Here is a 56,757-nt window from a genome sequence, read left to right as displayed (position 1 = left end):
ACCGCGCGAATTGATGAGCGATTTCATCATCGGCATTCATGGGATTTCCAACGAGATGGTGAAAGACGCACCGTTGATGTCTGAAAAAATTCACGAGATTCATGCCTTCTTTAAAGATTCTGTCGTCATGGCTCACCATGCTCCCTTTGATATGGGATTTGTTTCCATTGATTTTGAAAAAGCGCGATTGCCGTTGCCGTCAGAGCCCGCGCTTTGCACCAGCCTGCTTTCGCGAAAGTGGATTCATGGGGTTGAAAACCATAAACTGCAAACATTGGTTAAGCATATGGCGATTGATGGTGGACAAGCTCACCGCGCGTACGATGATGCCAAAGCATGTTTGCATGTAGCGCTGGGATGTTTTCAAAAAATGGGCGAGGAAATGACCTTAGCCGGGGCTATCAAAAGCCAGGGAAAAAATCTTTGGTGGAAAGACTATTCATTGATGTTTTCCACGGACAATCAGTTGAAAAATCTTATCGAAGCCACTCAAAACAAAAAAGACATCGATATGATTTATCAAGGCGGTTCCGCGAAAGGCGAAACCCGCCGACTTACTCCGATCGGTATTGTGAGAAATCCCGACGGAGATTATTTGCAGGCTTTTTGTCATAAAGATCAAACTGCAAAAAGATATTATCTCACTCGCATTAGTGACGTTGCGATTGTTTTTTAAATTTCCCTTTGTGAAACGACGAGCATTATCACTTTTTTCCTAAAATTATTCATCACTCTAATAATTCCTTGAAGAGGGAAAAAATTCTCTTATGTGAGACTGCTGGCTCGGCACAGAGAAAGTGGTCAAACTTTTAATTATTTATTCCGAGGAATAAAATATGAACATGGCGAAAAATCTAAAACGAGTAATGTTGGAGCGTGGATTGTCTGTTGCAGATCTAGAGCGCCGTTCGAAAGTTTCCAGAAAGACACTCTATCATTGGATGGGAGGGCAAAAGCCACGCAACATCGAACAAGTTTTCAGTGTGTGTGATGCTTTGCAAATCTCAATTGATAGTTTGTATGGACGTCAGACGACACAACAGCAAGCGGTGAAGCCCGTGATACAAATTGACGTGAGTGATCTGAAACAAGATCTTCACGCGGGAATTTATGAAGTTATCTTGCGTCCCGTGAAAATTTCTGGAGATACAAATTAGTAATGTGCTTAAGTTCTAAAATATTTTTCCGAAACTAAGTTAAGTTTGTTTACTAGAAAATAATTCCGGATGCTGTGCAACTCTGCACGGCTTTTTATTTATGATTTTTGAAGTTTGAAAGTCCTTGGAGGGCTAAAGGCATTTTATTATTTAAATTTTGAAAAATATTTTGAGATATATTGCGGAGGTGTAAATGAAAAAACGAAGTCTCAATTTTAAGTTGGCGTTAGTGATGGGGATTCTTATTTTGGGTTCTGCCGTCATCGCAGGAATCGGTTTAAGTCGCATGGAAATGCTCAACGCAACGCTGGATCGCATTGTGAAAGAACGCAGTGCCCGTGTGTCGCTTGTGAAAGACATCAAAGCTTTGTTCTATTTGCAAATGATGAATGAGCGAACCTTTGTTCTGGAAGAAACAAACGAAGGTATGCAGGCGATTGGTCAATTGATGGACAAGCGCCATGACGAAATGCTAAAAAAGATCGACGGTCTTTATGAAATTTCCACGGAAGCTGGAAAAGAAGAGATGACCAAGTTTCGTGAAAACTACCAAGCTTGGTGGAGTCTTACGGAACAGGTTCGCAAAATTTCTACGGACGGGGATAACAAACGCGCGATCACTTTAAGTCACGAAAAAGGATCTCCGCTTAGAAAAATCGGCGAAGAAATTATCAACTCGACTGTAGATCGCAATGAAAAGCGCATGGTGGAAGATGCAGAGCAAGCGGCTGCTGACTATAAGCAAGCCCACTTTTTGGTTCTTCTTACCAGCGGCATTGCAATTCTCTTGGGAGTTTCGTTTGCAAGTTTCGTGTTGATTTCTTTGGGTAAAGCTATCAACAGCGTGATCGAGAATCTGACAAGCGCTTCAGATCAAGTGTCGAGTGCGGCTCAGCAAATTGCATCTTCTTCTGAAGAGCTTTCTCAGGCGACGACAGAGCAGGCATCTTCACTTGAAGAAACGGTAGCAACCATCGAAGAACTTTCTTCCATGGTGAAGGTGAATTCTGAGAACGCCAGCCAAGCGGCGCAGTTGTCGAATGAAACAAGCGAAATTGCCTCTCGTGGTGAGCAAGAAATCCGCGCTTTGGTTTCTTCCATGGGAAATATTTCGAATGATTCAAAACGAATTGCTGAGATCATCAACGTGATTGATGATATCGCTTTCCAAACCAATCTTTTGGCCTTGAATGCAGCAGTAGAAGCAGCTCGCGCCGGAGAGCAAGGTAAAGGTTTTGCGGTTGTGGCGGAAGCCGTTCGCAGTCTTGCGCAACGCAGTTCTTCTGCGGCGAAAGACATTACGGAGTTGATTAAGACCAGCGTGGAAAGAATCGAAACAGGCAGTGAACAGGCGGAACGCAGTGGAACTGTCTTGGGTGATATTTTGACATCCGTTAAAAAAGTGACTCAGATTAATAATGAAATTGCTTCGGCAAGTACGGAGCAAGCCAATGGTATCACGCAAATCAGTAAAGCGATGAATCAGTTGGATCAGGTCACGCAAATCAATGCGGCTTCTTCGGAAGAAGCGGCGGCTTCAGCAGAAGAATTATCGGCTCAGGCTGAGAGCATGAGCAATGTGATTTCAACATTGGTTGAAGTCATTAAAGGTGAAGGGGCCCATCCTCATCAGTCGGCTGCGCCTGTAGCAAAGTCTTTTGCTAAGAAACCGGCGAAGGTTGCGGCAGTTCCTGCCAAAACCGCGGTTTCAATTAATGAAGACTTATTGCCGCTCAATACTGCGAGCTAAAATAAAAAAGGGCACCTAAAAAGTGCCCTTTACTTTCTTATTTTTCTTTCTGTGGGAATTCTCGGCCGCGTCTTCTGTAATAGCTGATTCTCGTTTTTGAATAGACTGAATGGTCCCATCCTCGTTAAAGACAACCCATTCACTTTTCAGAGAAATTCTGTTCTGCCCTTGGATATATTCGCCGCCTGTCGCAAAGGCCCTGTGGACAGCTCCGCTTGGATAATATCCGGCATGCTCTAGATCAATGGGAACTCCATAATAATCGACGTATCTAAATCCCACGGCTTGTATCAGTTTAAGCATTTTAATACTGTCGTAAGTTTCAAATTCTCTAGAGCTGATAATTTGATTGAAATATCTTACACGTGTAGACGTCGTTTGCTCGAGGCCGATTCCTTCGCGATAGATGAGTTCATGTAAAATAAGTCCCGCACGATCTTCAGAGCTTGTTCGTTTCCATAAGTCTTCGCTAATTAAGTAACGGGAGTCTCCCGGCATAATTTGGTTGTCAGGTCTCTGAGCGCCAATCTGTATAATTTCGCAATTGTTCGGTATTATTAGAGTGCCTGTATCTGGAGTGGGGACAAACTTATGCCCTTGGAAGAATTCAACCTCTTTATGGAATTCGCGGAACCACATTTTATAAATTTGGGCTCTTGAAGGGTTGATCTTTTCTAGGCGATTCAAAACGGACAGAACCTTTTCATTAACCGAATCGGCCGGACCCAGGTCCATCGTAAGATTTCTTCTGTATTGACCTTCATAATAATCGAGAAGCTTAAGGCGGTACGGATTCTGACATTCAATGAGGTTTCCACCATTACCGACCCAGTCTGTAGAAGCTCGGCTCTGCGGGGAAAGAAGAAATAGAGAAATAAAGAAAGAAATCATCGGCATCCTTTTAATCATAGGATAGGGGAAAGAGCTGAACACCGACTCTGTAAACGCGGTGTTTTTTAGAAAGATCATCCAATCGGGATAATTCATCTCTAAATTTTAGAATGGCCTTTTTTAATTTATTATAACGAGTCTTATCTAAAGCCACCGTGAAGAAGTTAAAATCTCTTTCTTCAACAGGTATTTGTTCCAGTTTTTCTAGAGACATACGAAGATTGTTTTTATGGGCACGACGAATCGCCTCCGATGGCACCCCATGTGAGGTGTGAAGAGCTTTTTGACTGCGCACAAGGTGTCCAAATTCATTTCGCCTGATAAGACCTGAAGACAAAAGAACATCGAGACATATCTGAACCCGGTCGATGGGTATTTTTGTTTTTCGATGAATCCACTTCGCGGAGCATTCAAAGTTCTCAAGTTTAAAAACGGCTAAAATTACAAAGTATTCCCACTCATTAAAAATGATCTGAAGTTGGTCGGGGTTAAGATAGAAAGATTCTTTGGGTGTGATAGCAGAGTTTTTTTTGTTAACACTTTCAATGAAGAGTCGTTTTTCAGTAGCGGCGAGTTTCAATTTATGCACAACGGTTTCGATGTCTTTCTGGGGCAAAGGTCTTTTTCCTTGCAGAATCGAAGACAGCGTACCGGAGTTAAGGCCTAAAAAATGAGCGTAGGATCTTAAAGAGTAGCGTGGGTTTTTATCTTTCCTGCGATGAAACTCCTCCAGGAGTTTTGAAGTATAAAATTGGTCAGTAAGAGAAGCCGTACTTTTTTTCAATGACAGTTCCATTTTTTTAATTAGTAAAGAACGTATAGGATACTTGGTTCGACATTCAATTTGTTACAATATGCGTAGGGCTTTTTTAGCTTACAGTGACTGGAAGTAGCGCAAATAGTGTTGCTGAATTATCGTTGGCAACATCAAAAGTGTTTGTCAGGAGTCATAGAGGTTTTCATTCAAAAATCGCTGCATTTATTGATCGACCTGCAGCACAAATTAATGTCTCAATATCCAGCGAAAAATTGAAGTTCCCGATACAAGAGGAGGGCTGCGTATCAGGGAGACTTAAGATGAATAGTTTTATTTTTTCTCTTTTTATATTTTTCGGGACGGCGAGTTCTGTCTTCGCCGGAGGCATGTTGCCGACAGCAATGTGGTCGCAGAAGAATTCGGTGAAGGTGAAGCAGGTTGTGGGCGGGCAAAATCATACTTGTGCAATTTTAGATAACTCAACAGTGAGATGTTGGGGTGGTAATGGCTCCGGTCAGCTAGGGGTTGGCAATACGAATAATCTAGGTGATGGTTCAGGCGAAATGGGTGACTCCTTGCCAACAGTAAATTTAGGAACAAATCGTACTGCCGTGCAGATCGTAGCCGGTGGCCTTCATACCTGTGCACTCTTGGATAACTCCACTGTGAAGTGTTGGGGCGGCAATCTACAGGGTCAATTAGGACAGGGACATACGAATAACATCGGAGATACTTCCGGACAAATGGGAGATTCATTATCTGCGATCGACTTGGGAACAGGCCGCACGGCTCGACAACTGGCTGCGGGAAACAACCACACTTGCGCTCTGTTGGATAACTCTACGGTGAAGTGTTGGGGATTAAACTCAGCAGGACACCTAGGGCAAGGTCACATCAATAAAATAGGAGATGGCGCAGGTGAAATGGGTGACGCACTACCCGCAGTGAATTTAGGAACGGGCCGAACAGCATTGCAAATTGCGACAGGCAGCGATCATACGTGTGCACTTTTGGATAATTTTACTTTGAAGTGTTGGGGATACAATAACAACGGTCAATTAGGTCAGGGGAGTACGGCATCGCTTGGAGATAGCGCAGGTGAAATGGGTGACTCTTTGCCTGCGATTAATTTGGGTACGGGGCGTACTGCCCGTCAGGTAGCCGCCGGGAATAACCACACGTGTGCTATTCTAGATAATTTTTCCGTCAAATGCTGGGGAAATAACTCCAATGGTAATCTTGGAATTGGCAATACCACTGTCTTAGGAGATGGCGCTGGAGAAATGGGCGACGCTTTGCCAGCGGTTGATTTAGGAACCGGTCGCACGGCGGTACAGATTTCTGTTGGTGGTAATCACACTTGCGCCCTCTTAGATAACTCCACCGTGAAGTGTTGGGGTTACAATGGCAACGGTCGGTTAGGACAAGGTCATACAAATAGTTTGGGTGATGGGGCTGGGGAAATGGGAGACTCGTTACCGGCAGTCGATTTAGGAACGGGGCGAACGGTTCTTCAAGTTTCCGCTGGCATAAATCATAGTTGTGCTCTGTTAGACAATTCGACGGCAAAGTGTTGGGGCTTCAATGGTTGGGGGCAACTGGGTCAGGGGAATATGAATTACCTAGGCGACGCTGCCGGAGAAATGGGTAACGCTCTTCCTGCGCTTAAATTTGGAACCTCTCCTTCGCGTTTGGTGAAAGTTCAAGATCCGGAATTAATACGAGCACGACGATTTAAGCAGATGGCGGCGGGTAACAATCACACTTGTGCTATTCTCGATAATTCAACTGTGAAGTGCTGGGGCAACAATACCTATGGGCAATTAGGGCAGGGGCATATAAATAATTTAGGAGATGGCGCTGGAGAGATGGGGGATTCGTTACCTCCGATTAGTTTAGGAACGGGGCGAACCGCCGTGCAAGTTTCGGCGGGTTATTATCACAGCTGTGCCCTTCTCGATAATGCAACAGTGAAGTGTTGGGGCTCCAACAGCGTTGGTCAATTGGGTCAAGGTCATACAAATGATTTAGGAGATGGTGCTGGCGAGATGGGGGATTCATTACCGGCGATCAATTTAGGAACGGGACGAACTGCCGTGCAAATTTCAACGGGGTCGCATTTCACCTGTGCCCTTCTCGATAATTCAACAGTGAAGTGCTGGGGGTACAATAACTATGGTCAATTGGGTCAAGGTCACATAAATAATTTAGGAGATGGCGCTGGAGAGATGGGGGATTCGTTGCCGACGGTTAGTTTAGGAACGGGACGAACTGCCGTTCAAATTTCTGCGGGTGATTCTCATGCTTGTGCTCTTTTAGATAATTCGACAGTGAAGTGCTGGGGTTACAATACTTATGGTCAATTGGGTCAGGGTCATACAAATAGACTGGGAGACGGTGCTGGCGAGATGGGGGACTCATTATCTGCGATCAATTTAGGAACGGGACGAACCGCCTTACAAATTTCTGCGGGCATCTTTCATACCTGTGCTCTTTTAGATAATTCGACAGTAAAGTGCTGGGGAGTCAATGGCGTGGGTCAATTGGGTCAAGGGCATACAAATTTTTTGGGAGATGGTGCTGGCGAGATGGGGGATTCATTACCGGCGATTAGTTTAGGAGCGGGGCGAACTGCTGTGCAGATTTCAGCGGGTAACAATCATACGTGTGCTCTTTTAGATAATTCGACAGTGAAGTGCTGGGGGTACAATAACTATGGTCAGTTGGGTCAAGGCAATACAAATTCCATGGGAGATGGTGCTGGCGAGATGGGAGATTCGCTTCCTTCGGTGAGCTTAGGAACGGGGCGAACAGCGGTGCAAATTTACACGGGTCAAAATCACACATGTGCTCTTCTTGATAATTCGATGGTGAAGTGCTGGGGATACAATATCAATGGTCAACTCGGTCAAGGTCATACAAATAACTTAGGCGATGGCGCCGGAGAAATGGGCGACGCCCTTCCTGCAGTGAGCCTTGGAACAAGTAAATAGAAACTCCGATCATCACGATCGGAGCATTTCCTTCCCGGTTTTTTTAATTTTCGTCTTCTGAATATTCGATCACCTGAACGGTGCGCTCTTTTTTAATCTGATTTAAGCGCTCATTGACTTGTTCTGCCAGTTCTTCCAGATGTTTAAATTCGTCTCCCGCACGGAGTTTGAGCGGCGTGGATGTCCCGTCCAATGACATTTTTAAAAAACGTTCAAAGGCGTAAAGAGGTCCGGCGATTCGGTGAGAAATCACGCGTCCCACGGCAAACAAGATCGCGCAAAAGGCCACACAGATAATCACGAAGGTGATCACATAGGGAACAAGGAACTTGTTCACCAAGAAGGCGTTATTGCCCACAAGCTCTTGAATCGTCACGCGCATATAGGTGTAAGAGAACACCAAACAAATAAGCGTCAGACTTAATCCCACCGCCATCAGAATAAAACAATACTTCAATTGGAAAGGCATATTGACCCAGTATTGTTTGCGCACATTGTTTTCGGGCCAAAGAAGTTCGCCCTCGCGAATGATTGCATAAACGATCAATGCATAACCCACCCATTGCAAAGCATCGGCGATGTTAAAGGCAGGACTTGAAAGAGAAGGAGTTCCGACAACAATGAAGTCGACAACATAACCCCAGACGATACGATCGGTGACGTTGCCGATAATACCACCAATCAAAATCGATAAGCCCGTGCGCAAAGTCAGGGACTTGATGGGCAAAAGATATTGAATCAAAGCGTAAGTGCAAAGAAGAAAAGCCCCGCCCGTAGACAAAGACACGATACGCAAGACCGATGGAAGATCCGAGAAAAGACCTAACATGGCACCGTGATTGTGGTGCAGAACGAAGTGGACAGGACCAAAAGATTGCAACTGAGTGATTCCTGTCGCCCACAGTTTAGTGACGCGGTCCAAAGACCACGTCGCCAATAGAGGAAGAATCACGATGAGCCATTCACGTTTTTTCATGAACTTCAGTCTAACAATTCACTCTGGTTCTTGCGAAGAAAAACTATAACAATTAACATAGGCTAGACTCCTAGACTTAGTCCTAAGAGCACGCGCTCTAACCACAGAGGAATAGTATCGTGAAATTTATTATTGCCGCCGTCCTGTTGTTCTCGTTGTCCGTACATGCCCAGCCCGTTGAAGCAAATAAGTTTGCGGATGTGGAAAAAGAGTTCCAAGCGTTGGCTAAAAAATTCGGAGTGCAGCTTTCAGATGTTGGTATGTACGCCACGGTGGGTGAAGGCCAGGATATGAAAGTTCTTCTGGATATAAACGGGAAAAAAACGATGATCCCGGCATCGATTTCAAAAGTCGCAACGGCTTCCGCGGCATTGGCGCATTTTCCTCCCGGTCATAAATTTAAAACACAGTTGCTTGCGAGTGCAGAACCTAAGAACGGAGTTCTTAAAGGAAATCTGTATCTAAAAGGGGGCGGTGATCCTTCGTTTGTTTCTGAAAACATGTGGTATTTAGTAAACGCCTTCCTGCGCAACGGAATTACAAGAATCGAAGGCGACGTTGTGGTGGATGACTCTTTATTCGACAAAGTCCGTTATGACGTCAGCCGCCAAAAAGAGCGTGTGGACCGCGCTTATGATGCACCAACAGGAGCGATGAGTTTTAACTGGAATTCTGTGAATATTTTTGTGCGCTCCAACGGCAAAGGCAATGGGGCCGAGGTTTTCATTGATCCGCAAAACGACTACATCCGCTTGGTGAATAAAGCAAAAACAGTGGCGGGATCAGATAATAAACTCCTTGCGGATCGTCAGGAAGATAAGAAATTCGAAGGTGACGTCATCCATGTCGGTGGTTCCATCGGACAGGGACTTAAAGAAGTGGTGATCTTTAAGAACATCACGCAACCCGACCTTTGGGCAGGTTATAATTTGAAATCTTTTTTAGCGCAAAGGGGTGTTCAACTCACCGGTTCTATCAAGAACGGTGTCACACCAGAAAAGGCCGATGTTCTTGCTGAGTCTGAAAGCAAGGCCATTGAGCAAGTTGTGGCGGACATGAATAAGTTTTCCAACAACTATGTGGCCGAGATGCTGACAAAAAACCTAGGAGCCGTAAAAAAAACAAAGGGCGCAAGTCTTGCGGATGGAATGCAAGTTATCAATGAGCACATGCAAAGTCTGGGGGTTCCCGCGGATCAATACCGCTTGGAATCGCCATCAGGTTTGACGCGTGAAAATAAAATGTCACCGTTTGCGATGTGGAAAGTGTTGCAACATTTGCGCAATGATTTTCAAGTCCAGCCGGAGTTCCTCACATCCTTGCCCATCGCGGGTATTGATGGCACGCTCAAAAAGCGCATGAAGAACTCCAAAGCGGAACGTTGGGTTCGTGCTAAAACGGGATTCTTGACGAACGTCGTTTCTCTGGCTGGATACGCGGGTATTGAAGATGGAAATGTGATCACTTTTTCATTTATTTACAACGGGTCTACGGATGAGGCGAAGATTCGTTCGTTTTTTGATAATTTGCTTATCTATCTTGTAAAATAAGCCGATGAAGTGACTGGAAGGTGAACGTTAGATGAAGAAAATCACTGTCTCAATTTTATACGCGGGTCTTTTGATTTCTCCAGTGGCATTTGCGCAGAACGATATTGCAGGTCAAGTCGTTCCACAAGTTCTCGGTCGCAGCCCTGAAGAAAGTCGTCCATGGCGCGCGCCTGTATTTAAAGACCAGAATTCGGCTTTGGGTTACAAAGAAGACGCGTTTGCTATTCCTAAAGGAATGGAAAAACAGGTTCAATTCTGGATTGATATCTATACCAAATATTCTACAAACCAAGGTGTCATCCATGACGCCGAAAATGTAGAGACTGTGTATGAAGTTGTGGATCTCACAGGTCTAACGACAGAGCGTGAAAAACAAAAGAAAGTCGATGAAGTTAAAAGCATCATCGGTTTGAAGCTCACTAAAGAAGAAAAAGATCGTTTGCGTTTTCAACTGGGTCAAAAAGACCGCATGCAAGACGCAATTTTCTATTCGGGCCGTTACATAGAAGATATGGAAAAAATCTTCCGCGATGCCAATATGCCGATCGAATTGACTCGTTTGGCGTTTGTGGAAAGTTCTTTCAACATCATGGCAAGATCGAAAGTGGGCGCGAGCGGTATCTGGCAAATCATGCCGTACACGGCTCGTCCGTATAGAATGATTTCTCCGGTGGTGGATAAAAGAAATCACCCGCTAGAGGCGACTAAATTGGCGGCAAAACTTTTGCGCCAAAACTACAATATGCTTGATTCTTGGCCTTTAGCGGTCACTGGTTACAACCATGGACCGACAGGCGTTTTGAAAATGACAAAGAGCTATGAAACTCGTGAATTGGGAGAACTTGTGCAAAATGTGAAGTCTCGTAAGAGCTTCGGCTTTGCCTCTAGAAACTTCTACGCCAGTTTCCTAGCCGCTCTTGAAGTAGAAAAGAACGCAGGCAAATACTTCGGCTCTGTTGTATGGTCAAAGCCTTTTAACTCTCAAGATCTGAAATTGCCAGTGTCCGTAAAATACAAAGAGATCGTAAGCTGGTTTGACGGCGACGATGAAAAAGCGCAAATGTACAACCCACACTTGACGCAAAAAGCCCGCAAAGGAACTCCGATTCCAGCCCACACAGTGATCGCGATTCCGAAAGACAAATACAACATCGCACTCATTTCTCTCGCGAGAAAGAATAGAACCGTCGCGATGGAAGATAACAAAAAGAGCCCAAGATAGCTCTCAAAAAAAAAGCCTCCAAACGGAGGCTTTTTTTATTTCCGGAATCCTGCATTCACAATACGCAGTTATCCAAAAACCTTTTTAAGCCATTCTATGAATTTTATCAAAGATTGAAGATCCTTTTTTATTTGTGACCTCCCGAAGAGAGGCCTTCGTCGGCGCCACGATGGCGCGAACCGCACAACGTGCGGCGGCGACTGAGCCCGGATGGCGTGCCGACCGCAGCGGAGGCCACAAATAAAAAAGGGGCTTCAATCCTTCGATCGAGGCCCCCAACAGAGTCCGGACTAAAAAAGGTTTAGATAAAGTCGCCCTTTGCGCGAGTTGCAGAAGCGCCGACGGTGGCCGTTGCTACTGGATTTTCAATATCTAGATATTTAAAGAACAATTGAGTGATTTCATTCACGATACCTTGATCATGGATGGCTTCCGGCTTATCGATCGACATTGTGTTCACAAGTCCGATAAACGCATTTACAACAAGATAAGAAACCTTATCCATGTCGCGACCTGGGATTTGCGGAAGATTGTATCGAACCACTTCTTGGAAGAAGCGGATAGATTCAGAGATATAAGCAGCGTCCGCCACGTAATATTGGATCGTCGTTAGCTTGGCACGAAGCTCTGAGTTGCGGCGGATTGTTTCCACGGCAAGTTCGATCATGCCTTTCACGCGTTGTTCCGGAGGAAGGGGAGAGATGGCGCGCATTTTTTCGCTGATCAAACGCTTGTCTTCTTCAATGATATTTTTAACAACAGCTTGAACAACAGACTCTTTGTTTCCGAAAAATTGATAAAGAGAACCGATGCTCACGCCGGCTTCTTTGGCAATTTTATCTGTGGTGATTGAATAGAACCCTTCAGAAATCAGCAAACGAGAACAGGCATCTAAGATGGTTGCGACTGTTTGACGAGAACGTTCCTGAGTTGGTGCTTTAACAATAATCTTAGTCTTCTTCGCTTTTTCTTCCATAGATTGAGTCATGATAAGAGCTATCCCTTTCTAGGATTAACGAGTCCTATGAGGACAGAATAGGGACCATCCATTACAACGGCAAGTCTGGTTTTTTGCAAATTTGTAATAAATGACACTAAAGTCTAGAATGCGAGTGAGATTAGATTCCGCGAAAAAATTATTGTAACTCAGAAGAGCAATACTGAGTTGCTCGGTCTGTGTTGGCAGGATAGCTCATGCTGTCTGCGATTTTTTTGCACTGTTTTACCGTGATCGTTTTATTGAAACGGCGAAGACATTCCCAACGAGCTTCATCTCCTGAATCAGGATACTCCATTGATTTTGAAATCGCAAAACACTCTTTCAAAGTTGGGCGAAGATCGTACAGACACACTAAACGTGCATCTTCAGCGTTGGTTGAATACTCCATAGACTTTGCAATATTCAAACACTGAGTGACGTTGATTTGCCCTTTCTTGTGCTTCAAACATTTCATGCGCTGATCATCTCGTTGATCCATGGCGAGGCGGCTGTTCTTAACGGGAACGTAGCAAAGCCCCTGAGCATGGACTGTCGTCACAGAAAAAGTGCATAGAATTAATACCGCCAACATCAGCTTGTGCATACGTGTCTTCATCGACGGCATTAAAGTGCAAAAAAGAGACTTTGTAAGCCCCCTTTTTATTTGTTTTTAGGCATTTGGTCCTGTCTAACTTTGAAACACTCACCCAAAAAGGTCCGCCCTCTCCACCCCCGGAATGGATTTATATTCTTCTAGACCACAAAGTTGACCACCGTCATGTTATGGACGCGAAACTCCTCATAGGATTAAATGGAGTCATCAGCAAGGAGACTAAGATGAAATACTCAATTGTTAAAAAGCCTCTTGCGGTTTTGGCGGCATGTCTATTAGCCGTTGTTGCAAACGCCGAAGAAAAAATTAAAGGTGAAGAAGTCGCGGTATTAACTGACGCGCCTGAAGTTCCACCACCTATCACTCGTAAGTACCCAACAAAAGTCATTGTAAATCTTGAAACAAAAGAAGTGAAAATGCGTCTCGCTGACGGAGTGGATTACACTTTCTGGACATTCGGTGGAAAGGTTCCAGGCAAATTCATCCGCATTCGTGAGGGAGACCACGTGCAGTTCCATTTGCACAATCATCCTTCCAGCAAATTGCCACATAATATCGACTTGCATGCTGTTACAGGGCAGGGCGGGGGAGCGGAAGGTTCCTTCACAGCTCCGGGCCACAGCTCAACTTTCAACTTTAAAGCGTTGAATCCGGGACTCTATGTTTATCACTGTGCAACTGCACCTGTGGGTATGCATATAGCTAACGGTATGTACGGTTTGATTTTGGTTGAACCTAAAGAAGGTTTACCTAAAGTGGATCGCGAATTTTATGTCATGCAAAGTGAGTTCTACACTAAAGGAAAATACGGAGCTGCGGGACTTCAGCCGTTTAGTATGACTAAAGCTGTTGAAGAAAAACCTGACTACGTCGTCTTTAACGGAAACGTAGGCGCTCTGGTCGGCGACAAAGCGATGAAAGCAAAAACTGGCGAGACTGTGCGCTTATTTGTCGGAAACGGCGGTCCTAACCTCGTGTCTTCATTCCACGTCATCGGGGAGATCTTTGATAAGGTTTATGTCGAAGGCGGAAAGTTAGTAAATGAAAACGTGCAAACTACTTTGATTCCTGCCGGCGGATCTGCCATCGTGGACTTTAAGTTGCAGACTACTGGGACTTTCATTCTTGTCGATCACTCGATCTTCCGCGCCTTTAATAAAGGTGCTTTAGGAATGATCAAAGTGGAAGGTGACGCCGATAAGGAAGTTTACTCAGGTAAAACTGAAGACGGTATTTATCTTCCTGAGGGCGGTGTGATCCAAGAAGTGGGTGATGGTGCTCCAAAATTAATTCCAGCGAAGACTATTGAAGAAAGTATTGTTCGCGGAAAAAGAATTTTCGAGTCGTCTTGCTTTGCCTGCCATCAGGCAAATGGTCAAGGTGTACCGGGAGCATTCCCTCCTCTTGCGAAGTCGGACTTCCTTAATAACAATAAAGACAAAGCCATCTCAGCAGTCGTGCATGGTTTAGAAGGAAAAATCACTGTAAATGGCAAAGAGTACAACTCCATTATGCCTGCCCAAGTTCTTTCTGATGAAGAAGCTGCTAACGTGTTGAACTATGTTTACAGCGCTTGGGGTAATTCAAAGAAAAAAGTAACTCCTGAAGAAGTGAAAGCAATTCGCGCTTCAGGTAAAAAGTAGGTCTGTTATGAAGCATCTCAAGAAATCCGCATGCAAAGTCATTCTGATTCTTGGGATGCTTATGTCTTTGCCTGGCTGGGGAGCGGACATGATCCTTATCCCCGCAGGTTCGTTTCGAATGCCGGCGCTTCTTGATAAAACCGTTCATAAAGTTTCCGCGTTTTATATTGATAGAAATCCTGTCACTAATGCGGAATATCTGGAGTTCGTGAAAACTCATCCGGAATGGCGTAAAAGCAAAGTAAAAAAAATATTCTCTGACAATAATTATTTGGAATACTGGCAAGAAGATCTCAACTTTGGAGAAGCTTCAATGGCTTCTTCCCCTGTCGTGCGCATCAGTTGGTATGCGGCTCGCGCTTATTGCGACAGTCTTGGTAAACGTCTGGCGAGTATTGATGAGTGGGAATATGTCGGACTTGTTCCTTACAAAGACAAAAAAGATCTGAAGTCTGTGATTTTAGAGTGGTACGGAAAAAGTGCCGAGTGGCCTTTGCCTGCTGTCAGATCTGGTGCATCCAATAACGACGGTGTTTACGACATGCATGGGCTTATTTGGGAATGGGTGGAGGATTTTAATTCCTCCATGGTGACTGGAGAATCGCGGGCCGATGTCGCTTTAGATAGAAATTTATTTTGTGGCGGAGGTGCGGCCTCCGCTGCGGATCCTGCCGATTATGCGGCCTTCATGCGCTATGCTTTTCGTAGCAGCTTGCAGGCAAAATACACAGTCAGAAATCTTGGATTTCGCTGTGTAAAAAACAAGGAGTGATTATGTCTTACCTAAGAGAGTTTGTGTTAATAGCGAGTCTGGTTTCTGCTCTATCTGCCTCAGCGGTTCAAGCCCATGAGCACGAGCATCACGACAAGAACGAAACCTCTGAAGCTGTGGAACCGGCAAAGCTCAGTGAGGAGTCTATCTATAACTTAGGTTCAGAACTTTTAGATTCGAATGGGAAAAAAGTTTCTATTGTTTCTTTAAAAGGACAACCGGTGGTTATTTCCATGGCTTATACAAGCTGCGCTTATGCCTGTCCTTTGATTATCTCTCAGATGCAACAACTGGAAAAAGAAGTGGATGCCCAGGGTTTAAAGGCGCGATTTGTGATCGTAAGTTTTGATCCGAAGGTAGACACTCCTTCTGTGATGAAGAAATATGCAGAGAAAAGAAAGCTCAGTTCCCGTTGGAGCCTTTATACTTCTTCCTCCGATAAAACACCGCGTGAAATCGCCAATTTACTGGGAATTAAATATAAAAAGATGGAAGGCAACGATTACGACCACTCTTTCATCGTCACTGTTCTCGACAAAGAGGGCGTGATTCGCGGCCAGCAGATTGGCGCGGATAAAGAACCTAAAGAATTAATAAAATTTTTAAAGAATTGATATCGATCAATGTTTTCCCAAAGAGAATCTCTTAATTTGAATTAAGAAAAAGGAGATTCTCTTATGACCGATTTCGTCATTGAAGCCCAAAAGATTCCAGGCCCCGAAAGACACGCCTTTATTTTTCAAAGTTTCGACAATTTGGAAGGTGGAGAAAGTCTAGTGATCGTAAATACTCATGATCCAATCCCGCTTTTAAGACAGTTTAACGATTTAAAAGGCGGCCAGTTTGAACATGAATATCTGGAGCAAGGCCCTCAGACGTGGAGATTAAAAATCACTAAGAAGAAAAAAGAAGGATGTTGCGGGTTCTGTGGAGACTAAGTCAGAACTCTCTCGCACATGATAAAGAGGCATCCGTCCTCTTTATCAATGTGCATTTTTAAAAGACGGCAGTAATCGTCATAAAGAAGTTTGAAAAATTCTTGATGGAGATGAGCGTTCTCCGGTTCCAAAAGAAAAAGAATACTTTGCGCCAGATCCGCCCCTATCACATGTTCTTCAAAAGGAATGCTTAAAGGACTTTGCGGAGTCAGCCAGTCAGGCACAGGATAGTCCTTGGGGCGAAAGGACGTTTTTGTATAAAAAGTTTTTAAATGTTTCTGCATGTCGCTCAGAGGATTTAGCTCCAACCTTATACCCATAAAAAAAGTGCAGCGAGGACCTCCTTCATGAAGGCAGCGCTGAGTTTGCAGAAACGGAAACAGTTCCAATTCTTCGAGCGGATGATGTTCTTGCTCGACAAAGTGAATGAGATCACGAACCCGTTCAGGCTGGTTCAACATCTTCAAAATCGTCTGATGTTGCAATCTGAGTGTATTCAGGAGTTCTTTCATCGCGAACCTCCTTAAGCTGTTGATAGTTGATGATGGCGATGTGCCGGTCCACGGTTTTAATCCACCCCTTTTTATTCCAGATACTAAGGATTCGAATGACAGTTTCCGCTTTGGTTCCCACCCGTTGCGCGATATCTTTGCGGGTCAGTGGTATGAGGATCTGCGATCCGCTTTTTTCACCTTGTCGATCCAGAAGTCGAAGCAAAAGATCGGCGACCCTTTGATGAGTGCGCACGTTTTCCATACAACGGTCATGCTGGAATTCAAGGAAGCGTTCACTGATTTGTCTCGTGACGGTGGCGCGAACGCTGTCGATCTTCATAAGAACATTTAAAAAATAATTTCTTGAGAACCGCAGAAGTGCTGCATCTTCATTGGCGACAGCAGTGGCCGGATAAACCGGGTAGGTGAGTCCTGCCATCGCGATCCCTAGAAATTCTCCGCGATTTAGGAAATTGAGTATAACCGGAGAGGAATTAGAACCCTTCTTTTGAATTTTAAAAGATCCATAAAGAACGATATAGAGATCCTGTATCGGAGTATCTTCTTTGAAAAGAATTTCCCTGTTTTTGACATAAACGATTTCAAAATGGGATGACAATTCTTTCAATGATGTTTCACCAAGAGGGTTGAATGAATCCAAGCTTTTGAGTCTTTGAGTTACGTCTAACATAGCAACCTCAAAATGAAGTTCTCATGTCTATGCCGCGCTTTCTATGATCTGGATCAAGTTTCTTTCGGTCGATTCAATTCAACCCCGGGGGTGGAACTGTATGTATTTGAAGCGGTTCTTGATCCGGATCATATTTCAAGAAAACTTCTTTGTTTAGGATGACGTTGTTAAGGTCAAAGGAGTTTTCATGTTATCAAAGTCGGCCGCTAAGAAGTTTTTTCTCATCGGTACCATTGTCTGTTCCGGGTGTTTTGTTATTTTAACGATAGATACAATTCAACGAGTGCCTAAACAAACGCACTCAGAGAATATCACTCCCGAAGTCATTCACGGCAAAGATTTGTGGGACCACAACAACTGTATGGGGTGTCACACGATCATGGGAGAAGGAGCTTATTATGCTCCCGAACTCACCAAAGTTTATGAACGCCGGGGAGAAGCCTTCATTAAATCCATGCTTAAAGATCCGGCGGCAATGTATCCAGGCCAAAGAAAGATGCAGAAATATAATTTTACAGAGGAAGAAATCAATTCTCTGGTGGCGTTCCTAAAATGGATCGGAGAGACGGATCTTAACGGTTTTCCTGCAAAGCCTGATCTCGCGCCGGCACCGGCTCCAGTGCCGACGACTCTGACGCAGTCTTCTCTTCCGCCACGTCCTGCAGTTTTTGATCAGGTTTGTGTTGCATGCCATATGTTGCAAGGAAAGGGAGGCTCTGTGGGACCGGCGTTGGATGGTGTGGGCAGCCGTAAAGAACATGCCTTTTTTGTCTCCTGGTTGCGCGACCCCGTCGCGGTGAAGGCAGATTCTAAAATGCCAAAACTGCCTTTAACCGACGAACAAGTTCAAGAACTCGCAAGTTATCTTTCATTGTTGAAATAAGGATTCTGTTATGAAATTTAAAACACAGAAAATAGCCTACTACTTCTTTGCCGTGTGCATGCTTCTTTTATCTTTGCAGATTGTTTACGGATTTATCATGGGCTTTGCCCATATGGGATACGACGGCTTACACAGTGTCATTCCTTTTCACACGGCACGCGCCACCCACACGAACTTATTGGTGATGTGGCTGCTGGCGGGATTTATGGGTGCCGCTTATTACATCACACCGGAGGAATCAAATCGTGAGTTGATTCTTCCGCAACTTGCCTACGTGCAATTGGGAGCGTTCGTGGCGGTGGGCGTGACGGCAATTATTGGCTTTCATTTTAATTGGTGGGAAGGAAGAAAGTTTTTAGAAATTCCGCGACCGCTGGATTATCTTGTTGTTGTCGATGTTCTCCTTTTTATTTTCCTTATTGGAGGAACGATCTGGAAAGGTCGAAGATATAGCACGACGAACATGGTTCTCTTCTTCGGCTTGCTAAGTGCGGCCTTGCTTTATCTTCCGGGCATGATTCCGACTGTCAATCAAACAATGGACTCTTACTGGAGATGGTGGGTTGTTCACTTGTGGGTTGAAGGTGTATGGGAATTGATTATGGGGGCTATCCTCAGTTTCCTTTTGATCAAGCTCACGGGTGTAGATCGCGAGGTTATTGAAAAATGGCTTTACGTCATTGTCGGCTTTACGTTTCTTTCGGGAATCTTAGGGACAGGACACCACTATTATTTTATCGGGACTCCTCGTTACTGGTTGATGATCGGCGGGCTCTTCAGTGCTCTTGAGCCAGTGGCCTTTTTAGGAATGGCGATTTACGCCATTGCCATGGCGAAAAAGGGAGGACGCCAACATCCCAATCGTTTGGCCTTAACATGGACCATTGGGTGTGCCGTGATGTCATTCGTTGGAGCTGGTTTTCTGGGCTTTGCGCACACACTCCCTCAAGTCAATATTTACACGCACGGAACGCTGGTGACGGCTATGCACGGGCATCTTGCATTCTGGGGTGCTTACGCCATGTTGGTTTTTGCAATGATCGCTTATGCGATGCCGAACCTTACAGGCCGAAAACTTTATGACAGCGGTTGGAGTTCTTTCGCTTTTTGGACTTCTAACATCGGCATGACTGCAATGACGGTCGCCTTCGGAATCGCAGGTGTCGCGCAAGTCTACTTGGAAAGAAAAATGGGCATGGATTTTCTTTTAGTACAAAAAGAAATTGAAGTGCATTTCTTGGGCCTCGTCCTTGCCGCCGCTTTATTCAGTCTTGGAATTTTCGCCTTTATTTGGATCTTTATTAAGTACGGATTGCCCAAAGGGAAGGTAGAAAATGCTGGCGCCCACAATTAAAGGACCTTTTTATCAAGCTGTCGCAGATGAAGAAGAAATCTTCGACAGCGCTTATCGCAATCAATTGCCCTTGATGTTGAAAGGGCCTACAGGATGCGGAAAGTCCCGCTTCATTGAATCCATGGCGGCTCGCAGAGGGCGTCCTCTGATTACTGTCGCCTGCAATGAAGACACCTCGGCGACAGACTTATTGGGACGATTTATTGTCAAAGGTGGAGACACCATTTGGCAAGACGGCCCGGTCACGCGCGCCTTGCGCGAAGGTGCAATTCTTTACTTGGATGAAATCGCTGAAGCTCGCGAAGACGTGATTGTAGTCCTTCATCCTTTGACTGATCACCGTCGTGCCATCACGTTGGATAAACTCAATGAAGAAATCAAAGCCTCGCCGGAGTTTATGCTCGTCGTGAGTTTTAATCCGGGATATCAACGAGGACTCAAGGAATTGAAACCTTCCACAAGACAAAGATTTGTGGCCATGCATTTTGATTATCCTCGTCCCGAACTCGAATCTGAAATTGTAAAAGCGGAATCTCAATGCTCTTTGGAAGTGGCGCAAAAGCTGGTTCGCTTTGCGGGAAAAATTCGCAATCTCAAAGAGTTGGGTTTGGCGGAAACGGCATCAACTCGGCTTCTTGTCGATGCGGCGAAGTTAATACGTGATGGATTGGAGCCTCGTCGTTCATGTGACGTCGCTATTGTTCAACCTCTCACGGATGACGGAGATATTATGACGGCCTTACAAGATGTGGCCGCCATGATTTTTTAGATTATGGGCCTAGATGAAAAGTTTTTTTCTTTTGGTTACAGACTTTTTAAAAAAATCTCGGCGGATCCTATGCCACCGCACTATGGGCAAAAGGCTGATTTAAAAGAACTGGAGACTCGCCTTCAAGTTATTGCCAAATCTCTTTGCGGCGAACCGATACAAATTCACGAGGCAGAGAAAATTGGCGGCTATTCTGGAGTGCATTTTTATTATCCGAAATCATTATGTCCTCTTTCGTCAAAACGCCTTAATGAATTGCTCTACATTCAAAGAACGCTGTTTTATTGTTCCGCTAAACAGTTAGGATTTTGTCTGCCGCCGCGCGAGCTTTCGGAAATTGAAAAGAAAGTTTACACCTGTTTGGCGGTTCACCAAATCTATAAGGTTATTACCTTGGAGTTTCCAGGCACAATTCAAGTGATTGAGACTTTAAGACAAGGAACCTTGGCGGAACTGCAATCTCTCTCAGGCCAAGATCGAAATTCACAAAATGGTATTCTCGCCCAGTGGATTTATGATCTTTTGTGCGAAAGCCCCAAAGACAGCTCTTGGAAAAGTATTTTGTATAACACCCATAAAAGTACTTTCAGTTTTTGGAAGTTCGCTGACGCTGTTTATAAAACTCATTTTGCCTCACTTCCTCTAGGTCCTGCGGTGGCAGAAGAAGCCTTTGTACTCTGGGGTCTTCTTATGTCTCCGAATTCCTTCTCTGAAGAGACAGAAAAGACAGATGAAGAAACGACCACCGAGGCATTAGCTAATGGAACGGAAGTGCAGGGAAAAAATCGTGAAGACATTGTGCAGGTGCATCTTGAGGAGCAAAGAGATACCAATAATCCTGTGACCCATTCCTTTGAAAAAGCTGAAACTTTAGAGGAGTATCAAGGGGGAATGCGCACCCAGGACGGCGACGACGATTTGCAAGATCATGCGGAGGCTCTGGAAGAGTTAAATATGCGCGAGGTGACCCGAAGCCGGGAAAGGACGCAGTCGCTTTATAAAGCGGATGTACGGATGCATAGTGTGGCTCCGGATCTTCTAAGCAAGGAAGATTTACCAGTTTCGCCTCGTGTGCATTTTTATCCCGAGTGGGATTTTAAGAAAAAAAGCTATAAAGAAAATTGGTGTCGGGTTGAGGCCCGCATTCCCGGCGCAGGTACACCCTTTCAGCTGGCTGAATCCTACACTAAAGAAAAGAAAGAAATTGAAAAACTCTTTCAACAGGTTCGCTCCAAACCCCTGTGGAAAAAAAGGCAGCGCGAAGGGGAAGAGCTTGATATTGATGCCTTAGTCACTCGACATGCGGATCTAAAAAGTGGAAATTCCGGAGAAGACCGCTTTTACATTCGCAGTAAAAAACATCACAAAGACTGGCAGTGCCTTTTTTTAATTGATAGCAGTCTTTCAACGGACTCTTGGGTCGCCAATGAAAGAATTTTGGATGTTATAAAAAACAGCGTGTGTTTGATTGGCGATGCCTTTCCAAAAGAGCCAGAGTGTTTAAGTGTCGCAGCCTTTCATAGCAATACCAGGCATCAGTGTGTTTTTGAAGAACTCAAAAATTTCGAAGAGTCTTGGCCTGAGTTTAAAAGAAAGTTAAATACGCTAGAGCCCGTCGGTTACACCAGGATCGGTCCCGCTTTGCGGCACAGTTTAGAAATTCTGAAAGATTCTCCAGCCCGACATAAGCTTATCGTTTTGTTGAGCGATGGCAAGGCGTCCGATTACGATCAGTATGAAGGCCGTTATGGAATGGAAGACATCAGGCAAGCCGTGCGAGAAGCTCAACAACAAAATGTTCTTATTAAATGTTTGGCGATCGAAGAAAAGGCCAAGTTTTATCTGCCGCAAATGTTTGGGCTCGGACACATTCAAATCTTACCCAACCCTCATAAACTTCCTCAAGCGTTGACGACGCTTTTGTTGCCACTGCTTCATTAAATGAAAGGTAAGACAGAATGCGACTTAAGATTTCAGATAAAAAGAAACAAGCCGGCGAAGGTGACAAGTAATAATCCCGTACTTGCAAGCTTCCACGCAACGTGAGCATGAAGTAGCTCCATGTAAAAAAACGCTACTAAAAGAACTTTGATCAAAGCAAGAAACAAGACGAATTTCACCGTGGGAAAAAGGAGCCCAACTCCTAGAAGAAGCAACAAGAGAGCAAAGACGATTTTATTCATGGAGGATTCCTCCTAAATAGAAAAGTGGAAAAATAATCAACCAGACAATGTCACACATATGCCAGAAAAGAACTCCGCCACGGACGGAAAACTCCGCATCTTCAAATTTGTTTTTATAAATTCCAAGACAGATGGATAAAAGAATAAAGACCCCCACCATGACGTGCAAAAAGTGAAATCCCATCAAGAGCCAATAATATTGCCAAAAATCGTTTTTCTCGATTCCCAGGCCCAGTTCAGACTTGCTTACAAAATCTAAAATCTTGAGAACTAAAAAACTCAGACCAAATACGGTGCTGGCAATAAAGTAGAAAAAGCTTTTGCGGCGTTGATTAGAGAAATAAAATCGCACTCCTTCAGCTGCAAGAAATCCACTGAGTAAAAGGCTCAGGGTGAATATCAAACCATCGCGTAAATGCAAATGTCCCGTCTCTGCCTGAAAGATTGATAAGTTGAAGTGCCGGTACCTGGCAACAATCGTGATAAGAGCGCCGAACATAAAGATTTCCATGAGGACAACCAGCCACATCAAAAATCCACCGGGAGGATTGAGAATTTCTTCAAAAGAAAATTTTTTGTCGAGAGAGTCGGAAGTTTCCATGGGACGACTATCGCAAAAATGAAATGGGGGTGGAAAGTCTTATTCTGCGTCTGCATGACGGAGATCATGAAAAATAAAAACATTAGCGGGGACAGTCGTGTTTTTGATTCAGATCATGTTTCTCATTCAGCTTGGAAGATTAAATAGAGAGAGTTTTAAGGAGACAAAATGGAAACGTTTAAAAATGTCATTGTAGGAAATGTTCTGGGAGCCGTGATGGTAGCGGGCGCTGCTATTGGAATTGTGGGTAGTTCTATGGTTATTTGTGGGGCTTGTGCCATAGGTCTTATATTAGTTGGCGGTTAGTAGATATGAAATTCAGTTTGAGATTAAAAATAATCGGACTTGTTCTTATTCCTATGCTTGCCTGTATTGTTTATGGTGCATTTTATTTAAATTCCCATTGGCGAACATTTAAAGAAGCACAAGCTATTACTGAAAATGGAACCTTGATAAAGAAAAATTCAGAGCTTCTGCATCAGGTGCAACTTGAAAGAGCCAAGAATTCTTTGTTTTTAGCAGGTAAAATTCATCAGGATGAGTTGAACAGTCAAATTGAAATTGTCGATTCAAAGTGGCGTGCAGTTCAAGAGCAAGTCGCTAAAATTCAGTCCCAAGATCCATCTCAGTCCGTGTTGGAAGAAACCAGAGCGGGGTTGGAGAAACTGCGAAGCTCAGTAAGTACCAAGTCTATTAGTGCCGCTGAGGCCACAAAAGAAATTACCGGACTGATCAGCCTCCTCATCAAACTGGATGTTTTAGTCGCTACAGATCAGTCTTTAAATGGCGTTGAAATGAATTTTCTGAGTCTTACGATTCTGGAAATGGCCAAAGAATATGGCGGGAGATTAAGAGCCAATCTTTTAAATATTCTGGCAGCGGATGGCCCAATAACGATCCAAGATATTTCCAAGTTGGAATCCTTACGAAGCGGAATCAGCGTCAATTTAGACGCCCCGAACCTGGTTGTCTCTGAAGCCGCACGCACTCAACTTGATGATTTTCGTAAATCCACTGCCTGGCTGCATGTGGAGCAAACCTACGCCAAAGTCGTCAGTCGGGCTGCGGAAGGTCACTTCGGAGAAGATCCCGCTCAATTCTATGAATCTATAACTTCGTCGCTAAATTCTCTGGGTGCTGTTGTCTCCTTTGAAGTCGATAGCGTTAATAAAAAAGTTGAAGATCTTAGGTCTTCGGCCTCTCATTTGTTCTTTCTTACGCTGGCCCTTCTTTTGGGACTTGTTATTTTAATTTCAATTTTGGGCGTGATTATCATTCGAAACCTAACAACATCTCTTCACTCCGCCGTGGAAGACCTTTCGCATGCGGCAGAGACCATCGCTTCTGGAGGACAACAGTTAAATGCCGCAAGCCAACAGGTGGCCAACGGCTCTGTCCACTCCGCGAGTGCTCTTGAAGAGGTGGTTGCATCTATTGAAGAGATCAACAGCATTGTGACGCAAAATGAACAAAAGGCTCAGCATGCGGCAAATATCTCAGGAGAGGGATTTAAGGCCGCTGAAAACGGAAAAGCCCAAGTGGCAACTCTTGTTCTGACGATGGAAGACATTTCTAAAAGTTCTAACAGGATTGAAGAAATCATTAACGTCATCGAGGATATTGCTTTTCAAACAAACTTGTTGGCCTTGAATGCCGCCGTGGAGGCTGCAAGAGCCGGCGAACAAGGAAAGAGTTTCGCCGTTGTCGCCGACGCAGTACGCGCGCTGGCATTGCGCAGTTCCTCCGCTGCAAAGGACATTACAACGCTTATAAAAGAAAGTTCCGTGAAGGTTCAAGACGGAGTTCATCGAGCGATACTCAGTCGTGAATCGATAGAGACGATTGTTAAAATCATATCCGACATTTCTCAGATTAATACCGAAATCGCGGCAGCAAGCTCAGAGCAGGCGGTTGGCATTCAACAAATTAGTAAAGCTATGAACGAGCTTGATTCGTCGACGCAACAGAATGCTTCAGCCGCCGAAGAAGTTTCCGCTTTTGCAGGACAAATGAGGCAGCAAACCGACAGCATAGAACATCTAGCGATTGGTTTGACCGGTCTTGTGGAGGGAGCCTGAGTCATTCATGACAGACGTCATATTCTAAGAAATGATTCGTTGATAATTTATTTAACAAAGCAGAGATCATGAGTCGCATGACATGCAGATATAAGGAGTCATTTATGACTGAATTAAAAAAAGTAGTATTAGCAGCAATTTTATTTTCCGGATCTTGGGCATCCGCAGCCGTTCACGAAGTTAAAATGCTTAATAACGGTAAAGACGGCATCATGGTTTTTGAGCCGGGCTATTTGAAAGTTAATAAAGGGGACAGCATTAAGTTTATACCAACTGATGTGGGTCACGATGTTTCGTCTGTTGAAACTCCGCAAGGAATCAAGCCATGGAGCAGTCCTTCGGGAAAACCGTTCACGGTGCAAATGAAAGAAGAAGGCCTTTACTTATATGAATGTAAAGCCCATCTTCCGATGGCTATGGTCGGTGTCGTTCAAGTTGGCAGTCCGAAAAACTTAGACAAAGTAAAAACGAAAGCCCAAGAAATGTCTAAGCAGTTTGCAATGAACAAAGATCGTCTTGATAAGTATCTTGCGCAGGCAAAATAAAATCCCGTGCGGGAGGCGCTCAGGTGGGATTGCCTCATCCCCCTGAGTGCTCAATTAGACTGACTAAAGAATTCGGGGCAGCTTCCACAGGAAGTTCCAGATGAAAGACCAATCCGCCTCCACCGGCCTGTGGAACAAGTTCTTTATTCGCATTTAGAATTTTTCCGACCACGGCTTTCTGTGTTTTTAAAGGAGAAATAACTTCCACTTCATCACCGGTGCGCAACCGGTGTCGGGTTTCAACTTTTAGAAAATTTGAATTTTCAGATTTACCAAGAACAATCCCGGCAAATCTTTGCGTGTAGTGACGTGACGTTGAATGACGGTATTCCTGAGAGTGATGACTTAGATTGCCGGTGACAAATCCTTTGTGATAACCGCGATTGGGAATTTTTGAAAGTTCGAGCAAAAGATTCCGGTCGAAGTCCTTTCCGGCGGCCATGTCGTCAATGGCCTGACGATAAATTTTTGCAACCATCGAAGCATAATAAAGAGATTTAGTTCGCCCTTCCACTTTGAAGGAGCAGATGCCCGCATCACGCAGTTCGCGAAGATGTTCGATCACACAAAGATCCTTGGCGTTCATAATGTAGGTGCCATTTTCGTCTTCATCAATTTGATAAAACTGTCCTTTGTTGCGCAGATCTTCGAGGTAATATTCGTCTTCTTTACTTGTTTCCGCTTTATGGATATTGTAGCCGTAGCGGCAACTGTTGTCGCATACGCCCTGATTGGCATCACGGTAACTCATGTAATGAGAAAGCAAACAGCGGCCTGAGTAGGCGATACAAATAGAACCGTGTACGAATGCTTCCAGTTCAATATCAGGAACTCGTTCATGGATTTCTTTGATCTCTTCAAGACGGAGTTCGCGGCTAAGAATGATTCGTGAGGCTCCTTGTTGCTGCCAGAACTTCACACTTTGCCAATTCATACAGTTGGCTTGAACGCTCAAATGAATATTGACGTTGGGATCTGTTTCCTTGGCAATCATCATAAGTCCCGGATCGCTCATAATAAAAGCATCGGGTTTTAGGTCGACCCATTTTTTAAAATTCTCTCGAAATGATTTCAGTTTCAAATTTCTCGCGAAAATATTGGCCGTGACATAAATTTGTTTCCCATTTTCGCGGGCAAACTGGATGCCGCGCTGAAGGTCTTCGAACGTCATCTCGTTTTCTCGAGCGCGCAGACTGAATAAAGGTACGCCCACGTAAACGGCATCAGCGCCATAGTGAAAGGCGTATTTTAATTTTTCAAGCGAACCCGCGGGCATTAGCAACTCGGGAGTCATGGTTGGCCTCCATTAATAGGCAGGTAGTTTTAAGGGGACGCTTGTCAGAGTGCAAGGGAGGCATCCTAAAATCCGCCAGGGAGGTGGAGGAGTTTTTATTTCTTGATCTTGATCAAAGACGAACTAGGAAGGAGCCTGCTATGTTGTAAAAGGACGAATAGATGCGAGGTCATTATGAATACAACTCAGATAGACGGCTATAGATACTTTTTCCCTGCGGGCTGGGCTTTTGGAGTATGGGGAGTTTTTTTGTGGATTCTTTTTCCGTGGAATATGGTTTCGTACCCGGGACTTCGTCATCCGGAAATTATGACTGGAGGTTTTTTTCTTTGTTTCGTCTGCGGATTTTTAATGACTGCGGCCCCTAAGTTCACGGCTAGTTTTGGTCCGACAAAATGGGATCAAAGAATTTCACTGGCCTTGATCAGTACTTTGTTTTTAAGCCTCCTGCCGCGCAGTAAATTTTATTTTTATACAGCCGTGGTTGCGGTTTTTGTTTTTTTAATTTCGTATATGGCCCGCCGTTTTTTTGCACGTAAAAGCAATCCTCCGGATTCCTTTTTGTTCGTCGGGTTCGGATTAGGCGCCGGTCTTCTTGGAAGTGTTATCTTGATGTTGGGCGAAGTTATAAATATTCACAGCGATTTTTATACATTTGCTCGTTTGTTGTCTCTTCAAGCTTACGTATTATGCCTTGTCTTAGGAGTAGGAAGTCGTTTGATTCCGGCTTTGTTGGGGTGGGCGCCGCTACCTACCGAGCAAAAGAAAGTGGCCCCGCGGATTAAACTATTTGTTTCCTTGGCGGTATTATTTCTGGGTAGTTATGTTCTGGAAGTCACGGGTATGAACGTTATTGCGCAGTTTTTGCGAGCAGGCGTTATTACTTTTATCGCATTCTTTTTCTGGAAGATTTATAAGTTTCCTAAACGCCGTGCTTTCCAAAGTTGGTGGCTTTGGGGTTCAGCGTGGTTCATCGTTGTGGCGCAGTGGGGAATTGCCTTTTTCCCTGACTATCGTATTCACTTGCTTCACGTTGTGTACGTCTCGGGTCTTGCACTGATGACATTCATGGTGGCGGTTCGAGTCAGCTTATCTCACGGCCATCACGGTCTGCAGTTGGAGCAGAACTCCAAGGGTCTTTTCCTTGGAGCTCTGTTGATTGCATTCGCGGGACTCACACGCTTGTCGGCGGGTTTTGCTCCGCATATCTATCAATCCCATCTTTTGTATGCGGCTTATACATGGACGTTGGGGCTTTTGGTGTGGGGCTATCTTTTCTTGCCGAAGATTTTGCGAGTGAAGAATCCTTAGTATGGTAGTACCTCTGTGCTGCTTCCTTTTGGCGGGCGGCACTGAAGGCTGAAATTCTTTTTAAGTAGCCGATCACTCGTGTTGCATGATCGACATTTTCACTGTGACATTCGGGGCAGCGATACAAAGTCCGCTTATCAATAAAGTCACACTCATTACAGATAGTGATTTTCACATTCACGCACCAGTAGTTGCAACCGGATCGAGCCGCGACTTTCAAAAGTTTGTAAAATCCTTCCGCACTTAATTTTTCTTCTAAGTTCAAATGCAAAGCCGATCCGCCATCAAGATATTGCATCATCTCTTTTCCGTGCAATTCCATTTTATCAAGAGCGTTGATACTCATATCTTCAACCACATAAAAATACGAATTGTAGCAATCGCGTGGAACAAAAAGTCCCTCTTTGCGGTCCCACTGGGCGTTTTTAACACCCAGATTTTCAGCTGGAACAAATTCGGTATTGAACATATAGCCATATGTTTCGCGAGCTTTACGATTTTCGTCGTAAATGACTTTGAGCTTTTCGCGAACAAAGTCTTTGTACTCGGCGCTATTCTGCACGCGTAAACCCTGCGACTCTGCCGCTTCCGTCATGCCGTTAATTCCGATAGTGAGAAACTGTTTATCTAAGGTGATAAATCCGGATGAATACGCACTGAGCATTCCCGCTTCGAGATACTCCTGCATCAAAGTGCGATAAGCGACTTGATACTTTTGCACTTTCTGAACCGTATCTTTCAGATCAAGACCTTTTTGCACAAGTCGATTCATATTAATGGTGATGACATTGATGGACCCTGTGGCGACTCCCCCGGCACCTAACGAGTAACTAAATGTATTGTCTGAAATTTCATTGCGCAAACGACAACAGCTAGCAAGACTGTCTGCGGATTCGCTCATATACATAAAGAAGCTATTGCCTTCGCTAAGTTCCCTTGCACACATCATCGCAAATTCTTTGTCTTTAGGTTCGTCGTTTTCAATCAGCATTCCCGCCGTCACCACGGGAAAGGTCAAAACAGCTTTCTTTCTTTCGTCATTAAACCAATGCATAAAGTGAGCTTGCAAAGCCTTCACGCGTTCCCAAGAAGGAACTTCGCCATCTGGAAATACGAAGTCGCCAAAGAGTGATTTAAAATAATATTCGTCATATGCTGAAATATTCCAAAAAACAGACTGGTAGCCACGGGCCGCTGCTGGCTGATTCAAAGCATAAACAACGTGCTGCAAGTGATTGTTGATAATTTTCGTGTGAGTTTTCAAATACTCGGGACCGTAATCCTTGCGGGCAAAGTGATCAAAATACATGAGCCACTCGACTGTTGCTACGGCTCCGGCAAATTGCGCGGAAACGGCAAAGACTAAATTTACGAAACACCCGCAAAAACTTTCTAGATGTTGTGGGGCTTTGGATTCACCGCCGAGACCTTTCAATCCTTCTAGCAAGAGAGGGTACATTGAAATAGAAGCGCAATAAGGTTTTAAAGAAGTTTCATCATGCACATAGATTTCATGGGACTCGATTTGACGAATGTATTCGCGCGCTAAGTCAGAACCAAATAAATCAGCAATCTTATTTGAAACCAAAGCTCGATTGATCTGAATATTAATATCCTTATTTATTTCCGCCTCCAAAGTCGCAATATTTTTATGAGTGACATTGGCATTGGCATCAAGGCGCGAACCTTCTGCGGCATTCTGCGCTTTTAGATAACCTTCGATAAAATCTATTTTATTTTTTATTTGCTCTGGGCTGAGACGAATCATGTGTGTGCTCCTTTGTTTGAATTCAGGGTTGAAATAAGTGATTTAAAACGGTGTTTGTTGTGAGATCTCGAAAGACCTGATTGGTGGTGGGCGAAGAAAGTCCACCAAGCTTTGCGCGCCAAGGACCTGTTTTTAAGAAAGTCAGATGGGATTTGATTTCTGTCGTTACATCGTCAAGACCGGTATAAAGAGCGGTCTTGAAATCTGCAGTGCGAGCTTCTTTTAAAAATTCAACGAGTTCACGCGAATGCCATTCTCCACCCAGGAAGAGGATGCAGTCGGCCTTACCTTGATATTGCAAAAGCAAAGTTCGATAAAATGACATGGTCAGTGGCACACCGGTTTTCTCTGTCCAAAGTTCCGGAGAATGGCAACCAGGACATCGTAGAGGACATCCGCAGACGTAAAATGCCAAAGAGATATGGTTGGGAACTTCCTGAAAGACGATGTCGTAACGATAGATGTTCATAGTTATCAATCCTTGATAACTATGACGGTAGCTTTATTTCAGAATTGATCACTAAATATTGTAGGAAAGAATGATCGGCATCACTATAGGTTGTGTTTTTCTGTCGCGTCGATGAATTGAATCTGTTTGTGATTCATTTTAATCAGTCCTTCGGCTTCAAGCTCAGCCAATGTGCGCGAGAAAGTTTCAGGACGCAGGCCCAGCATTAAAGCGACCTCGTGTTTCTTCCCACCGAGTTGGATAATGGGACGATTCTGTTCCTGTTGAAGACGGCAAAGATAAGTCCAAACACGATCGCGCGCCGAAGATAAGCTGATGTTTTCAATCACCATGTGAAGCTTGTCCATCCATCTGATCAAGGCCTGAACGACGGATTGATAAAGCTGCGGATTTTTATTTAAAACATTTTGCAGTTCTGATTTAGGAATAAAAAATACTTCGGACTCTTCCGCGCTCATCGCGGTTTCCGTATTTTTATCTTGTCCTAGAAGACCCGCTTCACCGAACGTTTTTTGCGGACCTAGGATTTCAATCAACATTTCTTTTCCGGCAGGGGAGAGTTTGAAGATTTTCACAGATCCCTTGCGAATCAGATAAAGACCAGAAGAAGAATATTCTTGTTCAAAGATCAAAGCGCCTTTAGGGAATTTTTTTAACTGTAAAAGAGGAATGATTTGTTCTGTGATTTTTTCTTCTTGAGTAGAACAAATAGGGCAGTTGTCGGTGGGTTTGTCTTTCATTTGGATCTCCCCTTTTAATATAGCACCGTTGTGCTACGTTTGGTGAGAAGATCAAAGTTTAAATAAGCTGGGGGAGGAAAAATCCTCCCCCCAGGTGGACTAGGGTTTAAATATAGGTCCAGAACCTGAGTCGATAACACGATAAGGATTGTCAGCGTACTCAATCAAATAAAGGACAGGCTCTAAATTCTTTCTTTGAACTTCAGGAATAACCTGGGCGCCAGGATAGAAGCCGCCTGATCCCCAGCCACTGTTCGCGGGATCAAGTTCGAAAGTGAAGGAAATGATCTTATGCTCCCCGTAAGACCAATCTGTCGTGTCTCCGCTGGCAATGTAAAGATCTGAAGATTGCTCTGGAGTGTAACCATTCCACTCGGCCATCTTTTTAGCCATTGTTTCGTGAACTTGTTTGTCACGAGCGTTGGCAATGCTGTCGTAAACGTGGCCCCAAGGGTATAAGATCAACTGAGAAAACGTGTGGAATGAAAGCAGGATCGTGATGTTCTGGTGATCCTCAATGTACTTTTTAACTGCTTGAGTTTCAGGCTCACTGAAAGCACTCGGTCCACGGAATGTATCACTGTTAGGACTTGTGCTGGCGCCACCGCCGCCCCAGCCGTAGCCGTAGTTGCGATTTAGATCGACACCGTAAGTGCCGTCATTGTTTTTCGCGCGATTTTTTCTCCACGATTTATAACTGCCTGTAGAGATATCGTACTCAGCCCCGTCTGCGTTCACCATAGGGATGATATGGATATCACGGCCATTCACAAGACGCTGAACGCGGGGATTTCCTTTCGCATATTCAGTTAAAAGATACTCAATATAATAAAGAGGAAGTTCAATCGAAAGATGTTCACGAGCATGGTGGCCACCCATAAAGATCGCAGCAGGCAAAGAATCCGCATGAGCAAGATCTCCGGAAATACGCACAACCCAGATATCGCGTCCTTCATATGTTTTTCCGATGGAAGACATCTGCGCAATTTGTGAGTATTGGCTCGTTAAAGAACGAAGCTTGTCGGTCATCTCCGCATAGTTATGAAAAGCGGCGTCTTTAGAAGGGAAATCCATCTCTGCCGTTAGAGGAAAGCTGACTTCCAAAAGACCCAAAGCTTCGACCTTATTCTTTTCTTCAAGACTTCCAATGCCGACCACGAAATCTTCGCGAGTTGTTTCAATAGAGACACCGGTATTGGCGATCAGAGTTCTTTGGAATTTATCCTCCGCGCGAATCTTCATCCAGTATTGTGTCGTGTCTTCTGTGTAGGCCTTGTGAATAGGCATGAAGCCTAAAGCCAGAAATCCCGCAACAGCGAGAAGCTTGGTGATTTTCATAAAAAAACCCCTCCTTGGGTCCTGACAAATGTCAGGGAATATTTTATGTTGAGGGGGATTCATGTTGACGTACAGTCTTAGGTCAGTACGTTAGGGCTAAAGTCCAGGGGTTTTTTATGGCTGAAATGGTCGGGCAGTTTTTAAAAGTAAAATTCTCGGAACTTCGTACAGAAAATCCACAGATCTCTTTGCGTTCCTTTGCCGCCATGGTGGGAATTTCGGCGGGAGAATGAACGAGCTTGTTCAGGTGAATAGCATTGCATGTGCGTTGCTGGGAAACTTGGCAATTTTAAATCTTATGCGCACCGACGACTTTGAACCTGATATGAATTGGATTGCCAAGCGTTTGGGAATTTCTCTGAGCCGTGTGCAGGATGGCAGCATGGAGCGCACCTCTTCTCGTGTGGTTGTTAAAACGACCCGTGCAACGTCTCACCATGAACGTCGCAAGCTTGCGGAGTTTTTAGAAGATGGTCCTAAAAAAGAAGTCTACAGTTTGACGATAAATTTATTTCCGCTCACAGAGATCAGAGCGGGGGATTCAGAATCTACCAACGAATAGGTTCGGGTTCGATTTCAACACCAAAAGCATTTTTAACGTCGAGGGAAACTTGATTCGCAAGTTTCCAAACGTCATCCGCAGAAGCTCCACCATGATTCACCAGCACCAAGGCTTGTTTTTCATACATTCCCACGGGACCTAGTTTTTTACCCTTCCAACCGGCACGATCAATCAACCAGCCTGCTGCCAATTTAAATTGCGTATTCTGATAAGGAAAGCTCACAAGATCTGTGTGCGACTGTAAAAGAGTGTCGCGCATATCTTTTGAAACAATGGGATTCTTAAAGAAACTTCCGGCATTGCCAATGACCTTAGGATCGGGAAGTTTGGATTGGCGAATGTGAATTACCGCATTGGCAATCGTGCGTGGTTCCGCAACGAGTTGTTGGCGTTCCAGTTCTTTGCGAATGTCGCCGTATTCTAAATGCAAAACATTTTTCTTAGGTAAGCGGAAGGTCATATTCCACACAAGATAACGACCCGCACCTTCTTGCTTAAAGAAACTATCGCGATAAGCAAAGTGGCATTCTTTATTAGAGAAAACTTTGTTTTCGCCAGATTGTAAATCGAGGCACGAAACTTCCCACAAGGTGTCTTTGACCTCAACGCCATAAGCACCGATATTTTGAATCGGCGCGGCCCCGGCAGTTCCGGGAATCAAAGAAAGATTCTCCAATCCCCAATAACCTTGTTGCAAAGTCCATTGCACAAAATCATGCCAAACTTCACCGGCTTGAACTTTCACATACCAAGCCTCGTGGTCTTCGCCGATCAACTCGCGGCCCTGATTTGCAACTTTTAAAACAAGTCCACGAACAGTGGAAGGTAAAACGAGATTGCTTCCTCCGCCTAAAATATTCCAGGAAAGTTTGCGCAGGGAAGAATCGTTGAGAATATCACGCACGTCTTGTTCAGAATGCAGTTCCGCGAAGTGCTCTGCTTGAGAGCGCAGTTGAAGAGTGTTTAATGAACTAAGATCTTTGTTTGTGTGAATCTGCATGACAGATCAGATTCTATTAGAAGGAGGTCCCTTTTGCCATCATTCTTTCAAGAACCTGATCTTTGCCGATAAAGCAAATGCCAAGTCCCAAACCCTTACTCCAAACAACCTCTGCGGCCACGTTGTGGGTGCGGCGAAGAGACGTCAAATTGACAGTGAGGTTTAAGAGATCGCCTTTTTGAGGTACGTAATCGCCTTGAGAAACTTCAAGGAAGGCACCTGTTTGAGACAAGTTTTTCAGATTGGCGACAAGGATTCCGATGTGGCCATAGACTTCGACCTGAGCGGTTTCTTTGGTTTTGTAGCGCTTTGCTGTGCTCATACTCACTCCGAGGATCGTGTCTTGACTCTATTCTCGGAAAAAAAATCGCGTTCGTAGAGTCTAAACTGTAGATTTCTCAGAATGAGACTGAAATCTAGACTCTACTTGCGAATGTACGTGAGAAATGAAAACGGAACAGTCGATTCCACGTCACGACGTTCAGTCAGAGTGAACACCTTTTCGTCAATCCGCGGATAATAGGTATCGCCCGCAAACTCTTTGTGGATCAGGGTTAGATAGATTTTGTCGGTCTTATCCATGATCTGTTTGTAGATCTCTCCACCACCGATCACGAACACTTCGTCGCCCCATTTCGCCGTTAAAGGCTTGGCGTGAGCGATGGCTTCATCAATGGAAGAGACAAAGACCACGGGACTTGATTCTGCCGACGGAAAGCTTTGTGACTTTGGATCACGCGTGATCACAATGTGATAGCGGTTGGGAAGAGCGCGACCGTTGAAAGATTCAAACGTCTTTCTTCCCATAATCATGATGTGGCCTTTTGTGGTGTCTCTGAAAAACTTCATGTCCTCGGGAATATTCCAAGGAAGACCTCCTTGGGTCCCGATCACATGATTTTTAGAGCAGGCTACGACATGAGTTAAAATCATACAGCCACCGGAGCTTTGATTGCAGGGTGCGGATCATACCCGACGATTTCAATATCTTCATAAGTGAAATCAAAAAGATTTTTCTTATCCGGATTCAACTTCAATTGTGGAAGCGGGCGGAAGTCACGAGTGAGTTGCAACTGCGCTTGCTCCAAATGGTTCAAATACAAATGCGCATCACCCAAGGTGTGAACAAAGTCGCCAACCTGCAAATCACAAACTTGCGCGATCATGTGTGTAAGAAGCGCATAGCTTGCGATATTGAACGGCACGCCCAAGAAAATATCCGCGCTTCGTTGATACAGCTGACAAGAAAGTTTTCCATCAGCTACATAAAATTGAAAGAAAGCGTGGCACGGAGGCAAAGCCATTTTATCCACGTCTCCAGGATTGAAAGCCACCACCAACAAACGACGAGAGTTGGGATTTTTCTTAATCTGTTCGACCACGTTTGAGATTTGGTCAATCGTGCGACCGTCAGCTGTTTCCCAAGAGCGCCATTGTTTTCCGTAAACGGGACCCAAGTCGCCGTTCTCGTCAGCCCACTCATCCCAAATCGTCACTTTGTTGTCGTGAAGATATTTAACGTTGGTATCGCCTTTTAAGAACCACAAAAGCTCATGAAAGATCGAGCGTGTATGCAATTTTTTAGTCGTTAAAAGAGGAAAACCTTCTTGAAGGTTGTAGCGCATCTGATAACCAAACATCGAAATCGTGCCAGTGCCAGTGCGGTCTTCTTTTTTCACGCCGTTCTCAAGAACTGCTTTCAATAAATCATGGTATTGCTTCATGGATCACCTCGGGAGGTACGTAAGATGAATGTTATTTTATTTGAGCTTCTTTTTTTGTCTATTTGAAAAGTAGTCCCAGATGAATTTACCGCACGGGCCCAACTCCCTCTGAGAGTGACGCGCAATGTGAACCTTGGAGCGATGTTGCTTTTGCGGCAACGTCACAAGAGTTTTATCCTTGATTTCCTCGTGAATCACGTGCTCTGGCATCAATCCCCAGCCCAATCCACCGACGAGAAACGCTTTTTTCGTCGCGTAATCCTGAACGCTGATCACGTTATCCATATTCACAATCCCGCCAGAGCGCTTTGAACTTTGCAGTGTTGTCGACATGATGATCTGCGGATATTTCCCCAACATTTCATCTGTCGCTTTGCCTCGCGGTTTAGCCAAGGGGTGAGTCGCGGCACAAGAGGCGATCATAGAAACTTCAAACAGAGGTTCTGTGATCAAAAGACTTGAATCGTTGTAGATATGTCCCAGAGCTAAATCCGCGCGATCCTCCAAAAGTTGTTCGTCGTTGCTAAGAATATCATGAATGATTTTGATCTCCGTCTGGGGAAACCGGGCGGTGAATTCCTTCAGCGCGCTGACCAAAGACGGGAGGGGCCACAGAGCGCTGACGGCCAAACGGAGAATCGGTTCATGTCCTCTTTTTAAAAACTCAGCAGTCTCTTCCAATTCATTGAATTGAAAAATCAAATCATCCGCCTTCTTTAAAAAAGAACGGCCCTGCGGGGTGAGCTGCGGACGGTACTGATCGCGATTGAAAATTTTAAATCCCAATTCGTTTTCCAACGAACGAATGGAATAACTCACAGCACTTTGCGCGCGGTGCAGTTCCTGGGAAGCCGCTCGAAAGCTTCCGGTGGTCACGATGGTTTGCAGAACTTGCAGTTGATCTAACGTCATACCCTCACAGTATATCTAAAAATTAGATCATGTTAATAGAAAAATTATAATTTTTTTAGATCGTCTAGTTTTATATACTAAGGGGCATAAGGAATAACAAATAAGGAGTTTTCCAATGAACAAAGCAAAACTAGCAGCACGTTTGATCTTCGGTCTTTTATGGGTGGTCTTCGGGCTGAATTTCTTTTTCCACTTTCTTCCGCAGCCTCCGCCACCAGAAGCCGGGCTTAAGTTCCTTTCGGGCTTGATGGCCAATCCGTATTTTTTTCCTTTCATGAAGGTGACAGAGATTGCAGTCGGAATCTTGTTGCTGCTTAACATCGCTGTGCCTCTTGCACTGGTGATAATTGCGCCGATCACCTTGAACATCATGCTTTATCACGGTGTTCTTGACCCGGCGGGCGTAGGGCTTGCAATTTTAATTTTAGTGCTCAATGTATTCTTAGGAATTGCTTACTTTGATAGTTACAAGCCTTTGTTAAAACGAGGTTAAAGGAAGAGTTTATGATGTATCTACGTAAATCAGACGAAAGAGGTTATGCCGAGTTTGGTGGTTGGTTGAAATCACGCCACACATTTTCGTTCAGCGATTACTATGATCCTCAATTCATGGGATTTCGCGATTTACGTGTGATCAATCAAGACTGGATCGCTAAAGGAGCAGGCTTTCCGGCGCATCCTCACCGTGATATGGAAATCATCACTTATGTTTTAAAAGGCAAAGTCGCGCACAAAGACAGCCTTGGTAATGTAGGTGAAATCACGGCGGGCGAAGTTCAAACTATGCACGCGGGCACGGGCATCAGTCATAGCGAATACAACCCTTCGCCGGATGAAGACCTGCAATTATTCCAGATTTGGATCATGCCTGACGTGAGTGGTGCAAAACCTGGATACACGCAACAATCTTTCACCCGTGAGCAAAAATTGAATCAATTGAAACTTCTTGTCTCAAAAGACGGGCGTGATGACAGTCAAAAGATCAATCAAGATACGGATCTTTATGCTTCTGTGCTTGAGCCAGGTGTGGAAAAAGAATTTAAACTGCGCAAAGGCCGTGGAGCCTGGGTTCAGTTGGCAGAGGGCGAACTTGAGGTGAATGGAAAAGTGATGTCCTCAGGCGATGGAATGGCAATTCAGGATGAAGAGTTGCTAAGATTCAAAGCCAACAAAGAAACTGAATTCCTTCTTTTTGATTTGAAGTAAACAGATGAGGCTCGTCAGGGCCTCGTCTCGTTTTGAGATCATTCCAAGAAATTCCGCGCTGAAGTCCACCCAGTGATCTTTCACGACTAGACTAATGTTAGTTTTTCGAAATGCACTGGACACAGTTGTGTGCTCACATTCTAAAATAGGTTTATGCCACATTTTAGAATTTTACTTGGATTCTTAATCGCTTGTTCTTTTTTATCCACCGACACTTTTGCGTTCTCGCGTAGAAAACCTGTCGTGATTGATTACCCTCAGACCACTTATGTTCAGGGTAACACGACCTCTTCTTTTACGCCGTCAAGTTCAGAGCCTTCAACAGATATGTTGAAGCTTGCGCAAAGTGCGAGTGAAGGCGCAGGACGCCTGAAAGAAAAAGGCTCTCTTTGTTATCGTGCCGTCAAACAAATCATTGCAGATGCTTTCGGGAAAGACCTCGCTTGCGTTCGCGGTATCCTTTCATCGGGATCAGCGAAAGACGCGGGCGGAGATCTTTTGAGAATGGGATTTGTCCAAGACATGTCGAGCTGTAACAAAGCAGGGGCCGTTCGTGTTTACAAAGGTGTAGGCGCTCCAGGATATAGAAAGTTGCCAGGCGACATTCACGGTCATATCGAAGTCGTCGGCGATGAAGGTATGTTTCACTCATTTTACTCAAGTTCTATGTCCATGGACGACTCCATGCCAGGACGAAGAATCTTAACGGGATGTTACGTTCCTAACTATGATAAAGTTAGAAGTGCTCCACTAAGCCAGTGTCCCAATAGCAGTGTGAGTTATAAAACACAAAGACCAGCGTCTTCTAGAAGTAAATCAGGGAGCCAGTAATATGAAATCATTGATTGTTATCCTCTTAGTTATGATGGGTTTCGTAAGAGCGGAAGCTTCTTTGGCCTGCGACGTTTGCGTGCAAGTCGATAAAATGGCGAAGGCTTATGAAGAAGACGAGAAAAAGGCTTATGATAATTTCAACAAACTGATCAGCCAAGTTCAGCTTTCTAAAGACAAGGCCGTGCGCAAACAAGAACTGACTGTGATTGTGAAAACAGCGGTACTAATGGAAAACAGCGACGACCGTCAGGAACTCGCACCTTATCTGGCGGATATGCAAAAAGAATATCCACAAGAATTTAAAGAGGCATTAGGCGCTCTTCCTAAGGAAGCTCGTAAGAGTTTGGAAGATCAAATCAAGATCGCCAACAGGCTGATGGAAAAAGGAGAAGAGCCCTAAAAAGGGCTCTTTTCATTTAGAACGCACGACCGAAAACATCTTCCAAGACGGATTTCATCTTGGCCCAATTTTCAATCACTTCGCGCTTGTCTGAGTTTTTAAAATTCTGAACCTGGGAATCCATCGCTCCATAGCGCATAGAGATCACGTTCACGTTATAAGCCTCGTAAGATTTCAAAACACGGTCGACGTGTTTTTCCGTATCGTCGACGAATACAATCACCGGATAGTATTTTTTAGTTTTGCAAAGAATCGAGCGAAGCATCGCACCTTTGTGTTGTCCTGCCGTATAGAAAACACCATCTTCATAAACGGAAGGTTTGGAATCTTTAATTCCCCACGTCGTCAGTTCTTCCGCAGTTAAGCAAGACTCTGCTGGCTTATCCGTTTGAATCGGCAGAAAGCGGCTGACGTAGCCACCGACAGGACCTGGTGAAGTTAACGAAGGATCGTATCCCGCACGCGCTAATTCTCTTTGCGTGAAATTTTGGTATTCAGGCCCGCGAGACGTCAGCAAGAACACCGGATGACCTTGTTGCTGAAACAGGCGCACCATATTTGGTGACATCGTTTCAGGTGCGCGCATTTGGCTTAAAGCGTACAAGTAGCTTTGCACACGCAAAAGGCCATCGAAATCTTTCGCGACCAAATCTTGAGTGTCATTGTTTTTGAGTTTCTCTTCCTGCCAAGAAAACCAAGCGTCGCCACCTAGATCTGTTTCTGTCGTCAGAAGTGTGTTGTCGATATCAAAAACAACGAGAATCTCTTGAGCTGTGTATTGCTTTTTCAGCTCTTCCACTTTTTGCACGACTTCTTGCATGCTTTTGATTTGCACTTTTTCTGACGCTTCAGAGTGCAGCAGGAACGCGAAACTGAGAAGAAATACCCAAGCTGACTTCATAAATCCTCCTCTAGAATTTGTACGTTAATGAAAAGTAGTGGCCCACACCGGAAGTCTCGCCTGCGAAACCGCCGTCTTTAAGAAGGGCCATGTCTTTATAAAGTTTTAAACCGTAACCGGCAGCATAGCGCTTGGAGTGCCAGTAAAGTCCGTTAAACCACTCCAACGATGTGTCAGAGTAATTCTTAGAGTCCGAGAGTCTGTTCGCACCGAACTTGTAATCAAGATAGCCTTGATAAGAGATAAAACTGTTTTCGAAATGATAAAAAGGTGTGAACCAATTTGTCGAAAGGATGTAACCATCCCATTCTCTTTCGTTGGCAGCATCGAAATTCTCACGAACATAGCGAGCCATTAAATTAGCTCCAACTTTGCCAAACCATGGAACCTGAATATCCGTTCCGATACCCACGTACTGTTCAAAAAGGGCTCTGTCGCCCACATTGAAAAGGGTTGCAAGATACCATTCCTGAACAGGTCCTAAAGACAAATCATGTCCAGTCATGTAGTCCAATGAAAAACGGGGAGCGAGTTTAAAAAAGAAATTGTCTCCCGCATGACGGTCGCTGTCTGATTGAGAATCAAAAACGTCAAAGACATCCAAGTAACCGTAAAGATCCAAAACTCCAGAACGTCCACCGAATTCCATTTCGAAATAAGTGTCTTGTTGGTTTCCGAACGGAATTTTGTTGTCGATACTTCTCATCAAATTGAATTGGAACCATTTGAAGTCATTTTTATGAATATCGTCGTCAGAAATAGCGGCAGCGTGAGCGAAACTGCCAACAAGAAGACCAAGGCTCAAAACAAGCGTACACACTGAAACTCGGAACATTCGCGACTCTCCAGGATAAACAATTTTTGATGGGGGACTCTTGAGGCTGCATAAAACAGAAAATACCTCGCTAAGACAATGAAAAAATGGCCGATTTACTATTTTTTGCAGTGCTTTTCGTAGTGGGGCTATTGACTCGTTCGCTATAACTGTTTATTCCTGAGAGCAAGTTAGGGAGTAGTCGCAATTTCTCCGAATTGACTTAAGCCGACATACTGAGTGATGAACTCCGGTTTAAGTGCAAGGTCCCCCTTGTTGACGAGACTAACACGCGTGTTTTTAACAACAAACACCGTGTGGTCTCGTTTTCTTTTTGAGCCCCACGGTTTTTTCAAAGTGAGGGCTCCCGAATGGAAGCAATTTTAAATTCTTTTTTGTTAGTCGCAGCCACAGAGATGGGCGATAAAACGCAACTTTTAGCTTTAGTTTTAGCTGTGAAGTTTAAAAAACCCTGGCACGTGATGGGTGGTATTTTAGCTGCGACCATTCTTAATCACGCGCTCGCAGCGTGGCTCGGACAGTGGATTTCCTCACAGGTGCCTTCGCATTATTTGGATTGGGCTTTGGCGATCACCTTCTTCGGTTTTGCTTTGTGGATCTTAATTCCTGACAAAGATGATTCCAATCCCGACAATATGCGCTGGGGAGCTTTCTGGACAACGACGGTTCTGTTTTTCTTTGCTGAGATCGGCGATAAGACCCAGCTTTCAACGGTGGCGTTGGCGGCGAAATATCAAAACCTCACACTAGTGACGATGGGAACAACTTTGGGAATGTTATTTTCTGACGGACTCGCTGTGGTGTTTGGGGAAAGACTCACGCAAAAAATCCCGATGAAATGGATCAACTACGGATCGTCATTGCTCTACATGATTTTCGGTGTTGGAATTTTGATGCGTTAAAAGCATATGAAGCAGCCTGGTCTTGAAAAAATGTTCGCCTGGGGATTTTTTTCTGCCTTCTTAAATCATTATAACTGGGCTGTTTTAACTTATTATTTTGTGGCCATCTCAAAAATTTTTTTGTCTTGTTCTAAAATAATAAAATGAAATTAGGATTGTGGGGCTATTCCTTTTAAGTTTCGATGAACAATCGTTAATAGTTGAAAGGAAAAATCTAGTTGCATTACTAAATGCACATTGTCCTTATAATCTTGTTTTTGTTTTTATAAATTCTGTGCTTCAATTTGTAAACATGGATGTGTTGGAAAAACATACTTTGCTTACGGAGGGCACTTGGAAGTACATTCTGGATTGAAAAAGTCTTTATTATTGTTGGTCGGCGCTCAATTTTTCTATTCTGCGCAGGCGCATGCTGATTGCCCTCTTGGTGCTTCTAAAGTTTCTCCTCTTATGTGCAACAGTTATGAATTTGGAATGCCAGTAAATATCACGAACCCAACGGGGAATCCATCGTTAACGGTGATGGATGGGCATGTTGGAATTGGGACTCTTTCTCCTGCTGCGAGGTTGGATACCGTTTACGGAGTTCCCTCTGGTAACTCCGCCGATAGTTTTGTAAGCGTTAAGTCTGGAGCCACTGTCAATACAGCTTCAAACTACACAGGAACTATTTCCGGTGTGCAAGGACGAGTTTCAACTGGGTCCTCACAGTCAGGGACAATTAGCTCTGCTCACGGCGTCTCTGGGAACGTATATCATGCCGGAACCGGAACCCTTGTTTACGCTTCAGGACTTCAAGCGGGAGTGAGTAACCTTTCTTCAGGAGTAGTGACGAATGCTTATGGTGTTGGAATTTCTGTCCCTGTTAATTCCGGTGGTGGAGTAATCACAAACTACTTCGGTGTTTATATTGATACTCCGACAGCGGCGACAAACAATTTTTCTATTTATTCAAAGGGGGCAAAAAACTATTTCGGTGGCACCGTTGGGGTTGGTACTGAGAACCCCGGCTCCGAGCTTGACGTTCTTGGTACTATTCGCACGGATCAAATCTGTGATCGCAGTGGCGCAAACTGTAAGACTATTTCTGCGGGGTGGAGTACTGGAGGAGGTTCAGGCTCAGTAACGAATATCGATACTGGTACGGGCCTTCTTGGGGGGCCGATTACAACATCCGGGACTCTTTCTGTTGATGTCGGAACAACCGCAAACAAAATTGTTCAGCTTAATGGCTCCGCCCAACTTCCAGCAGTCAGCGGTGTGAACTTAACTGATATAAATGCAAGTAAGATCGCAGGCAAAAATGTTTCTGCATTTACCCCATCAGCAGATCAATTTTTAAGTTTTGATGGCACAAGCTGGGTTAATAAATCTGTTGCAATTTCTGACGTAACAAATCTTTCAGTTCAGCTGAATAATAAGATCGACGCCTCAAATATGCCCGCAAACTGTGGTGCAAATCAATCCCTCACTTTTTCATCACCTTTGGGAGCATGGAGTTGTTCTGATATCGTTTTCACGGCAGCTTCTTTAGGTTCGCAATCTGCGAATACAGTTCTTGCGTCTCCTGATGGTGTAGCTGGAAATGCAACTTTCAGGAAGATCACCACAGCTGATTTGTCGAGCTCTATTGTCGATTCTCTTTGGACAATCTCTGGATCGCACATAAATCGTCCGACCGGAAATGTGGGAATTGGTGTCGCGAATCCGACTACCAAACTTGCGGTGGCAGGTGAAATTCAATCGGTATCAGGAGGATTTAGATTTCCGGACGGCTCTTTGCAGACGACTGCTGCTAGCTCATCGGGCGGTTCGACGGGTAGTCCAACATTCGCTATGATATCTGCTTACAATGCGACTTCTGTTACTGCTGCAAGTACATGGACAAAAGTTTCATTTGGATTAAACCCTTCAGGCTCAACGAATATCCTGCAGAATGTAACCTTTAATGATACGGACTCAAGACTTATACCTTTAAAATCAGGCTACTATCGCATTAGTCTTGCCGCCGAAATGAGCACTGTTGGAAGTGGAGCGGGTTCTATGAGAGCTGCTATTTATATTAATGGAAATCCATATAAAATAACTCGTACTTTAATAAACTACACCTCTTCCTTTACTCAGACTGTTCTTGTTGATGGGCTGGCTTATTTAAACGGAAGCACAGATTATGTTGAGGGTTATGTTTGGTTTAATGGCACCAATACGGTCACGGTGAATGCAGGCCAAACAGCTACAACTTTGTCGCTTGATCTTATTCAATAGTGCCCCCGTGAAAATACATTTTATTAATGGCGTTTTAAATTTCATATAAGTTTTTCTTTTATGTTGAAGGGTGTTTATGACTTTAACAAAAATTATGTCCTTTTTATTTATTGCTGTTATTTCAGCAAGTGCATTGGCAGATGATGCTTGGCTTACGTGCGTAGATTCGAAAGTAAATTTTTGCTCATCGCAGGGATACACGTACAAGATTTTTTTGTGTGATGATTGGGTAGGTGAAGACGAAGTTTGTGTTCGTTGTTTCAATAGTGGAAATCCGGTATATTTCTTTGGTTGCGATGGCCCTGGTTATTCATCTTTACCGACAAATATTCGCGCGACAAGCGCACCTAGTTGCCAGCCTGGGCATTCAGTTATTAATCAAACATCTAACACATTTTCGGAATCGATACCTATTGTTGGAAGCGATGTTAGTTTGGTATTTAGTAGTGATAGAGGGTTGCGTCGCACTGATAACTATCGTCTTCGTCTACCTCTTTATGAAACTCCTCCGACTTCAATTTCGGTTTTCGATATTAAAATTCAAATCGCAGGGAGAAATATTTCGCTTTCGTTACCGACTTCAACAAATGATCATCTTGATTGGGTTTGGGATGGATTAAACAATCTCGCACAACCAACTCCTGGCGGAGCGGTCGCAAATATAAAAGTTTATTTTGGTACATATTCACCATCTTCCGTTCCCTTAGAGTTTTCACTGCCGCTTGGAAACTGGAAAGTAGATCGATTAGGTTTAGGAGGGTGGTCATTAAGCAACAATCATTTTTACGACATTGAAGTAGGACGACTTTATTTGGGAGGCGGAGCCGTTTTCGAAGCAGATTACGAAGACTTAGGAGGAGGAAATGTTGCCGTTTCTCTAGATTCAAATTCGGAGATTTATGTATTTAACTCTCAAGGAAGACATTTGCAAACCTGGGCAGCGTTAACGGGGCAGGTGCTTTATACTTTTTCATACGATTCATTAGGCCGGATTACTGGCTTTACTGATGCCTACGGAAGGACAACAAGTATCATTCGCAGCGCAGGCCAATTCACAGGTATTCAAACTCCTTATGGAGTCGTAACGACGGCCTCGATCAATGGCAACGGCTATCTCGCTTCCATAACAAATCCCAATAGCGAAGTATACTCTATGACGTATACAACATCTGGCATGCTGTATACGTTTACAAAACCGGAAGGTGAAGTGACCACTTTTTATTCCGATTCAGATGGGAATTTAAGTAAGGATGCACATAGTGGCGGAGCATTTTTAAATTATTTGGAGAGTCTTCTCGCATCAAGTAAGATGTATGTCAGAACTTCTGCCATGGGCCGCGAGCAAAATATCGAAGTTCTTAATTCGATGACTGCAACAACGACTAAAATTGTAAATTCACTGGGCAGCGTTACGACTCTTAAAGAGACTTACGGTCCTACAGGGAAAGTGGTTCGCACTAAAGGCGATACGAAGTTAGATATTTCATACACATACGATCCGCGCTTTGGGGATTTGGTAAGACAGCCTAGTGGGATTATTCAAAAAATGGGTACTCTAAATCGCTCTGCGACTTTTTCCCACTCTGCGAGTCTTTCCGACGTGAATGATCCATTTTCAATAATTACTCTCAATACTCAACAGACGGTGAATTCACGTACATATGGCAATGTTTTTTCGGGCTCATCAAAGACTTGGACTAACACCACGCCAGAAGGCAGGACAACTGCACTCGCAGTCGATATTTTCCAAAAACCCACGAGTATTCAGATCGGCAACCTAACGCCGTTAGCGCTACAATATGATAGTTGGGGACGATTAGTTTCGACTACCCAGGGAAGTCGTACTACAGAATATACGTACGATTCAAAAGGGTTTGTTGCTCAGGTGAAAAACGCACTTCTGCAGATTACATCATATGGCTATGATCTTGCAGGCCGCGTGACTACGGTAACACTTCCCGATAACCGCGTGATCGCTTACGCTTATGATGGCAACGGTCGTGTAACAAGTATAACTCCGCCAGGGAGACCTCAACATAATTTCTTTTATTCGGCTTTAGAAACTTTTAGGAAATACCTTCCACCTATTCTAGGGGGAATCTCCAAGCCAACCGAGTATTCTTACAATAATGATAAACAGGTGACGCGGGCTGACCGTCCCGATGGCGTTTCCGTTTATTTTAATTATGGCTCTCTAACCGGTGTCCTTGATTCAATTTCCGTTTCTACAGGCAGCCTATTTGAGTTCACATATGAAACAACGAAAGGGTTGCTTACAACTTCAAAATCGTACGATGGTTTAAAAAATACTTTTTCATACCAAGGATCTCTTTTAACTGATGACGTCCTTACTAATGCAGTTTCCGGAGTACAAATAGGAAAGCTGTCTTTGTCTTACGATAATAATTTCTGGGTTACGGGAAGCTCCGTACAAGGAGCTTCTGGTTCTCCTTTGACGATAACCTTTGGAAGAGATAATGACGGTCTTATTACGTCCGCGGGAGCCGCAGTTTATACTTATCAAACGGCGACACCTCTTCTTTCTACGATGACCCTGGGTGGCTCCGTTGAGAATTTTTCGTATAACTCATTCGGTGAATTATCTGGTCGATCAGTTAGTTATTCAAGTAACCCGATCTATGGAGTAGTCTACACCAGAGATAGTCTGGGGCGAGTTATAACCAAACAAGAAACTCTTAAAGGTACTACGGATACTTATGCATACAGTTACGACCTTTCTGGCAGACTGACCGACATTACAAAGAATGGTTCCGCATATGCACATTTTATTTTTGATAACAACGGGAATCGAACTGGTGGTAATGTTGGAATTGTTAACACTACTGCTACCTATGACAATCAAGATCGAATTTTAACTTATAACCAGTATACATTTTCACACAATGATAATGGAGAAATGATCAGTCGCCAGAATACATCGACTGGAATGGCAACTAATTATCAATACAACTCCTTAGGAGCATTGACGCAAGTTACTTTGCCGTCGGGTGATATAATTAGCTATGTCTATGACGGACTAGGACGACGAGTTGGAAGAAAGAAAAATGGAATTACAACGAGTACTTACTTATACGACGGCAAATATAACATCGTCGGAGAAATCGATAGCGCTGGTAATATAACAACCCAGTATGTATATGTCTCAAATCGTCACTCACCTGATTTTATGATTAAAAATGGAATTACTTATAAACTTGTAAAAGACCATTTAGGGTCGGTTCGTTTGGTGATGAGGATATCTGATGGAGCAATTGTACAAAGAATTGATTACAATATTTTTGGTACCGTTACGTTGGATAGCAATACTTGTTTTCAACCATTCGGATTTGCCGGTGGTTTAAGAGATCAAGATACAAAGTTATTGCACTTTGGTGCGCGAGATTATGATCCGGAAATCGGACGTTGGACGAGTAAAGATCCCATCTTGTTTAATGGTGGGGATACGAATTTGTATTCATATACGCAAAGTGATCCTGTGAACTGGATTGATCCAACGGGATTAAAGATTTACGACCCAGATGGAATAATTCCGGCTTGGATTAAAAATACTCCAATCTATAGGTAGTTGGATGCTGCTATTCAGGTAATTATTGTTAGAGATAAAAGTGGAAGCTCAGTAATTGATGCCGGGCAAACAAACAGCTACGGTCCATATGCATTATATCAAACAGTTGATATCGACGTAGCTTACGGATTAAAACGGGGCAAATCGGAGCGCTGTCCTGGGCTGACAGATTTAGAAGACACATTTTTGCACGAATTCAATCACGCGAGAGAAAATACCAAGCGGCTCTTTCAAAATGGCGACAATGAAGATGCGGATAATAGGTTATTGGATCAGCTATTTAGCGAATCAATACAGTACAAAAAATAGGGGAATAAATTGAAAAACATAATATTAATATTTATTGGTCTCTGCGGAATGATATCGACGGCTAGCGCCCGATGCCGCAGTTGGGATTACGGAGCGCCAAGTCTGTGTGCAAGTTTGCGTTTAGATAGCTTAAAGCGTAAAGAAGACGAGAGCTGTTATTTTATGGCAGAAGTGCAATCGTATACCTTTTCTGATCCAAAATTGAAACAATCCGAGGTGTTTGAGAACCTAGTTCGAGAAAAAAAATTGCATTTGGTCAAAATTTCGAAAGATATTTGCGAAAAGATCGGTGGCAACAATGAGATACAAGGACTCATTGTTGGTGAGTGCCACGATAATATCGGCGATGTGTTCTTTGGCTTAGAACGTTTCTTTCGTAAATTATTTAAAAAAGAAAAACTTTATGCCGATTTTAGATTGGTTAGATCGGCAGAGTTAGTTCATGTAGAGAATGGTAAATCCGTGACTTACACTGCCACTTGCAAAAGTTCTGAATCAAAAATGTGACGAGGCTGTCATGAGCTAGCATGTTTCAATACTTATTGAGGAGTTATTGCAAACGATAATCTTATCTCCGTAGGTTTAAAGGAATTATATGTTGAGAAATTTAGTTTTAGTGCTGATCATGTCGGCCTCTTTAACATCTGAGGCTTTGACTCTTGGTGAGGTTAAACCAAAGCTGTCCAATCCAAAAAAGTGCCTTGAATATTTGTATTCGGATCCAACAAGATGGAATACGTATATTAGTAATATCTCTCAAGGTAAGATAAATTGGCTTAAAACATGGGTTAACCTGCGTAAGGTTAGCGATGCTGGCCCGACTAGCGAGTTAGATATCGCATACGCTAGCGCAATTGAAAAGAATCCAGATAAATCTCTTAAAATTATATTGGACGGTTGGATTGATAAGACCGAGGCGATAAAAATTATTCAGAAAATCTGCGAATCCAGTATCGAAACTTATGCAAATCAGTCTATGTCAGAAGGAGAATACAAAAAAAGAACAAAGAGTTTATTAGAATATCGTCTCAAAAATTTAGAAAAAATTAATTCAAAAGAACTAGTCGAATTAATAAATACGTGCAACTTATCCTTGAAAGAACAGCTCAAAAACGTAAGCAAAAATTCTGAAAATTAAGCTGATTTAGTTCCTACGGAATGATTTGAAAAATAACTAGCCAGAAGAATGTTAAAAAACCGCTGACTTCTAAAGCAGCGGTTTTTTGTTATTGGATAATAGTTTTCTAATGCAGCGATCGAACTATTGGAAGTTCTGAACCTGCGCGATGTAAGGAAGATTTCTGTAGTAACCTTGGTAATCCAAACCGTAACCAACTACGAATTCATTTTGGATTTTGAAACCCACGTGATCAAGATCGCATTTCACTTTCAAAGCATCTGGCTTTTCAAGCAAAGCGATTGTTGTAAGGCTCTTAGGTTTACGAGACAAGATAGAATTTTTTAGGTAGTTCATTGTAAGACCCGTATCTACGATGTCTTCAACAAGAATCACGTGGCAACCTTCAACCGGGCTTGCCAAATCCAAAGTCACTTTCACTTCGCCGGAAGAAGAAGTTCCACCGTGGTAAGAAGAAACGCCGAAGAATTCGCAAGTGATGTCAGCGTCGATGTTGCGGATCAAATCAGAGTAGAACATGAACGAGCCTTTCAGCACGCACACTGCAACGACTTTTTCATTTTTAAATTTCTTTGAAAGAGTCGCGCCCAACTCTTTAACCTTTTGCTGAATTTTTTCTTCAGTGATGTAGGGTTTAAGTGAAAGATTTGTCATAGTAACGTCTCCATCTCTACACAAAAGAGTTGTTCATGATTTCACCGAAACCACCGCCGCCTGGAACGATATAGTGTTTGTCGTTCAAACCGCGTTCTTGATCCCAATATTGGCCCGGAGTTGCATCTAAAACTGCCTGAGGCGATAGCCCTCGGTCAAGTCTTAAGGCATAGATCACGACGTCAGGGTGCACAGTGAGAACATTCTTCAAATACTCAGGGGTGACGATCAGGTTTAAGGCGATAAATTTCTTAGCAGGCCCCTGAATATGCGTTTTATAGTGGGAAACGGCGGTCACCATGGTGTTCCCCGTAGCCCCCATAGGGTCCGGGAAAATCACATGAGCCCCTTGCACGTCGCCCCCGATTTTCATTCCGCCAAACTCAGCTCCAGTGACCATGTCTTTGTTGTTCGTCACCCGAGCTGCAAAAATATGATCTTGGCGAACGTTCTGAGCGGGCAGAGCAAAATGCAGAAAGTTATAACAAATATGACTCGGATAAGTCCCGGCACGCGCAAGGTTAATACTGACGGCTTTTTGATGAGAAGCAATGCGCTTGCCTTTGAGTTTCTTATCGGGATGAGTCTCTGTCATGCGAGTGGATTCTTCGAAGTGCTCAATATCAAATTCATTGTTCACGGTGACTGAAATCAAATGCGTGTAAAGAACTTCCACGATGCGATTGATTTCAGGTTGATAACAACCTGGCGAACACAAACGCGCCAGCAGTCCGCTTAAAAACGGATTGTCGATGATATGCACTTGAGGCCCATAGAGGTGACTCAACTCTTGTTGAAATGCCATGGGAATACCTTTGGTTATGTCTTAGTTGCCTTTTTCGAATTCGACAAAGATCACAAGCTCGCTGTCTCCAGATCTGAATTGAGGAGAGCGTAAGATCTTAAAAACATCAATAGCGGTGAGTTCGTCTTCATTTTCCAAATTTGATTGCGGAGGTAAAACGCCGGCCATGAAAAAACCAGTGTCGCCACCGATTTCAAAAATTGCGGGGAAGGATTTTCTTTGAATCTCTAAAGTTCCTGAAACCGAAGGTTCTTTCCAGGTTCTTTGAATTTCTAAGTTCCCACGCAAGTTGTTGTTGTCGATCTCGCTCAGCTCAAAGAATGTTGTCAGACCAATTTCTACTGAAGGGTCTCTGCGATCTTTCAAGCCGTAAGACCATTGCAGCGTTTTTGAATTTTCTAAAGGACGGTCTTCCTTGTGAAGAATTTTGGTTTGCGCTGCCGACAATGCACGGCGAATGCTTGGAACAATTCCCGCCGAATAATCATTAAAATTCATAAACTGACCTGTGCTGCGGCTGGCAGCATAAAGGCCGTTCAAACTTCCGCGAGAAACTTCCGCATAATAAACCACCAAATGCGGGCTGCCGGTTTTTGCCAAAGATCTTGTGTCTTTGTTTTTATCGTCCAGTGCCGCCGATGTCGGGGAAGGTCCCGCCGTCGGAGCTGCAGCGGGGGCTGCCACTTTGTAAGCTGTGACAACACCGTCTGCGGCGTCTTGCTGAGGTGTTTGTGAGGCTTGATCCGTTGGCGTTTCTTCTGAAGTCGCAGACTCCGCAACTTCCGCCAGAGCCGAATTATTTGTGGAATTGATTTGCACCGTGGATTTAAGGTAACTCACACGGCGCTCAAGATTTTGTTGGCCTTTTTGATAAAGAGTGATTCCAACGCCGCCGGCAACGATAACTAAAACAGAAAGCTGAACAAGCGGGTTGCCGACGATTCGTTTCCAAGCCGGAGGAGTGGTAGGTTTGAAGTTTTCCATGTCAACGCCACACTGCGCGCAGTATTTGTCTTTAGGTTGTTGAAAACCACAACGTGGACAGTTAATTAACATCGAAATTCAAATCCTTTTAAATATTCGAAAAAGCCTTAGAAATAGGTTAAGGCAAAGCGACTTGACGCTCAATAGAATAATTCATAGTGTGAATCAGCGGATAAGGATCGAGATGAAGAAGTACAAACCGAAATCAGGTGAGAGAATTGAAATTGTTGAAGACTTTATCCCGCCAAAGGTCGAGCTTCCCTTCGAGTTTTCACCTGAACATTACCCTGTTTTGCTTCAAGAAGTGCTCGCGGCGTTTTATCCCTATCGACAAAAAGAAAATACAACTTACTTTGATGGGACTTTTGGGCGCGGTGGTCACTACTCGGCAATGAGATACGTGATTCCCCAGATGAAAGCCACGGTCATGGACCAAGATCTAGCCGCCATCAATCACGCAAAAACGAAATTCCAGACTGATGTCGAGAAGGGCCAGTTAAACGTAATACATGGAAACTTCTCGCAGTTTTCAGAACATAATCTAAAAAACTTTGATATGATGCTCTTAGATCTAGGTGTGAGTTCGCCGCAATTGGACCAGGCGGACCGAGGCTTTAGTTTTTATCACGATGGCCCCTTAGATATGCGAATGAATCAGCAACAAGGATTGACGGCTGAGATGCTAATTAATACGGCTTCTGAGGAAGAACTCATTCGAATCTTCAAAGAGTACGGCGAAGTCCATCGCCCGGCTCGTGTCGTGCGCGCGATCGTTCATGATCGTAAAGAAAAGGCATTTCAATCAACGAAACAACTTGCGGGTCTTATTGAGCGCGTGGATGGATGGCAAATCAAAGGCTTTCATCCCGCGACGAAATATTTTATGGCATTGCGATTGGCAGTGAATTCAGAGCTGGAAGTGGTTGAGCAGGCGATCCCTGCGATGATCAACGCTTTGAATCCCGGCGGTCGTTTGGCTGTGATCTCGTTTCATTCGCTGGAAGACCGTATCGTGAAAAACATCTTCAAAGGTTCGGAGAATCTTGGAAGAGCTGTGAATAAAAAAGTAATTGTTCCCACTCAGGAAGAGTGTGACAGAAATTCTCGCTCGCGTTCGGCGAAGCTAAGAATCTTCGAGAGGAGTGCTCAGGATGAGCTCGGAAAACTTTAGGCAGTTAAAGCCTTTTTTCAGTATTCTACTTATCATCGCAACTTTGTTTTCTATCGTCTTCTTGCAGATGGAAGAACGTCGCATGGGTTACAGCGTTCTTAAACTCACTCGCGAACATAAAAAAGTGTGGGAAGAAAAACGCGTGAAAGAAATCGCCTTAGCGAAAATCACGCGCCCGCAGCTTTTGGACAGCGTCGCTCAACAAAAGTTCACTCTTAAAAAAGTTCAGGCCAATCAGATCATTCATCTGAGCGGAGCCCTTTCGGAAGAAGTGGATAAAGTTGTGAACAAAGGTATTGCGAAAAAGGATCTGTAATTGAAATCACGTATTGTTGTTATCTTTGTAGGTATTTTAGCTCTGTGGTCGATGCTGATCTTGCGTGCCGGTTATTTGCAATTCTTGCCGAATGATCGTTTGAACTCTTTGCAGAATCGCCAGTTTCAAACCAAAGTAACCTTGCAAGCCCGCCGGGGAGCGATTGTGGATAGCAATGGTCGTGATCTAGCGATGTCGACAACGGCGTACTCGTTGTATGCCGATCCAAAAATTTTAGAGAATAAAAAACTCGCGGCAAAAAAATTGTCCAAAGTTTTAAACCAATCTTATGAATCCGTTTACACAAAAATCAAAGACGGCAGCCGTCGTTTTGTGTGGATTCAAAGAATGTTGGAACAAGACAAAGCTGATGAAATCAAATCTTGGGACATGCGCGGTCTTTCTTTTGTTGAAGAGTGGCGCCGCGTTTACCCGAATGAAACTTTGCTTGCGCAGACTTTGGGATTCTTAGGCAGTGAAGGCCAAGGACTTGAAGGCTTGGAACTTGGTTACAATCAAATTCTTGCGGGCAACCAAAAGAAAGTTTCCGTGAAACGTGATGCGCGTGGAAGACCTCTGATCAACGACGGGCTTATGTTCATTGAAAATCCTGAGGGAAATGAACTGCGTCTGACAGTGGATTCAGAACTGCAATACCGTCTTGAAAGTGAACTTGCAAACGCGGTTTCGACGTTTGAAGCCGATCATGCGGTTGGCGTTATTTTAGATGCAAAGACTTCGGCGGTTTTAGCTTTGGCTTCAGCACCTACGTTCGATGTAAATAAAGCGGGTAAAGCTCAGGCAGAGTACCGTCGTAATAAAATTGTGACAGATGCTTTTGAGCCAGGTTCGACAATGAAGACCTTTGTGATTGCATCGGCTCTTCGCGATTCCTTGGTGCAACCAAACACAAAGTTCTACTGTGAAAAAGGAAGCTTTAAAGTCGGCGACCGTATTATCAGAGAGGCCGAAACCAAAGAAAAATTTGAAGACCTTACAGTTTCAGAAATTCTTGCTGTGTCATCGAATGTCGGAACAACCAAGATCGCTTTCAAAATGGGAGCCGATCGTCTGCGCCAAGGTCTTTTGGATTTTGGTTTCGGTCAAAGATTGGGTGCGGATCTTCCGGGGGAAGCGCGCGGTATGGTGCAAGCTCTTCCTTGGCGTCAGCATTTATTAAGTAATATTTCTTTTGGTCATGGTATCTCTGTCACTCCTTTGCAGATGGCCAATGCGTTTGCAGCGATCGCCAACGGTGGCGTTTTAAATACGCCCTACATCGTTCAATCAGTTCGTGATGCGGAAACGGGAATCCTAACGGAAACTCCTGTGAAGCCGATCCGTCGTGTGTTAACTCCAGAGCAAGCAGCACAAATGCGCGCGATGCTTGTCGGTGTGACGACGAAAGGCGGAACTGGTGGAAATGCGCGTGTTGATGGATTTATGGTCGGTGGTAAAACAGGAACGGCGCAAAAGGTAAATCCGAATGGACGTGGTTATCTTAAAGGCGCTTATGTTTCTAGCTTCGGTGGATTTATTCCAGCTAATGATCCGAAGTTTGTGATTTACATCGCAGTCGATTCTCCAAGAAAAGCTTATTACGGTGCGACGGTAGCGGCTCCTCTATTTTCGCGCATGGCCTCATACGCTGTTCGTAAAGAAGGTATTGCGCCACTTCCGATGGCTGAAGAATCTACGGTGAATCCAAAACTCCGTAAGATCGCCGCGGAAACAAAACCAATTCCAAAAGTTCAACCGAAAGAAGTTTTAACTGCGGCAGAGTTGGACAAGGTCACTGCGGTTGCAACGGGAGAAACAGTTCCTAACTTTATGAACATGACCACACGTGAAGTTCTTCGTCGTATCAATGGCCAAGATATCAAAGTGAAATTTATCGGTCAGGGCACAGTCAATGAAGTCTCTCCGAATGTCGGTTCTCCACTTCCAGAGAGCAAAGAAGTCACCGTCATTTTAAAATAAAAATTCGCGATTCGGACCCCGAGGTAAGAAGTCAAGGGGTTCGCAAGGTTTTTAACTCTGGTCACACGCTTGCAAAGCCTCTTCTAAGTTGAAATTGAAATTGCCAAGGAGCGATAAGATGATCCTCGCCGGGATTCTTATTGCTCTCTTTGCAACCTTGAATGAAAGTGGCTGGTATGCAAGCAGACGTTGTGGTTCCTGATACGGATATTCTTAAAAAGTATTTCAATTTGTCGCAGTTTCGTCGCGGACAAAAGGAAATCATCGACGCTGTTCTTGCTAAAAAAGACGTTCTTGCCGTTTTGCCTACCGGAGGCGGAAAGTCTTTGTGTTATCAGTATCCCGCAGTTCATTTGCAAAAATTGGTTGTCGTGATTTCACCATTGATCGCTTTGATGAAAGATCAAGTGATGGCACTGCAAAGACACGGTATTCCTGCGGGCTGTTTGCACTCCGGCCAATCCGACGATGAAAAAAGAGAAGTCTTTGCAGAGCTCAATAAAGGCGGTGCCTTTGTTTTGTATTTATCTCCAGAGCGTGCGCAAAAAGAAGGCTTCCAAAAATGGATTCAGCAACGCCAAATCGGTTTGTTTGCTGTCGATGAAGCGCACTGTGTTTCGCAATGGGGTCATGACTTCCGTGAAGAGTATGCGCAGTTAAGCATTCTTAAAAAACTGTGTCCGCATGTTCCGGTTCTGGCTTTGACGGCGTCGGCGACTCCTACGGTGTTGGACGATATTTCCAAACAGTTAAACCTGCAAAAGCCTGAGCGCATGGTCCACGGGTTTTATCGTTCTAATTTGTATTATCAAGTAGAGCTTTGTGAAAACGAAGACGCGAAAGTGGATTTTCTTTTACAAAGTATTAAGAACACACCGTCAGGAAGAATCATCGTTTACTGCGGAACTCGGAAGATCACAGAGTCGATAGCGGTTTTGTTAGAAAAGAAATTTGCGCAAGTGGGTTTTTATCACGCAGGACTTTCTGCTGAAACAAGAGCGCAAACTCAAGATGCTTATGCCCATGGTGACTTAAGAATTCTTGTGGCGACAAATGCATTCGGTATGGGCATTGACCAACCGGATGTGCGTTTGGTGGTGCATTACCAAATTCCTGCAAACATTGATGCTCTTTATCAAGAGATGGGGCGCGGTGGTCGTGACGGTGATGAGTCCACATGTCTGACCTTGTATTCGAAAAAAGACAAAGGTTTGCAGTCTTATTTCATTCATAATTCCGAAGCACCTGAAGAAATCAAAAGTGCCCGTTGGCGCAACCTCGATGCTTTAGTGAACTATGCTGAGGGCGGCGAGTGCCGTCACGCAGAGATCTTGACGTATTATAAAGATTCCCAACGCATCGAGCGCTGTGGGCATTGTGATTCTTGCGATCCGAAATCATCTCGTCGTGTTTTAAAGCCGATCACACCGTTTGTGAAGCTGGATCAAACTTTGGAAGTGATCAAATCCACTTTAAAGAAAACGAAAAAGTCCAAGGCTTCTGATCTTGAGCTT

The 56,757-nt window shown here is 44.1% G+C and carries 56 protein-coding genes and 1 pseudogene (2 of these 57 cut by a window edge); 33 read left to right on the top strand and 24 right to left on the bottom strand.

All coding sequences use genetic code 11. The annotated features are described in order from the left end of the window. The 3 genes from AAAA78_RS15225 to AAAA78_RS15215 all read left to right on the top strand — a co-directional run. Positions 1-676: the 3' portion of an exonuclease domain-containing protein gene (locus tag AAAA78_RS15225; RefSeq protein WP_340592906.1), read on the top strand. Its footprint begins 152 nt before the window's first position; 676 of the gene's 828 nt are visible here — the last part of the coding sequence; the start codon falls outside the window, past its left edge; it ends in the stop codon at positions 674-676. Positions 677-842: 166 nt separating this feature from the next. After that, complete coding sequence (locus AAAA78_RS15220) at positions 843-1,157, top strand: helix-turn-helix domain-containing protein (protein ID WP_340592905.1); 315 nt, start codon at positions 843-845, stop codon at positions 1,155-1,157. 193 nt (positions 1,158-1,350) lie between these two features. Then, a complete protein-coding gene (locus AAAA78_RS15215) occupies positions 1,351-2,907 on the top strand; it encodes a methyl-accepting chemotaxis protein (RefSeq protein WP_340592904.1) in 1,557 nt (518 codons plus the stop codon). Between the two features lie 15 nt (positions 2,908-2,922). Here AAAA78_RS15215 and AAAA78_RS15210 read toward each other — a convergent pair whose 3' ends face one another. Beyond that, a complete protein-coding gene (locus AAAA78_RS15210; protein ID WP_340592903.1) occupies positions 2,923-3,804 on the bottom strand; it encodes a hypothetical protein in 882 nt (293 codons plus the stop codon). 4 nt (positions 3,805-3,808) lie between these two features. Then, complete coding sequence (locus tag AAAA78_RS15205; protein WP_340592902.1) at positions 3,809-4,594, bottom strand: DUF4423 domain-containing protein; 786 nt, start codon at positions 4,592-4,594, stop codon at positions 3,809-3,811. 281 nt (positions 4,595-4,875) lie between these two features. On the opposite strand from AAAA78_RS15205, the gene AAAA78_RS15200 reads away from it, so the two are divergent. Then, positions 4,876-7,548 carry an RCC1 domain-containing protein gene (locus AAAA78_RS15200; protein ID WP_340592901.1) on the top strand — a complete coding sequence of 891 codons (2,673 nt, stop codon included), beginning with the start codon at positions 4,876-4,878 and terminating at the stop codon, positions 7,546-7,548. A gap of 43 nt (positions 7,549-7,591) precedes the next feature. Here the strand turns inward: AAAA78_RS15200 and AAAA78_RS15195 are convergent, their stop codons facing one another. Beyond that, a complete protein-coding gene (locus AAAA78_RS15195; protein WP_340592900.1) occupies positions 7,592-8,524 on the bottom strand; it encodes a signal peptidase II in 933 nt (310 codons plus the stop codon). Positions 8,525-8,643: 119 nt separating this feature from the next. Here AAAA78_RS15195 and dacB point away from each other — a divergent pair, with 119 nt between their 5' ends. Together dacB and AAAA78_RS15185 are read left to right on the top strand one after the other, a co-directional pair. Further along, on the top strand, positions 8,644-10,074 hold the full coding sequence (dacB, locus tag AAAA78_RS15190; protein ID WP_340592899.1) for a D-alanyl-D-alanine carboxypeptidase/D-alanyl-D-alanine endopeptidase: 1,431 nt from the start codon (positions 8,644-8,646) through the stop codon (positions 10,072-10,074). A gap of 31 nt (positions 10,075-10,105) precedes the next feature. Continuing rightward, entirely contained in the window at positions 10,106-11,296 is a 1,191-nt protein-coding gene (locus AAAA78_RS15185) for a lytic transglycosylase domain-containing protein (protein WP_340592898.1), read from the top strand. 301 nt (positions 11,297-11,597) lie between these two features. Here the strand turns inward: AAAA78_RS15185 and AAAA78_RS15180 are convergent, their stop codons facing one another. After that, positions 11,598-12,284, bottom strand: a complete 687-nt coding sequence (locus AAAA78_RS15180) for a TetR/AcrR family transcriptional regulator (protein WP_340592897.1) — start codon at positions 12,282-12,284, stop codon at positions 11,598-11,600. 148 nt (positions 12,285-12,432) lie between these two features. Then, positions 12,433-12,891 carry a hypothetical protein gene (locus tag AAAA78_RS15175; protein WP_340592896.1) on the bottom strand — a complete coding sequence of 153 codons (459 nt, stop codon included), beginning with the start codon at positions 12,889-12,891 and terminating at the stop codon, positions 12,433-12,435. A 221-nt stretch (positions 12,892-13,112) separates the two neighbouring features. Between AAAA78_RS15175 and nirK the strand changes: the two genes are divergently transcribed. The 4 genes from nirK to AAAA78_RS15155 all read left to right on the top strand — a co-directional run bounded on the left by nirK (position 13,113) and on the right by AAAA78_RS15155 (position 16,241). Continuing rightward, a complete protein-coding gene (gene nirK / locus AAAA78_RS15170; protein WP_340592895.1) occupies positions 13,113-14,531 on the top strand; it encodes a copper-containing nitrite reductase in 1,419 nt (472 codons plus the stop codon). Positions 14,532-14,538: 7 nt separating this feature from the next. Further along, a complete protein-coding gene (locus AAAA78_RS15165; protein ID WP_340592894.1) occupies positions 14,539-15,303 on the top strand; it encodes a formylglycine-generating enzyme family protein in 765 nt (254 codons plus the stop codon). A gap of 2 nt (positions 15,304-15,305) precedes the next feature. Next, the gene (locus AAAA78_RS15160) at positions 15,306-15,917 is read left to right on the top strand and encodes an SCO family protein (protein ID WP_340592893.1); all 612 of its coding nucleotides are present in this window, start codon (positions 15,306-15,308) and stop codon (positions 15,915-15,917) included. Between the two features lie 63 nt (positions 15,918-15,980). Then, positions 15,981-16,241 carry a DUF2249 domain-containing protein gene (locus tag AAAA78_RS15155; protein WP_295899113.1) on the top strand — a complete coding sequence of 87 codons (261 nt, stop codon included), beginning with the start codon at positions 15,981-15,983 and terminating at the stop codon, positions 16,239-16,241. Here the strand turns inward: AAAA78_RS15155 and AAAA78_RS15150 are convergent. After that, positions 16,238-16,465, bottom strand: coding sequence for a hypothetical protein (locus AAAA78_RS15150; RefSeq protein WP_340592891.1), 228 nt, complete (start codon positions 16,463-16,465; stop codon positions 16,238-16,240). The two genes, AAAA78_RS15155 and AAAA78_RS15150, sit on opposite strands and share 4 nt — an antisense overlap. Before the next feature lie 220 nt (positions 16,466-16,685). Continuing rightward, the gene (locus AAAA78_RS15145) at positions 16,686-17,426 is read right to left on the bottom strand and encodes a Crp/Fnr family transcriptional regulator (protein ID WP_340592890.1); all 741 of its coding nucleotides are present in this window, start codon (positions 17,424-17,426) and stop codon (positions 16,686-16,688) included. A 283-nt stretch (positions 17,427-17,709) separates the two neighbouring features. Here AAAA78_RS15145 and AAAA78_RS15140 point away from each other — a divergent pair, with 283 nt between their 5' ends. Genes AAAA78_RS15140 through AAAA78_RS15125 form a run of 4 tightly spaced genes read left to right on the top strand, consistent with a single transcriptional unit; the run spans position 17,710 to position 22,373 of the window. After that, entirely contained in the window at positions 17,710-18,309 is a 600-nt protein-coding gene (locus AAAA78_RS15140) for a c-type cytochrome (RefSeq protein ID WP_340592889.1), read from the top strand. A 10-nt stretch (positions 18,310-18,319) separates the two neighbouring features. Beyond that, complete coding sequence (locus AAAA78_RS15135; RefSeq protein ID WP_340592888.1) at positions 18,320-19,663, top strand: cbb3-type cytochrome c oxidase subunit I; 1,344 nt, start codon at positions 18,320-18,322, stop codon at positions 19,661-19,663. Beyond that, positions 19,644-20,432 (top strand): CbbQ/NirQ/NorQ/GpvN family protein, encoded by a 789-nt coding sequence (locus tag AAAA78_RS15130; protein ID WP_340592887.1) that lies wholly within the window; start codon positions 19,644-19,646, stop codon positions 20,430-20,432. The genes AAAA78_RS15135 and AAAA78_RS15130 overlap by 20 nt, the downstream gene beginning before the upstream one ends. Before the next feature lie 3 nt (positions 20,433-20,435). Continuing rightward, a complete protein-coding gene (locus AAAA78_RS15125; RefSeq protein ID WP_340592886.1) occupies positions 20,436-22,373 on the top strand; it encodes a nitric oxide reductase activation protein NorD in 1,938 nt (645 codons plus the stop codon). A gap of 32 nt (positions 22,374-22,405) precedes the next feature. Here the strand turns inward: AAAA78_RS15125 and AAAA78_RS15120 are convergent, their stop codons facing one another. Continuing rightward, positions 22,406-22,615: a hypothetical protein gene (locus AAAA78_RS15120; RefSeq protein WP_340592885.1), complete on the bottom strand. Its 210-nt coding sequence runs from the start codon at positions 22,613-22,615 to the stop codon at positions 22,406-22,408. Then, the gene (locus tag AAAA78_RS15115; RefSeq protein WP_340592884.1) at positions 22,608-23,126 is read right to left on the bottom strand and encodes a cytochrome c oxidase subunit 3; all 519 of its coding nucleotides are present in this window, start codon (positions 23,124-23,126) and stop codon (positions 22,608-22,610) included. Before AAAA78_RS15115 ends, AAAA78_RS15120 begins: the two co-directional genes overlap by 8 nt. A 258-nt stretch (positions 23,127-23,384) precedes the next feature. Between AAAA78_RS15115 and AAAA78_RS15110 the strand changes: the two genes are divergently transcribed. The 3 genes from AAAA78_RS15110 (at position 23,385) to AAAA78_RS15100 (ending at position 25,839) form a co-directional block, all read left to right on the top strand. Then, positions 23,385-23,522, top strand: a complete 138-nt coding sequence (locus tag AAAA78_RS15110) for a hypothetical protein (RefSeq protein WP_340592883.1) — start codon at positions 23,385-23,387, stop codon at positions 23,520-23,522. Between the two features lie 17 nt (positions 23,523-23,539). Continuing rightward, positions 23,540-25,294, top strand: coding sequence for a methyl-accepting chemotaxis protein (locus tag AAAA78_RS15105; protein ID WP_340592882.1), 1,755 nt, complete (start codon positions 23,540-23,542; stop codon positions 25,292-25,294). A 104-nt stretch (positions 25,295-25,398) separates the two neighbouring features. Further along, on the top strand, positions 25,399-25,839 hold the full coding sequence (locus AAAA78_RS15100; RefSeq protein WP_340592881.1) for a pseudoazurin: 441 nt from the start codon (positions 25,399-25,401) through the stop codon (positions 25,837-25,839). Between the two features lie 34 nt (positions 25,840-25,873). On the opposite strand, the gene AAAA78_RS15095 is transcribed toward AAAA78_RS15100, so the two are convergent. Next, positions 25,874-27,133: a U32 family peptidase C-terminal domain-containing protein gene (locus AAAA78_RS15095; protein WP_340592880.1), complete on the bottom strand. Its 1,260-nt coding sequence runs from the start codon at positions 27,131-27,133 to the stop codon at positions 25,874-25,876. A gap of 174 nt (positions 27,134-27,307) precedes the next feature. Here AAAA78_RS15095 and AAAA78_RS15090 point away from each other — a divergent pair. After that, a pseudogene (locus tag AAAA78_RS15090) lies at positions 27,308-28,369 on the top strand (NnrS family protein); the annotation flags it as partial. Here AAAA78_RS15090 and nrdD read toward each other — a convergent pair. The 4 genes from nrdD to AAAA78_RS15070 form a co-directional block, all read right to left on the bottom strand. After that, positions 28,308-30,212 carry an anaerobic ribonucleoside-triphosphate reductase gene (gene nrdD / locus AAAA78_RS15085; protein ID WP_340592879.1) on the bottom strand — a complete coding sequence of 635 codons (1,905 nt, stop codon included), beginning with the start codon at positions 30,210-30,212 and terminating at the stop codon, positions 28,308-28,310. The pseudogene AAAA78_RS15090 and the gene nrdD overlap by 62 nt on opposite strands. Before the next feature lie 22 nt (positions 30,213-30,234). After that, positions 30,235-30,681: an anaerobic ribonucleoside-triphosphate reductase activating protein gene (gene nrdG, locus AAAA78_RS15080; protein ID WP_340592878.1), complete on the bottom strand. Its 447-nt coding sequence runs from the start codon at positions 30,679-30,681 to the stop codon at positions 30,235-30,237. Between the two features lie 83 nt (positions 30,682-30,764). Next, on the bottom strand, positions 30,765-31,421 hold the full coding sequence (locus AAAA78_RS15075) for a Crp/Fnr family transcriptional regulator (RefSeq protein WP_340592877.1): 657 nt from the start codon (positions 31,419-31,421) through the stop codon (positions 30,765-30,767). 99 nt (positions 31,422-31,520) lie between these two features. Further along, the gene (locus tag AAAA78_RS15070; protein ID WP_340592876.1) at positions 31,521-32,759 is read right to left on the bottom strand and encodes a M14 family metallopeptidase; all 1,239 of its coding nucleotides are present in this window, start codon (positions 32,757-32,759) and stop codon (positions 31,521-31,523) included. Between the two features lie 229 nt (positions 32,760-32,988). Between AAAA78_RS15070 and AAAA78_RS15065 the strand changes: the two genes are divergently transcribed. Then, positions 32,989-33,321 carry a hypothetical protein gene (locus AAAA78_RS15065; protein ID WP_340592875.1) on the top strand — a complete coding sequence of 111 codons (333 nt, stop codon included), beginning with the start codon at positions 32,989-32,991 and terminating at the stop codon, positions 33,319-33,321. On the opposite strand, the gene murB is transcribed toward AAAA78_RS15065, so the two are convergent. The 5 genes from murB to AAAA78_RS15040 form a co-directional block, all read right to left on the bottom strand. Next, on the bottom strand, positions 33,308-34,321 hold the full coding sequence (murB, locus tag AAAA78_RS15060) for a UDP-N-acetylmuramate dehydrogenase (RefSeq protein ID WP_340592874.1): 1,014 nt from the start codon (positions 34,319-34,321) through the stop codon (positions 33,308-33,310). The genes AAAA78_RS15065 and murB overlap by 14 nt on opposite strands. A gap of 16 nt (positions 34,322-34,337) precedes the next feature. Next, positions 34,338-34,643, bottom strand: coding sequence for a PilZ domain-containing protein (locus tag AAAA78_RS15055; RefSeq protein WP_340592873.1), 306 nt, complete (start codon positions 34,641-34,643; stop codon positions 34,338-34,340). A 101-nt stretch (positions 34,644-34,744) separates the two neighbouring features. Next, the gene (locus tag AAAA78_RS15050; protein ID WP_340592872.1) at positions 34,745-35,254 is read right to left on the bottom strand and encodes a dihydrofolate reductase; all 510 of its coding nucleotides are present in this window, start codon (positions 35,252-35,254) and stop codon (positions 34,745-34,747) included. Next, positions 35,251-36,045, bottom strand: a complete 795-nt coding sequence (locus AAAA78_RS15045) for a thymidylate synthase (RefSeq protein WP_340592871.1) — start codon at positions 36,043-36,045, stop codon at positions 35,251-35,253. The genes AAAA78_RS15050 and AAAA78_RS15045 overlap by 4 nt, the downstream gene beginning before the upstream one ends. A 36-nt stretch (positions 36,046-36,081) precedes the next feature. Then, a complete protein-coding gene (locus tag AAAA78_RS15040) occupies positions 36,082-36,957 on the bottom strand; it encodes a LysR family transcriptional regulator (protein WP_340592870.1) in 876 nt (291 codons plus the stop codon). A gap of 115 nt (positions 36,958-37,072) precedes the next feature. On the opposite strand from AAAA78_RS15040, the gene AAAA78_RS15035 reads away from it, so the two are divergent. The 4 genes from AAAA78_RS15035 to AAAA78_RS15020 all read left to right on the top strand — a co-directional run bounded on the left by AAAA78_RS15035 (position 37,073) and on the right by AAAA78_RS15020 (position 39,397). Further along, on the top strand, positions 37,073-37,450 hold the full coding sequence (locus tag AAAA78_RS15035; RefSeq protein ID WP_340592869.1) for an acyltransferase: 378 nt from the start codon (positions 37,073-37,075) through the stop codon (positions 37,448-37,450). 11 nt (positions 37,451-37,461) lie between these two features. Then, a complete protein-coding gene (locus tag AAAA78_RS15030; protein ID WP_340592868.1) occupies positions 37,462-38,163 on the top strand; it encodes a pirin family protein in 702 nt (233 codons plus the stop codon). A gap of 153 nt (positions 38,164-38,316) precedes the next feature. Continuing rightward, a complete protein-coding gene (locus tag AAAA78_RS15025) occupies positions 38,317-38,994 on the top strand; it encodes a hypothetical protein (protein WP_340592867.1) in 678 nt (225 codons plus the stop codon). Between the two features lies 1 nt (position 38,995). Beyond that, positions 38,996-39,397 (top strand): hypothetical protein, encoded by a 402-nt coding sequence (locus tag AAAA78_RS15020; RefSeq protein WP_340592866.1) that lies wholly within the window; start codon positions 38,996-38,998, stop codon positions 39,395-39,397. Between the two features lie 16 nt (positions 39,398-39,413). Here the strand turns inward: AAAA78_RS15020 and AAAA78_RS15015 are convergent, their stop codons facing one another. Further along, a complete protein-coding gene (locus AAAA78_RS15015; RefSeq protein WP_340592865.1) occupies positions 39,414-40,298 on the bottom strand; it encodes a DUF2608 domain-containing protein in 885 nt (294 codons plus the stop codon). A 10-nt stretch (positions 40,299-40,308) separates the two neighbouring features. Then, positions 40,309-41,133, bottom strand: coding sequence for a nucleoside-specific channel-forming Tsx family protein (locus AAAA78_RS15010; protein ID WP_340592864.1), 825 nt, complete (start codon positions 41,131-41,133; stop codon positions 40,309-40,311). A 350-nt stretch (positions 41,134-41,483) separates the two neighbouring features. On the opposite strand from AAAA78_RS15010, the gene AAAA78_RS15005 reads away from it, so the two are divergent. The 6 genes from AAAA78_RS15005 to AAAA78_RS14980 all read left to right on the top strand — a co-directional run bounded on the left by AAAA78_RS15005 (position 41,484) and on the right by AAAA78_RS14980 (position 49,333). Beyond that, a complete protein-coding gene (locus AAAA78_RS15005; RefSeq protein WP_295899029.1) occupies positions 41,484-42,035 on the top strand; it encodes a TMEM165/GDT1 family protein in 552 nt (183 codons plus the stop codon). Positions 42,036-42,368: 333 nt separating this feature from the next. Beyond that, positions 42,369-44,300: a hypothetical protein gene (locus tag AAAA78_RS15000; RefSeq protein WP_340592863.1), complete on the top strand. Its 1,932-nt coding sequence runs from the start codon at positions 42,369-42,371 to the stop codon at positions 44,298-44,300. Positions 44,301-44,376: 76 nt separating this feature from the next. Next, positions 44,377-47,886: an RHS repeat domain-containing protein gene (locus AAAA78_RS14995; RefSeq protein WP_340592862.1), complete on the top strand. Its 3,510-nt coding sequence runs from the start codon at positions 44,377-44,379 to the stop codon at positions 47,884-47,886. Continuing rightward, entirely contained in the window at positions 47,887-48,195 is a 309-nt protein-coding gene (locus AAAA78_RS14990; protein ID WP_340592861.1) for a hypothetical protein, read from the top strand. It abuts the gene before it with no gap. A 9-nt stretch (positions 48,196-48,204) separates the two neighbouring features. Then, positions 48,205-48,702, top strand: coding sequence for a hypothetical protein (locus AAAA78_RS14985; protein WP_340592860.1), 498 nt, complete (start codon positions 48,205-48,207; stop codon positions 48,700-48,702). 88 nt (positions 48,703-48,790) lie between these two features. Continuing rightward, on the top strand, positions 48,791-49,333 hold the full coding sequence (locus tag AAAA78_RS14980) for a hypothetical protein (protein ID WP_340592859.1): 543 nt from the start codon (positions 48,791-48,793) through the stop codon (positions 49,331-49,333). A gap of 123 nt (positions 49,334-49,456) precedes the next feature. Here AAAA78_RS14980 and hpt read toward each other — a convergent pair whose 3' ends face one another. The 3 genes from hpt to AAAA78_RS14965 are packed head-to-tail and all read right to left on the bottom strand — an operon-like array spanning position 49,457 to position 51,848. After that, positions 49,457-49,987 (bottom strand): hypoxanthine phosphoribosyltransferase, encoded by a 531-nt coding sequence (gene hpt / locus AAAA78_RS14975; protein WP_295899027.1) that lies wholly within the window; start codon positions 49,985-49,987, stop codon positions 49,457-49,459. Positions 49,988-50,003: 16 nt separating this feature from the next. Continuing rightward, positions 50,004-50,792: a uracil phosphoribosyltransferase gene (locus AAAA78_RS14970; protein ID WP_340592858.1), complete on the bottom strand. Its 789-nt coding sequence runs from the start codon at positions 50,790-50,792 to the stop codon at positions 50,004-50,006. Between the two features lie 21 nt (positions 50,793-50,813). Then, positions 50,814-51,848 (bottom strand): hypothetical protein, encoded by a 1,035-nt coding sequence (locus AAAA78_RS14965; RefSeq protein ID WP_340592857.1) that lies wholly within the window; start codon positions 51,846-51,848, stop codon positions 50,814-50,816. A 112-nt stretch (positions 51,849-51,960) separates the two neighbouring features. Between AAAA78_RS14965 and rsmH the strand changes: the two genes are divergently transcribed. From rsmH to AAAA78_RS14945, 4 genes are all read left to right on the top strand, one after another. Continuing rightward, positions 51,961-52,947, top strand: a complete 987-nt coding sequence (gene rsmH, locus AAAA78_RS14960; RefSeq protein WP_340592856.1) for a 16S rRNA (cytosine(1402)-N(4))-methyltransferase RsmH — start codon at positions 51,961-51,963, stop codon at positions 52,945-52,947. After that, positions 52,928-53,263 (top strand): histidine kinase, encoded by a 336-nt coding sequence (locus AAAA78_RS14955; RefSeq protein WP_340592855.1) that lies wholly within the window; start codon positions 52,928-52,930, stop codon positions 53,261-53,263. The genes rsmH and AAAA78_RS14955 overlap by 20 nt, the downstream gene beginning before the upstream one ends. After that, positions 53,264-55,243 (top strand): penicillin-binding transpeptidase domain-containing protein, encoded by a 1,980-nt coding sequence (locus AAAA78_RS14950; RefSeq protein ID WP_340592854.1) that lies wholly within the window; start codon positions 53,264-53,266, stop codon positions 55,241-55,243. A gap of 176 nt (positions 55,244-55,419) precedes the next feature. After that, positions 55,420-56,757, top strand: partial view of a RecQ family ATP-dependent DNA helicase gene (locus AAAA78_RS14945; RefSeq protein WP_340592853.1) — the 5' portion only. The gene runs 219 nt beyond the window's last position; the window shows 1,338 of its 1,557 coding nt (coding positions 1-1,338); its start codon is at positions 55,420-55,422; its stop codon lies beyond the right edge, outside the window.

Source organism: Bdellovibrio sp. BCCA (assembly GCF_037996825.1).
GTDB lineage: Bacteria > Bdellovibrionota > Bdellovibrionia > Bdellovibrionales > Bdellovibrionaceae > Bdellovibrio.
The sequence above is the reverse complement of the archived record's forward strand: the minus strand, read 5'-3'. Positions and strand labels throughout refer to the sequence as shown.

What these genes read in the sequence shown, in the direction of transcription:
- AAAA78_RS15055 (WP_340592873.1), bottom strand. Translation starts at nt 34,643, where the DNA reads ATGAGCACAGCAAAGCGCTACAAAACCAAAGAAACCGCTCAGGTCGAA.
- nirK (WP_340592895.1), top strand. Translation starts at nt 13,113, where the DNA reads ATGAAATACTCAATTGTTAAAAAGCCTCTTGCGGTTTTGGCGGCATGT.
- AAAA78_RS15195 (WP_340592900.1), bottom strand. Translation starts at nt 8,524, where the DNA reads ATGAAAAAACGTGAATGGCTCATCGTGATTCTTCCTCTATTGGCGACG.
- AAAA78_RS15095 (WP_340592880.1), bottom strand. Translation starts at nt 27,133, where the DNA reads ATGACTCCCGAGTTGCTAATGCCCGCGGGTTCGCTTGAAAAATTAAAA.
- AAAA78_RS15050 (WP_340592872.1), bottom strand. Translation starts at nt 35,254, where the DNA reads ATGATTTTAACTCATGTCGTAGCCTGCTCTAAAAATCATGTGATCGGG.
- AAAA78_RS15075 (WP_340592877.1), bottom strand. Translation starts at nt 31,421, where the DNA reads ATGAAAGACAAACCCACCGACAACTGCCCTATTTGTTCTACTCAAGAA.
- AAAA78_RS15110 (WP_340592883.1), top strand. Translation starts at nt 23,385, where the DNA reads ATGGAAACGTTTAAAAATGTCATTGTAGGAAATGTTCTGGGAGCCGTG.
- AAAA78_RS15025 (WP_340592867.1), top strand. Translation starts at nt 38,317, where the DNA reads ATGCCACATTTTAGAATTTTACTTGGATTCTTAATCGCTTGTTCTTTT.
- AAAA78_RS14965 (WP_340592857.1), bottom strand. Translation starts at nt 51,848, where the DNA reads ATGTTAATTAACTGTCCACGTTGTGGTTTTCAACAACCTAAAGACAAA.
- AAAA78_RS15100 (WP_340592881.1), top strand. Translation starts at nt 25,399, where the DNA reads ATGACTGAATTAAAAAAAGTAGTATTAGCAGCAATTTTATTTTCCGGA.
- AAAA78_RS15175 (WP_340592896.1), bottom strand. Translation starts at nt 12,891, where the DNA reads ATGAAGACACGTATGCACAAGCTGATGTTGGCGGTATTAATTCTATGC.
- AAAA78_RS15205 (WP_340592902.1), bottom strand. Translation starts at nt 4,594, where the DNA reads ATGGAACTGTCATTGAAAAAAAGTACGGCTTCTCTTACTGACCAATTT.
- AAAA78_RS15045 (WP_340592871.1), bottom strand. Translation starts at nt 36,045, where the DNA reads ATGAAGCAATACCATGATTTATTGAAAGCAGTTCTTGAGAACGGCGTG.
- AAAA78_RS15220 (WP_340592905.1), top strand. Translation starts at nt 843, where the DNA reads ATGGCGAAAAATCTAAAACGAGTAATGTTGGAGCGTGGATTGTCTGTT.
- AAAA78_RS15145 (WP_340592890.1), bottom strand. Translation starts at nt 17,426, where the DNA reads ATGTTAGACGTAACTCAAAGACTCAAAAGCTTGGATTCATTCAACCCT.
- AAAA78_RS15160 (WP_340592893.1), top strand. Translation starts at nt 15,306, where the DNA reads ATGTCTTACCTAAGAGAGTTTGTGTTAATAGCGAGTCTGGTTTCTGCT.
- AAAA78_RS14980 (WP_340592859.1), top strand. Translation starts at nt 48,791, where the DNA reads ATGTTGAGAAATTTAGTTTTAGTGCTGATCATGTCGGCCTCTTTAACA.
- AAAA78_RS15030 (WP_340592868.1), top strand. Translation starts at nt 37,462, where the DNA reads ATGATGTATCTACGTAAATCAGACGAAAGAGGTTATGCCGAGTTTGGT.
- AAAA78_RS15035 (WP_340592869.1), top strand. Translation starts at nt 37,073, where the DNA reads ATGAACAAAGCAAAACTAGCAGCACGTTTGATCTTCGGTCTTTTATGG.
- AAAA78_RS15210 (WP_340592903.1), bottom strand. Translation starts at nt 3,804, where the DNA reads ATGCCGATGATTTCTTTCTTTATTTCTCTATTTCTTCTTTCCCCGCAG.
- AAAA78_RS15070 (WP_340592876.1), bottom strand. Translation starts at nt 32,759, where the DNA reads ATGAAAATCACCAAGCTTCTCGCTGTTGCGGGATTTCTGGCTTTAGGC.
- AAAA78_RS15015 (WP_340592865.1), bottom strand. Translation starts at nt 40,298, where the DNA reads ATGAAGTCAGCTTGGGTATTTCTTCTCAGTTTCGCGTTCCTGCTGCAC.
- rsmH (WP_340592856.1), top strand. Translation starts at nt 51,961, where the DNA reads ATGAAGAAGTACAAACCGAAATCAGGTGAGAGAATTGAAATTGTTGAA.
- AAAA78_RS14955 (WP_340592855.1), top strand. Translation starts at nt 52,928, where the DNA reads ATGAGCTCGGAAAACTTTAGGCAGTTAAAGCCTTTTTTCAGTATTCTA.
- AAAA78_RS15200 (WP_340592901.1), top strand. Translation starts at nt 4,876, where the DNA reads ATGAATAGTTTTATTTTTTCTCTTTTTATATTTTTCGGGACGGCGAGT.
- AAAA78_RS14970 (WP_340592858.1), bottom strand. Translation starts at nt 50,792, where the DNA reads ATGGCATTTCAACAAGAGTTGAGTCACCTCTATGGGCCTCAAGTGCAT.
- AAAA78_RS15125 (WP_340592886.1), top strand. Translation starts at nt 20,436, where the DNA reads ATGGGCCTAGATGAAAAGTTTTTTTCTTTTGGTTACAGACTTTTTAAA.
- AAAA78_RS15065 (WP_340592875.1), top strand. Translation starts at nt 32,989, where the DNA reads ATGAACGAGCTTGTTCAGGTGAATAGCATTGCATGTGCGTTGCTGGGA.
- AAAA78_RS15040 (WP_340592870.1), bottom strand. Translation starts at nt 36,957, where the DNA reads ATGACGTTAGATCAACTGCAAGTTCTGCAAACCATCGTGACCACCGGA.
- AAAA78_RS15135 (WP_340592888.1), top strand. Translation starts at nt 18,320, where the DNA reads ATGAAATTTAAAACACAGAAAATAGCCTACTACTTCTTTGCCGTGTGC.
- AAAA78_RS15010 (WP_340592864.1), bottom strand. Translation starts at nt 41,133, where the DNA reads ATGTTCCGAGTTTCAGTGTGTACGCTTGTTTTGAGCCTTGGTCTTCTT.
- nrdD (WP_340592879.1), bottom strand. Translation starts at nt 30,212, where the DNA reads ATGATTCGTCTCAGCCCAGAGCAAATAAAAAATAAAATAGATTTTATC.
- AAAA78_RS15165 (WP_340592894.1), top strand. Translation starts at nt 14,539, where the DNA reads ATGAAGCATCTCAAGAAATCCGCATGCAAAGTCATTCTGATTCTTGGG.
- hpt (WP_295899027.1), bottom strand. Translation starts at nt 49,987, where the DNA reads ATGACAAATCTTTCACTTAAACCCTACATCACTGAAGAAAAAATTCAG.
- murB (WP_340592874.1), bottom strand. Translation starts at nt 34,321, where the DNA reads ATGCAGATTCACACAAACAAAGATCTTAGTTCATTAAACACTCTTCAA.
- AAAA78_RS15020 (WP_340592866.1), top strand. Translation starts at nt 38,996, where the DNA reads ATGAAATCATTGATTGTTATCCTCTTAGTTATGATGGGTTTCGTAAGA.
- AAAA78_RS15130 (WP_340592887.1), top strand. Translation starts at nt 19,644, where the DNA reads ATGCTGGCGCCCACAATTAAAGGACCTTTTTATCAAGCTGTCGCAGAT.
- AAAA78_RS15155 (WP_295899113.1), top strand. Translation starts at nt 15,981, where the DNA reads ATGACCGATTTCGTCATTGAAGCCCAAAAGATTCCAGGCCCCGAAAGA.
- AAAA78_RS15215 (WP_340592904.1), top strand. Translation starts at nt 1,351, where the DNA reads ATGAAAAAACGAAGTCTCAATTTTAAGTTGGCGTTAGTGATGGGGATT.
- AAAA78_RS15115 (WP_340592884.1), bottom strand. Translation starts at nt 23,126, where the DNA reads ATGGAAATCTTTATGTTCGGCGCTCTTATCACGATTGTTGCCAGGTAC.
- AAAA78_RS15120 (WP_340592885.1), bottom strand. Translation starts at nt 22,615, where the DNA reads ATGAATAAAATCGTCTTTGCTCTCTTGTTGCTTCTTCTAGGAGTTGGG.
- AAAA78_RS14995 (WP_340592862.1), top strand. Translation starts at nt 44,377, where the DNA reads ATGACTTTAACAAAAATTATGTCCTTTTTATTTATTGCTGTTATTTCA.
- AAAA78_RS15185 (WP_340592898.1), top strand. Translation starts at nt 10,106, where the DNA reads ATGAAGAAAATCACTGTCTCAATTTTATACGCGGGTCTTTTGATTTCT.
- AAAA78_RS15180 (WP_340592897.1), bottom strand. Translation starts at nt 12,284, where the DNA reads ATGACTCAATCTATGGAAGAAAAAGCGAAGAAGACTAAGATTATTGTT.
- AAAA78_RS15005 (WP_295899029.1), top strand. Translation starts at nt 41,484, where the DNA reads ATGGAAGCAATTTTAAATTCTTTTTTGTTAGTCGCAGCCACAGAGATG.
- nrdG (WP_340592878.1), bottom strand. Translation starts at nt 30,681, where the DNA reads ATGAACATCTATCGTTACGACATCGTCTTTCAGGAAGTTCCCAACCAT.